This window comes from Streptomyces sp. NPDC013187 (genome assembly GCF_042899705.1).
GTDB classification, from domain to species: domain Bacteria; phylum Actinomycetota; class Actinomycetes; order Streptomycetales; family Streptomycetaceae; genus Streptomyces; species Streptomyces hawaiiensis_A.
On sequence record NZ_JBIBAF010000005.1, the window covers coordinates 222796 to 279649 of the forward strand.

Here is a 56854-nt window from a genome sequence, read left to right on the forward strand (position 1 = left end):
ACGGCACCCGGGTGTGGCCGCTGCCCGGCTCCCCCTTCCCGCCCTCGGCCATCCACGCGCCGGGCCCGGAGGGCGGCCTGAACGTCGCCTTCGGTTCCTGCCGCTGGGCCTCCCCGCCGGCGGGCGGCGACGACCCCGTCGGCCCGGACGCCCTGGACGCCCTCGCCACCCGCCTCGCCGCCGACCCCGAGGGCGAGCGGCCGCACGTTCTGCTGCTGCTCGGCGACCAGGTGTACGCCGACGAGACCTCCGACTCGACGCAGCGCTGGCTGGCGGCCCGCCGCGACCTGAAGGAGGGGCCGGGCAGCGGGGTCGCGGACTACGAGGAGTACACCCACCTCTACTACGAGTCGTGGCTCGACCCGCGTATCCGCTGGCTGCTGTCCACCGTGCCCAGTTTCATGATCTTCGACGACCACGACGTGATCGACGACTGGAACACCTCCGCCGCCTGGCTCGCCGACATGCGCTCCACCGGCTGGTGGCGGGAGCGGCTGCTGAGCGGCCTGATGTCCTACTGGGTCCACCAGCACCTGGGCAACCTCTCCCTGGAGGAGCTGGCGGCCGACCCGGTGTACGAGGCGGTGTGCAAGGTCCCCGACGGCACCGACGTACTGCGCGCCTTCGCCGCCCGGGCCGACGCCGACGCGGCCACGGTCCGCTGGAGCTACCGGCGGGACTTCGGGCGGGTACGTCTGGTGATGGTGGACAGCAGGGCCGCCCGGGTCCTCGCCGAGGACGAGCGCGCGATGCTCGACCCGGGCGAGGAGGCCTGGCTGCGCGAGCAGGTGCGGGAGGGGACCTACGACCACCTCCTGATCGGCACCTCGCTGCCCTGGCTGCTGCCGCACCTGGTGCACGACGCCGAGGGGTGGAACGCGGCGCTGTGCGGCGGCGAGCGGGGCGAGCGCTGGGCGAGGTTCGGGGAGAAGGTGCGGCGGGCCGCGGACCTGGAGCACTGGTCGGCGTTCCCCGAGTCCTTCGCGGGGCTGGCGGAGCTGATCGCCGAGGCGGGCTCGGGGCCGGACGCGCCGGCGACGGTGTGCGTGCTGTCCGGGGACGTGCATCACGCCTACATCGCCGAGCCCTCGTGGCCCGGCCGGAGCCCGGACGCCCGGGTCGTGCAGCTCGTCTGCTCCCCCGTCCACAACTCGGTGCCGCTGTCGATGCGGCTGGCGTTCCGCATCGGCTGGAGCGCGATGGCGCGCGGTCTCGGCCGCGGCCTCGCCCGGCACGGCCGCCTCCCGAGCCCGCCGGTCGGCTGGCGCAAGACGGGCGGCCCCTGGTTCGGGAACCAGCTCATGACCCTCACCCTGCGCGACCGCTCCGCCCGGCTGCGACTGGAGCACGCCAAGGCCCGCGAGGGGGCGGGGCCCCGCCTGACGACGTTGCTGGATTCGGAGCTTGCCCCGTAACCCAACCGTTCCACCCGTTTGTCGCGCTGTGCTCGGGATGTCCCGTGATGCTCGTGAGGCATCCCACAGCGATCGTCAATCCTTCCCCACGAACCCCGGTACCCCTCCCCCGCGACGGCATGATGAGGCGGACCGTCCGCTTCCTGCCCGGCGGACCGCCGAACGCGCCCCCCACGCCCGGGAGTCCCACCCTTGTCCGCGTCGCACGAGGAAATACAGGAAACGCAGCAGACCCAAGAGACCGGGGAATCCGTACCGGCCGAGGGCCCCGGACCGGCCACGAGACCCGCGGGTGTCTCGGTCGCCCTGGTCGGCGCCGGGCCACGGGGCACCAGTGTCCTGGAACGCCTGTGCGCCTCCGCCCCGGAACTCCTGGCTCCCGGCGCCCGGCTGACGGTCCATGTGATCGACTCCGACCCGCCCGGCCCCGGCCGCGTCTGGCGCACCGCCCAGTCGCCCGAGCTGCTGATGAACACCGTGGCCTGCCAGGTGACCCTGTTCACCGACGACAGCGTGGACTGCTCGGGCCCGATCCGCCCGGGTCCGAGCCTGCACGAGTGGGCGGGCGGCAGGCTGGGCCCGGACGAGTACCCGACCCGGGCCGACTACGGCCGCTACCTGGAGTGGGTGTTCGCCGAGGTGGTACGGCAAGCGCCGCCCTCCGTACGGGTCGAGACGCACCGGGCCCGCGCGCTGCGGCTCGACGACTGCCCCGGCGACCGCCAGGCCCTCACCCTCGACGACGGCCGCACCCTGACCGGCCTGTCCGCGGTGGTCCTGGCCCAGGGGCATCTGCCGAGGACCGCCGGCCCGGATCTGCTGCGGCACGCGGCCCACGCCGCGCGGCACGGCCTGCGTCATGTCCCGCCCGCCAACCCGGCCGACGTCGACCTGTCCTCCGTCTCCCCGGACGAGCCCGTCCTGCTGCGCGGCCTCGGCCTCAACTTCTTCGACCACACGGCCCTGCTGACGACCGGCCGGGGCGGCCGCTTCGTACGGGACGCCGAGGGCCTGCGGTATCTGCCCTCCGGCCGTGAGCCGCGGCTCTTCGCCGGTTCCAGGCGCGGCGTCCCGTACCAGGCGCGCGGCGACAACGCGAAGGGGCCGTACGGCCGGCACGTCCCGCTCGTCCTCACCCCGGAGGTGATCGCCGGGTTCCGCAAGCGCGCGGACTCCGGGGAGGCGCCCGACTTCCTGACGGAGATATGGCCGTTGGTGGCGAAGGAGGTCGAGACGGTCTACTACGGCGCCCTGATCCGGCAGGCCGCGTCCCGCTCGGGGCGGGAGCGGGAGTTCGCCGACCGCTTCCTGGCCCTCCCGCACGGCGATCCCGTGGAGGCGCCGCTGCTGGAGGAGTTCGGGGTGCCGGACGCCGAGCGCTGGTGCTGGGAGCGGATCTCCCGCCCGTACACCGGGCGGGACTTCGGGCGTCCCGGCGAGTGGGACGACTGGCTGCTGTCGTATCTGCGCGAGGACGCCGCGCAGGCCGCTCTGGGCAATGTGCACGGCCCGTTGAAGGCGGCACTGGACGTGCTGCGCGACCTGCGCAACGAACTGCGGCTGATCGTCGACCACGGAGGTCTGGCCGGTGCCTCCCGCCGGGACCACCTGGACCGCTGGTACACCCCGCTCAACGCGTTCCTGTCCATCGGCCCGCCGCGCCGCCGCATCGAGGAACTCGCGGCGCTGGTGGAGGCGGGGGTGGTGCGGGTTCTCGGGCCGCGGTTGCGGGTGACGGACGAGGACGGGGGCTGGGTGGCACACTCCCCCGACGTGCCGGGGTCGGCCGTGCGTGTGACAACCCTCATAGAGGCCCGCCTGCCGGAACCGGACCTGCGGCACACCGCCGACGCCCTTCTGGCCGGTCTGCTGCGCAGCGGGCAGTGCCGCCCGCACACCGTCGACGGTTATGAGACAGGGGGATTGGACGTCACTCCGCGCCCCTATCGCCTGATGGATCGTCAAGGTCTTGCACACAAAAGGCGGTTCGCGCTCGGCGTGCCGACAGAAGGCGTGCACTGGGTGACCGCCGCGGGGGCCCGGCCAGGGGTGGATTCGGTCACTCTTTCGGACGCGGACGCGGTGGCGAGAGCCGTTCTACGTGCGACTGGGCCAGAGATTCGGCCCAAACAGGAGGCAAAGCAGTGGCCAAATGTTGAACTTGCAAGCATCAATTAGGCGCACCTAACGTGGGCTACTCCGCGGTATCCGTCCCCGACCGGTCTCCCCAGGCCGGCCAACCGAAGGAGTGACCCCCCACATGACCGCTCGCCTCAACGGCGCCCAGCCGTACGCGCTCGGACTGTTCCGGATCGTCATAGGCTTGCTGTTCGCCTGCCACGGCGCCGTCGCACTCTTCGGCGTCCTCGGCGGTGCGGACGGCAAGGGCGGCACCGCCGCGACCGGCGCCTGGCCCAACTGGTACGCGGCCGTGATCGAACTCGTCGGCGGCATCCTGGTGCTGCTGGGCCTCGGCACCCGCATCGCGGCGTTCATCTCGTCCGGCGCGATGGCGTACGCGTACTTCAAGGTCCACCAGCCGGAGGGCCTGTGGCCCATCGAGAACAACGGCGAGGGCGCGGCCATGTACTGCTGGGCCATGTTCCTGCTGATCTTCACCGGATCCGGCGCGTTCGGCGTGGACCGGCTGCTGGCCAAGCGCACCTCGACGCAGGAGCAGCGCTCCGCCGGACAGACCCCGGTGGCCGCCTGAGCCGCCCGGCCCTTCGGACACGACAGCGGCGCCTTCCCCTCGGGGAGGGCGCCGTTCTGTCTGCGACGACCCGCTGCCGGGCGAGACTGCCAGGCAAGAAGGACGTCATGCACAGATATGCCGACAACTCTGGACAAGCCGAGGCGAGGTGAACAGTCCGCACCGAACGTATGAGCCCCCCGTGAACCGCCCGTCACACCCCGGGCGTACGCTCTATGGCTGTCATGGCCACTCCTGCCGCTCCCCCCGCGCCATCGCGGCACGGTCTGGCCCACGGGGGAGTCACGGGGAGTCGCGGTGCTGGAGCAAGTGGGGTTGCCGATAGGCAGCCCATGGATCTACGCGGTGGTGGCCTTGTCCGTCCTGCTCGACGTGTTCCTGCCGGTGCTGCCCAGCGGCGTGCTGGTGATCACGGCGGCCACGGCGGCGGCAGCGGGCACCGCGACCGACGTGCCCGACATCCTCGCCCTGACCCTCTGCGCGGCCACCGCCTCCGTCCTCGGCGACCTGGCCGCCTACCGCCTCGCCTGGCGCGGGGGCGCCCGCCTGGACCGGGCGATCTCCCGCTCCCGGCGGCTGACCACCGCCCAGGAACGTCTCGGCGCGGCGCTCGCCCGGGGCGGCGGCGCCCTCGTCGTCGTCGCCCGCTTCGCCCCCGCGGGCCGCTCCGTGGTCTCCCTCGGCGCGGGCGCCGCCCACCGCCGCGCCCGTGACTTCCTGCCCTGGTCGGCCCTGGCCGGCTTCACCTGGGCCGTGTACAGCGTCGCCCTCGGCTGGTTCGGCGCCCACTGGCTGGGCGCGACCTGGCTGGCGACGGCGGTGTCGGTGGGCGCGCTGTTCGCCGCCGGGGCAGGAGCGGCGTATCTGATGCGGCGAGAGCCGCGGACGTCGTAGTCCGGGCTCCGGCTCACCCCACCCCCGACCATCACGACCTGGAAGCGGCTGAGACATTGACGACGACGGCGTCGCGGGAAGCCTCCCGAACGGAACGGATCACCTCCGCCGCCAGACGGCACCCACGGGCGATGCTGTGGGCCGCGGCAGGCGTGATCACTCTCGGGTTCCTCGTCGCCCTCCAGATCACCGCGTACCACCTCGGCATACCGGGGCCGATCACCACCCAGGCACGCGAGGTGATCTACGCACCCAAGTCCGGATTCCTGCTGTACGCCAGCCTCGCGCTGACGATGGTGGTGCTCACCTGGCGGCAACGGCTCGTCGCCCTCGGCACCGCGATCGGCATCGACCTGGTGTTCCTGCTGGTCCGCTGGACGATCGGCGCCTATCCCGACGAAGGCCACCCGTTCGGCAACGGCGCGCTGTGGGTGATCCTGGGCATCGGGGTCATCGCCCTCACCCGTCGCACCGGCCCGGAACGCGTCCTGATGCTGAAGGGCGTGGGGCTCGGCCTGCTGCTGGTGACCGGTCGCAAGACCGGGGACACCTGGCTGCTGATCACGTCGAAGACCCGACCGCTCGTACTCGACCCGTACATCGCCATGGCCGATCACGCGCTGGGCAACCCGTCGTGGCTGGCGGGCCGGCTCCTCAGGGCGAGCGGCCCGGTCGGCGAGCACGCCCTCGACTACGTCTACGCCCAGCTCGCGGTGGCCGCCGTGTGTGTGGCGCTGTACCAGCTGCGCAACGTGGCGGCCGAGCGGCGCTTCCCACGCCACCACCTGGTACGCACCTTCCTGCTGATCGGCGTGCTCGGGCCGGCCGTCTACATGATCTACCCCGTGGTCGGGCCGATGTTCGCCTACGGCCCCGAGGGCGGGCACTGGGCTGCGGCCGACCTGTGGCCGGACACGCTGCCGCCGATCACCACCCCGTACGCGATGCCGTTCGACGGGATCACCCCGCGCAACTGCATGCCCAGCCTGCACACGGCGTGGGCCACCACGATCTTCATCCACTCCCGCACGGGACCGCGCGCCTTGCGTCTCGCCGGCACGTTCTGGCTGATCGCCACCCTCGCCGCGACGCTGGGATTCGGCTGGCACTACGGCGTGGACCTCATCGCCGGCGTGGTGTTCGCGTACACGGTCGAGGCGGCGCTGCGCACATACGACCGCGGCTGGGACCGGGCCGGTCTCCGGCTGGTCGGCTACGGCACGGTCGTCTTCGCGGTGCTGCTCGCGTCCTACCGCTTCCTGCCGCTGGAGATGGCCGCGTACCCGTGGCTCTTCGCGCCTCTGCTCCTGCTGGCGATGGCCTCGGTGGTCTACGGCTACCGGCGGACCATCAGGCTGTGGGAGGCGACGTCCATCCCCGCGCCGCGCTCCGAGCCCCAGCCGGAACCGGCGGTCTGAGGCGCCGGGGCCGACGGCCTCGCCTTCCGCGCCCTGGGCCTGCCGGCTCGCCTTCCACACCACGGCCCCGCCGGCTCGCCCTCCGCGCCCGGGCCCGGCTAGCTCGCCTTCCGGGCCGCGGCCCCGCGGACTTCCAGACCGTCCAGCAACTCGGCCGTGGCCTGCGCGACGGCCTCCACGGCGCGGTCGAACACCTCCTGGTTGTGAGCGGCGGGGGCGCGGAATCCCGAAACCTTCCGCACGTACTGCAGGGCGGCAGCGCGCACATCCGCCTCGGTGGCCTCTTCGGGCATCGCGGGCGGGCGCAGCGTCTTGATACTCCGGCACATGCCCCCAGTCTCACCCTTTCGGCCCTCGTACGACAGCGATGCCTGCCATGATCGCTCCGAGGCGGCCACCATTCCGGGGCCGACCGACGAGAGGAACTCCTCGTGACGAACGAACTCACCGTGGCCGTTCTGGGCCCCGGCGGCGTGGGCGGTCTGCTCGCCGCCCTGCTCTCCCGCACCGGCCACCGTGTGATCTGCCTGTCCGGCGAGAAGACCGCCGAGACCCTGCGCACCGACGGCATCCGAGTGCGCAGCGCCCGCTTCGGCGACTTCACGGCCCATGTCGAGGCGGACACCGAGCTGCGTGAGCCGGTCGACGCGTGCCTGGTCACCGTCAAGCACACGGCCCTCGACGCCGCCCTGGCCCGGGTCCCCGCGCCGGTGCTGTCCGACGGCCTCCTCGTGCCGTTCCTGAACGGCGTCGAACACCCGGCGGCCCTGCGCGCCCGCTACCGGCCCGACCGGGTGGCTCCCGCCGTGATCCGCGTCGAGTCGACCCGTGTCGCTCCGGGCGACATCGAACACGGCAGCCCCTTCGCGGAGATCGACCTCACCGGCACGGCCGTGCCCCGGGCCCGCCTCGACGCCCTGGCCGAGGCTTTCACCGCGGCCGGTCCGGACACCCGCGTCCTGGAGGACGAGACGGCTGCCCTGTGGGCGAAGATGTCGTTCCTGGCGCCGTTCGCCCTGCTCACCACGCGCTACGGCCTCCCCATGGGCGAGGTCCGCACCCGCCACCGCGACGAGCTGACCGCCCTGGTCGAGGAGACGGCCGCGATCAGCCGCGCGTGCGGCGGCCCGGCGGACCCGGCCCGGGCGCTCGCCCGGTACGACACCTTCCCGGCGTCCATGAAGTCCTCGATGCAGCGCGACGCCGAGGCCGGCCGGCCCCTGGAACTGGACGCCATCGGCGGCGCGTTGCTGCGCGCGGCCGAGCGGCACGGGATTCCGGCTCCGGTGGCGGCCCGGGTGGTGGGTGAGCTGCGCCCGTTCGCATGAACCCCAGGAAGGAACTCGCCTGCCAAATTCGAACAGGCGTATCATTGGGTCGTGGCTGCGACCTATGACTTTCCGAGTGACCTCCTGGCCGGCCAGGAGGAACTCCATCAGGTCCGGGCCGAGCTGTCGGCCCTGCTGAAGCGGCTCCCGTGGTCGGTGGAGCCACTGGACGGCTTCAGCGACGACAACGGCTGGCGCAAGGTGGAACGGCCCGCCTCCCCCGGCTGGAGCGCGGACGAACAGGCCGAGGTGGAGAAGCTCCGGCAGCGGGAACACGAACTCGCCGTGTTCGTCAGCACCCACCGCTACTGGTCCGAACTCGCGGGTTCCGAGCGGGTGGCGGCCCGCTCGGAGCTGAAGCACGCGCATGAGGCTCCGCCGGAGGAGACCGGCGGAGCCTCATGACGGGGCCGGGCTGTCAGCTCAGCCCTTGCCCCCGCTCCAGGACTCGCCCCCGCTCCACAACTTGCTCCAGCTCCAGCTCTAGCTCTTGCTCTCGCTCTCGCTCTTGCCCAGGAGCTTGTTCATTTCGCCGATCTCGGCTCGCTGAGCGGTGACGATGTCGTCGGCCATGCGCTTGGCGTGGCCGTAGCGGCCCTTGCTCTGCTCGGTCCGGGCCATCTCCACGGCCCCCTCGTGGTGCTCGACCATCAGCGTCAGGAACTGCACGTCGAAGGCCTTGCCGGTCAGCCTCTCCAGCGCGGCCATGTCCTCTGCGCCCATCATGCCGGGCATACCGGAGTGGCCCGCCCCGGAGTGGTCCATGCCGCCGCCGGAGGCCGCGGGGACGTCCTCGCCCCAGGTCTTCAGCCAGCCGGTCATGGTCCGGATCTCCGGATCCTGCGCCTTCTCGATCCGGCCCGCGAGGTCCTTGACCGTGTCCGAGGAGGCCCGGTCGCCGGCCAGCCGCGCCATCTCCAGCGCCTGCCGGTGATGCGGGATCATGCCCTGCGCGAAGGCGACGTCCTGGGCGTTGTGGGCACCGGCGGACGACGGGGCCCCCGTGGGGCTGTGGCTCCCGGCGTCACCGTGACCGGCGGCCGCACGGTCGGCACCGTCACCGCCACAGGCTGCGAGGACGACGGCCGCGGCGCCCGCCGCCACCACGAGGGCGGTACGGCGCGTCAGGGTACGAATGCTGTTGCTCATGCGTGAACTCCTGCTTCTGCGAGGAACTGAGGATCGCGGACACGACGGAGGCATCACGCCGCCACCGGTCGGTACCGGCCGGCGTGACGCGTGGTGTCTAGATCCGCAGAAGCTGAAGCTCGGAGAGGGAAGGCGGGGCCCTGGCACCCTCCTTGTCCACGACGGCATACGCCCGAACGGCGCTCTCCCCCACGCCCGCGGGGACCGGGTCCGGGACGAGCGGAGGCAGCACCGGCCCACCGCCCACCGCACCCGAGGCACAGGTCGCGTCGGCGTGCTGGACGTGCCCGTCGCCGCAGTGCCCGCAGGGCATGACCTGGGACCGGGCCTCATGGGTCACGAACACATGACTCCGGGGCACGGCCGCCTGCGAGGCGTGCGCCCGCTCCCCGTGCCCCTGCCGGGGCAGACCACCACCGGGCGCCAGCCCGTGCATCCCCAGCAACCCCACCAACAGCCCCAGCACACACAGCACATGCCACCGCCGCTCGACGGTTCGCCGCACACGCTGCCCGGGGATGTTCACGCGCTCATCGTAGAGAGGGCCCGGAGCCGCCACCGAGCCGGGGCGGACGCGCGTACGGCTCGACTGCGGCTGTACGACCGCCCGTACCCCCATCAGGTGAACTCGTTCAGCCTTCTACAACCACGTACCTCCCCCGGCATGTCGTACGTACGACACGAATGATCCCGAGGGGGACCCATGAGCCAGCAGTACCCGCAGCAGCCGACCCAGCCCCACCCGCCGCAGCCCGGTCACGCCCCGGCGCCCCAGCCGCCGAAGAAGCGCGGCGTGGGCAAGATCGCGGGCCTCGGTTGCGCGGGCATCCTCGCCCTCTTCGTCATCGCCGCCGTCGCCACGGGCGGCGGAGGCGACGACAGCGGCGACACCTCGAACAAGGACAAGGCCGTCACCGCCGACGGCAAGCCCGGGGGCGACAGCGCCAAGAAGGCCGGGGCGGCTGAGGAGAAGCCCCAGGCCGAGCAGTTCAGGGATTGTGTCGCCGAGAACGGCACGGACACGGAGAAGGCCGCGGTCGAACACGTCACGAAGGTGACCGGCGCGGACAAGCGCAACGACATCCTCGACGCCGCGGAGGTCTTCACGGACTTCAGCGGCGGCCTGATGGGCCCCCACCAGGGCGAGGGCAAACTCATCGCCTCAGCGTTCACCTCCTGCTACGAGTCGGAGAACGGCCTCGTCACGGTGTACGACAAGGACGGCGAACTCCTCGCCAACGCGAACTACTGATCCCCGCCGCCGGGGCGTGGCACGGGAAAGGCCCCCCGGGGACATCCCTGGAGGGCCTTTGCCGGGAAACTCGGCGTGGTGGGCGCGGACGGTTTCGAACCGCCGACATCCTGCTTGTAAGGCAGGCGCTCTACCCCTGAGCTACGCACCCGTGTCCCGGGGCACGCCCAGGACGAGTCGACAGCCTACATTGCCCGGGGCACGGTCCCGCAAACCCGTATCGCGGCGCCGCGGCGGGTCCCGCGCCTGGGGCTGGCCCCACCCCGGGTCCGGGTGTGGGCCGGATCCCCCTGCCGGCCCCCGATCCATACGGTCGTAGAGCGCCCCGAGGCGCCCGTCGTCCGTCCAGGGGGAGATCGTCATGACCGCACACACCGCCGTCGCCCGTGCCACCGTCCTCGCCGGTGCCGTCGTCGTGCTCGTCGCCGGGCTCAGCGCCTGCGGGGCGTCCGCCGGGGACGACACGGACCCCGACCACCGGTCCTTCGGCCTCCAGGGCCGCACCCTCACCGTCGACTCCGACGACTCGGCCCTGGAGATCGTCGCCGCCGAGGGCAACCCGGCGGGCGAGATCGAGGTCACCCGCTGGTTCCAGGGCAAGGTCGCCGTCGGCACGGCCCCCGAGGCCACCTGGTCCCTGCGGGACGACCGGCTGGTCCTGCGGCTGAAGTGTTCCGGCATGGTCGTCGACTGCTCCGCCGAACACCGCATCGAGGTACCCCGCGGCGTCACCGTCAAGGTCCGGGTCGGCGACGGCAGCGTGCGGGCCCGCGGCTTCCACGACCCCCTGGACATCCGCACCGGCGACGGCTCCGTCCACGTCTCGGACACCACCGGCCCCGTCGAGCTGCGCACCGGCGACGGGTCGATCCGGGTCAGCGACACCACCGGTCCCCTGGGGATGCGCACCGGCGACGGATCCATCCGGGCGGATGTCTCCTCCCGTGACGTGCGCACCCACACCGGCGACGGTTCGGCCCGCCTCGAACTCGGCGTCGTACCGGACCGCGTGGAGTCCCGGAGCGGCGACGGCTCCGTGACCATCACGGTGCCCCGGGCCGCCTACCGGGTGACCACCGAGACCGGCGACGGCGGCGTCGATGTGTCCGTGCCCCGGGACGAGAGCAGCGCCCATGTGGTGTCCGCCCGGACCGGCGACGGCAAAGTGACGGTCCGAACAGCGAACTGACCGGCCCGTGTGTTCGTCCCTAACCGGTGGGAGAATGACACCGGGCAGGGCGGACCACGGCACGGGAGAGGGATGTGACGGCGACACCAGGACAGCCGGACTCGCCGTCGGTGCCGCGCGCACACCGCCCGCGTCGCCCCGCCCCCCGTACGCCGGGACGCCCGCGTCGCCCCGCTTCCCGTACGCCGGTGCGCCCGCTCCGGGACGCGCTCACCCTGATGGCGTTGCCGCTGGTGGCCGCGCTGGCGCTGCCCGCCGCCTTCGCGGGCGGGGGCACCCGGCGCTGGTTCGGCGGGCGGGCCGAGAACCAGCGGGCCGAGGCCCAGGCGGCGAAGGACGCCGCCGCCGCCGCGTTCTACGAGCTCGACACCGCCCAGCGCGACCTGCGCATCTCGATCGAGACGATCACCGCCGTCGACGACTCGCCCGCCGCCCGCCGCGCCGTGGCCGACTTCGACGCCCTCGGCCACCGCATCGACGAGGTCAGCCACCGCTACATCGACGCCGTCGACGCCCACGACCTCGACCGCGACGATCTGGAGGCGTCCGCCGCCTCCCGCGCCCGGGCCGAGCTGACCGCCGCCAAGGAGGAACTCGGCCGGGTCAAACAGGAGCTGGACCGCTTCACCGACGGCCTCGGGCCCCTCCTCGGCAAGGCCGAGACCCAGCTGGCGCGTCTCGCCCCCGCGGTCGAACGCGCCCGCCAGGCCCTGCTCGCCGCTTCCGAGGCCCTCGACTCGGTGCGCGCCTCCGGGCTCAGGGCGGACGACCTCGCCGCCCGGCTCGCCGCCCTCTCGCCCGAGCTGACCAAGCTCAACCAGGGCGCCGGACAGCACGGCGTCCCGCAGACCCTGGAGCGGGCCGCGCGGGTCACGCGTGAGGCCGAGGCGGTCCGCGTGGAGGCCGAGCGGCTGCCGGACCGGGCCGCCGAGATCGACCACCGCCTCGTTTCCCTGCGCACCCGCGCCCAGGCCCTCACCACCCGCTCCGAGCAGGTCGAACCGACCCTGAGCGAACTGCGCCGCCGCTTCACCGCGGCCTGCTGGCAGGACCTGCAGCACGTCCCCGACGCCGCCGCCGAGAACGTCCGCCGGGCCGAGACCAGACTGGCCGAGGCACGCACCGCCCGGGGCGAACAGCGCTGGGCCGACGCGACGGCCCTGCTGTCGACCGCACGCGCCCTGCTGAACAGCACCGACGAGGCCGTCTCCGCCGCGGGCGACCGGCTGCACCGCCTGAACGCCGTGCAGAAGGACCCCCAGCAGGAGATCGACCGCACCCGTTTCGCCATCCGCGACGCCCAGCGCCTCGCCATGGCCGGCCGCAACACCCCCGACCCGCGCCACGCCCGCCCCCTGGACGACGCCGTGGCCCGCCTGGACCGTGCCGTCGCCGGTCTCGAGGGCCGCCATCCCGACTACTGGCACTTCCTCACGGAGACGGAAGCGGTCCGCCGGGCCGTGGCCCACGTGGTCTCCGAGATCCGCGAGGAGCGAGGGGCCGGACACTGAGCCCGGCCCCGGCCCGTGCTCAGGTGCGGTAGGCGTAGTAGTACGCGCTCGGGTACGACGCGACGAGGCTCGCCACCGACCTGCGGAGGGTGTTGTTGGAGTGGTAGGTCACGTACGGCACACCGCCGCTCTTGTACGTGACGATCATCGTGTGGTCCTTGGACCCGTCCCGGTCGAAGTCCATCTGGAGGACGTCACCGACCTCGAGCTGGAAGACGTTGGCGAGCGGCTGGGTCCGCTTGGAGTTCTGGGCGAACCAGGACCACTCGTTGACGCCGACGAAGGAGTCCGACTGGATGTCGGCGTTGCCGAACCACTTGGTGTAGTCGTACACGTAGCCGGGGGCGTGCTTCCAGCCGCCCGCCTTCAGGGACTGGCTGACGAAGTTGGTGCAGTCGCCGCCCGCGCCGTGACCGCCGAAGTCCGGGTAGTCCTTGTTGTAGACGTTCCAGTACTTCTCGGCGTAGGCCGCCATGGCCTTGTAGTCGTACGTCGTGCCCGTCTTCGGGGCGGCGGCCGGGTTGCGGGTGGTCGCCGCGCGCGGGGCGTTCGGCGTGGTGTTGTCGGCGGCGGTGGTCGCCTTGACCGGGGCCGGCTTGGAGAGCGTGTTCACCGCGAGACCGCCCTCGTCGGTGTCGCGGATGCCGGTCAGCCGCCAGTCGCCGTGCCGGTCGGCCTTGAAGGTCAGCTCGTGCCGGGCCTGGAATCCGGTGGTCTTCGGCGCGTCGCCACGGGCCCCGGCGTAGGTCAGGGTCGTGGTCTCGGTGACGTCCGCCTTGGCCGTACGGCCCGTCACCCGCGTGGCGTTCAGGGTGACGGTGGTGCTGGCCTTGCCGTACGTCTCGCCGGCCTTCGCCAGCCTCTCCTTGCGCTGCCCCAGCTCGGACAGCGTGGCGTCCTCGGTGCGTGCCGTGCCCGAGGACAGCGCGACATCGCCGGAGAAGCCGTCGGTCAGCGGCTTGTCGGCGCCTGCCCGCCCGCCGTCGACCAGGGCGTTGGTGCGGTCGGTGAAGACCGCGTCGGCCAGCCGCTGGAAGGTGGCCTTGGTCCGCGCGTCCACCGTCGGATCGTCGCTGACCGCCGCGCCCGCGCTCCAGTTGGGCAGCAGAGCGACTCCCGCGACGACCGAGGTCGCCGCGGCCCCGAGTATCGTGACGCGACGGCGCGTCCCGCTCAGTTTCCTTGATTTCACTGGTGTTTCCCCTCTTGCCCCGGCCGAAGGGTGACCGGGGTAGGAGATCTTTGCACGAAGCGTGCGGCCCCTGTGAAGGGTGTTGCGCCTGTTACTTTCGGGCCTGATCACTTCACGACCGTCGACCAGTCGGGCGACTGCGCCGGGTCCAGGCCGCGCAGGCGTTGCAGGGTCCCGGGCTTCTGCACGTCGAGCCAGTCGGCCAGTTCCCTGAAGGACACGCATTTGACGTCCTTCTTGGTGCACATTTCCTTGATCACCCGGTCGACGGCCCGCATGTAGATGCCGCCGTTCCAGTCCTCGAAGTGGTTTCCGATGAACAGCGGGGCACGGCTGCCGTAGTACACGCGGTTGAAGCCGGACATGTAGGAGGCGACGGTCTCCTCCTCCCACTCGGGGTACTTCGCCGGGTCTCCCTCGGTCTCGCCCTCGGACTGGTTGTAGAGGAAGTTGAAGTCCATCGACAGGCCCTGGTACTTGCCGCCCTCGTACGGGAGCATCTGCAGCGGGAAGTCCCAGATGCCGTTCTTCTTGGCGGGCCATATCTGGAAGTCGCCCGCGGAACTGGCGTCGTAACGCCACTTGTAGTCCTTGGCGGCCGTCAGCAGGTTCTTCTGGCCCTCCAGGCAGGGCGCGCGGCCTCCCGTGACCTCCTTCCTGATGTCGAACGGCAGGGGATCGACGTCCTGGAAGCCGGTGTTGGTCTTCCACTTCTCGGTGAAGTCGTAGAACTGGTCGATCTCGCTCTTCCACTCCGCGACGCTCCAGTCACCGCCGCCCTTCTTGCCGCAGAAGTGGCCGTTGAAGTGGGTGCCGATCTCGTTCCCGTCCTGCCATGCCTTGCCGAGTTGCTCCAGTGTGGTGCGGATGTGTTCGTCGGTGGCGAAGCTGATCGCCGCCGACCCCTTGGCGTGCTGGGGCGGGGCGTAGAGGTTCTTCTTGCTCTTGGGCAGGAGGTAGATGCCCGTGAGGAAGAAGGTCATGTGGGCGTCGTACTCCTCGGCCAGCTCCCGGTAGTGCGAGAAGAGCCCGTCGTCGCCCTGCAGCGCGCCGTCCCAGGAGAAGACGACGAACTGGGGCGGCTTCTGCCCCGGCTTGAGCGGCACCGGCTTCAACTGGCCTTTCGGGGGGCCGGTGTAGGAGGTGGAACCGTCCCCGAGGACCTTCGTCCTGCCGTCCCACCCGGGCTCCTGGTCCGGCTTCGGGGAGACCCCCTTGCGAGCTCCGGAGGAGGCGGTCGGGGTGGTGGTGTCCGAGCGGGTCAGCACCACGTAGCCCGCCACCAGGGACGCGACGACGAGGAGGGCCGCCAGGGCCAGCACCCCCGGGGGCACGGCGCGACGGGGTGCGCGAGGTCGGCGGCGGCGGCCGGACGGCGATTTCATGCGCGGCTCATTCTGCGAGGGGGGTGGGGGGACGGAACGGGGGCGGGCTCGGGGATCAGCCGATACCGCGGGCACCGGACCAGATGCGGTACGGGACGCTGTCGCCGGGAGAGCCCGCGATCCCGTCCAGCGGCAGGGGTTCGAGGCTCTTGGTGAGGTCGATGCGGTAGGCCACCACGGCCGTCGACACGGAATTGGCCGTGCCGACGTACCAGGCGGCCGTGTCGTTCTGCGTGGTGCCGGCCTTCCCGGCCACCCCGGCGGTCGTGGCCGCTCCCGGGTGGGCGGTGCGGAAGCCGTCCGCGAGGGCGGACTGGACGGCCTCGGCCACGCTCGCCTTCACGGCACGGCGGGCCGCCGGCTTCGTCAGCGCGACCTTGGAGCCGTTGCGGGTGATCCGGGCCACCGAGTACGGCTCGACGTGTTTGCCGGCGGCGGCGAACGTGGCGTATCCGCTGGCCATGCGGATCGCGCTGGGCGTGGCACTGCCCAGGGACAGGGCGGGCACCTGCGGGCCGAAGCTGGAGGAGAGCAGGCCCGCCCGCTGGGCGGTGTCCCGCACCTTGTCCAGGCCGGTGTCCATGCCGAGCTGCATGAACGGCGTGTTCACCGACAGGGCGAGCGCCCGGCCCAGGCCGATCCGCCCGTAGGACTTCCCGCCGTCGTTGCGGGAGGTGACCTGCTTGCCGCCACGGTCCCAGTAGGGGCCCTCGGGTGTCCGCACGGCGATGCCGTCGTCCCCGTCGTACAGCGTCTGCGGGGTGACCTCGGTCGCGGCACCGTCACGGGTCCGGTGCACGCCGTGTTCCAGGGCCGCGGCGTAGACGAACGGCAGGAAGGCCGAACCGGCGGGCACGGTGGTCGCGTTCGACTCGTTGTAGCCCTGCTCACGGTGGTCGGGGCCGCCGTGGACGGCGAGGATGCGCCCGTCGGCGGCCACCGAGGAGGCGCCGAAGTGCAGGGCCTTGGCCTTGGCCGGGTCGTCCTTGCGCGCCCGCTTGCGGGCCTTGTCCACGGCGTCGGTGAGGGCGGTCTCCTGCTTGCGGTCGAAGGTCGTGTAGATCTGGTAGCCGCCCAGGTCGAACTCCCTGGCCGTCAGGTGCGCCGCCTTCTTCGCGTACTGGGCGGCCAGTTCCACGAGGTAGTCGCTCTGCTTGCCGGTGTCGTAACCGGGCGCCCGCTTCAGCGGCTCGGGGAACGCCTTGTACCGGGCGCGCTCGGACTTCGACAGGGCGCCGGTGTCGACCATGCGGTCGAGGATCCAGGACCAGCGCTCCACCGCCCGGGCGTGGTTGGCCTGGCTCAGGGCCGGGTCGTAGAGCCCGGCGCCCTTGAGGAGGGAGGCGAGGAAGGCGGCCTCGCCGGCGTCGAGTTCGCCGACGTCCTTGCCGTAGTAGGCCTGGGCGGCGCGCTGGATGCCGTAGGTGCCGCGGCCGAACCAGCTCGTGTTGAGGTAGCCCTCGAGGATGTCGTCCTTGCTCATCTCGTTGTCGAGCTTGAGGGCGAGCATCGCCTCGGTGAACTTGCGGCCAACGGACCGGTCCTGGTTGAGGTAGACGTTCTTCACGTACTGCTGGGTGATGGTGGAGCCGCCCTGGGTCTCCCCCTGGCCGACGGTGCGCCACAGGGCGCGGCCGAGGCCACTGAGGGATATGCCGGGGTCGCTGTAGAAGCTCGCGTTCTCCGCCGCCAGCACCGCGCCGCGGACGTCCTCGGGTATGTCCTGCAAGGGCATCGCCTGCCGCCGCACCCAGCCGGTGCGGGCCATCGGTGTCCCGTCGGACCAGAAGTAGACGTTGTCCTGCTGGGTGGCGTAGGAGTTGAGGTTCTCCGGGATGTCGGTGGCGGCGTAGGCGGAGCCCAGCAGGACGACGCTCAGGCCGGTGAACGTCAGCACGGCACCGAGCCACTGCCGCCAGGAGGGCGCCCAGCGCCGCCAGCCGGTGCGGTCGGCGTGCGGGTAACGGGGCCGCAGGCGGCGGGCTTCGGACGCGACGCGGGCGGCGAGTCGCGCGGGCCCCGGGGCCGCGGCGGACATCCGGGACAGGGGGGAGGACCGGGGGGCCCTGCGCCGACGGGGCGACCGGCCGGGACCGCTCCCGTCCGCGGCCCTGCCGGAGGACGCGTTCGCCTTGTCGGTCGCGGCCACCTCGACGACGCGCAACAGCACGGTCTCGTCCGCGTTCCCGGCATCGGAGACCTTCAACTGCATGGTCTCGTCCGCGTTCATGGCATCGGGGACCTTCAACTGCATGGTCTCGTCCGATTCCCGCCCAGCCTTGGACACGGCTGTCTCCCTCCCGCTCACCATGGTGCTCGCGCGGAAGGGCGTGACCGCCGTGGTGAGCGGCAGCGAGCCCTTGCGTTCCCCCGCTTTTTACGGCTCCTCGCGACGTTCGAAAGTTATCAGCGGCCTTTACAGGTCCTCCACACCGGTACGGCAACAGTGATCAAAGCGATCCCGGAAGCACGTCACTTCCGTCGGCGCGGATTAACCTGTCCCCATGCCTCGCTACGAGTACCGCTGCCGGACCTGCGGCGACACGTTCGAACTCAGCCGTCCCATGGCCGAGTCCTCCGACCCAGCGGCCTGCCCGTCCGGTCACGACGACACGGTGAAGCTCCTCTCCACGGTCGCGGTCGGCGGCTCTGCCGCCGCCCCGGCACCGGCGCCCCGCGCGGGCGGCGGCGGTGGGGGCGGCTGCTGCGGAGGCGGTTGCTGCGGCTGACGCGTCTCCTCAGGAGTCCTTCAGCTTCGGTTTCCTAGCGTGGTGGCATGACAGCCATCGCAGCGGACGCCGGGCCGCAGTGGGTGAACGACCTGATGGACGCGCTGGGCGCGCCGGGTGCCGGTCTCGCCATCGCCCTGGAGAACCTGTTCCCGCCGCTGCCCAGCGAGGTGATCCTGCCGCTGGCCGGGTTCGCCGCGAGCAGCGGCCGGATGAGCCTGCTCGCCGTCCTGCTGTGGACGACGGCCGGCTCGGTGATCGGCGCGCTCGCGCTGTACGGGGTCGGCGCGCTGCTCGGCCGTGACCGGACGGTGGCGATCGCGGCCCGGCTGCCGCTGGTGAAGGTCGCGGACATCGAGAAGACCGAGGCGTGGTTCCTCAAGCACGGCACCAAGGCCGTGTTCTTCGGCCGGATGATCCCGATCTTCCGCAGCCTGATCTCCGTACCGGCGGGCGTCGAGCGCATGCGCCTGCCGGTGTTCCTGGGTCTGACCACCCTGGGGAGCGCCATCTGGAACACGGCGTTCGTGCTCGCGGGCTACTTCCTCGGCGCGAACTGGCACCAGGTCTCGGACATCGTCTCCGCCTACTCGAAGGTGGTCCTGGCCGTAGCGGTGGTGGCAGTGGCGGTGTTCATCGGAGTACGTCTGCTACGACGTCGTGAAGGGGCGCGGGGAACTGCGCGAACGGCCACGACGGCGCCGCACCCGCACGACGACCACCCCACCCGAACGCTCAGGCGCCCCTCACTGCCCCGAGAAACTCCCTCAGGATCCGCTCCCCGGCCAGAACGCCCCGCTCGGGAAGCGCCCTGATACCGGGTGCCGTGAAGCCCGTGTCGGCCAACTCCCCGTGCCCCGGCCGCCACCCCCGGTCCGCCGCGAGGAGCAGGTCCGCGTCGAGCAGGGAATCACCCGCGGCGAGCGTGAGATCGGCCCCGGTCCGCCGGGCCACCTCGCGCATCGCCGCGCTCTTCGTGAGCGGCTTGGGAACGGCGTAGATCTTGCGGCCCTGGAGGGACACGGTCCAGCCGCGGTTCTCCGCCCACACGGCGAGTTCCTTCACCCAGTCCTCGTCGAGCAACTCGCGCTCCACGACCAGGTAGGCGAAGAGGTCGTCGGCGACGCGGTGCTTGCGCACCCATACGGGGTCGGCGGCCCTCAGCAGGTGCTCCTGCACCTCGGCCAGCGGCGCGCACTGGTCGGCCAGCCGCGCGGTGACCTGCGCGTGCCAGTCGGGGTCGGACACGCCGTCCACCAGCAGATGGCCGCCGTTCGCGCAGATCGCGTACGTGGGCGCGGGACCCGGCAGGTTGATGCGCTGGTACTGCTTGCGCGTCCGGGTGGTCGTCGGCACGAACACGGCCGCGTCGCCCAGGTCGGTGAGGAGCCGGGCGGCCGTCTCCGTCATGTACGACAGCGGCTTGCTCTCGTGCACCTCCACACACAGCAGCCGGGGAGCCCGCGCGTCCGGCATGGTCAGGGCCAGGGCCGCGGCGGAGTAGATCAGGGTGCGGTCGAGGTCGCTGGCGACGATTGCGGGCATCAGAGGGCCACCGCCTTGCCGTCGGCGCCGGTCGCGCCCCGGGTGTACTGGGGGTGGATCAGGCCGACGCAGGTGTAGGGCAGTCCGTCGACCTCCTCGACGGGCACGCCCCGTTGCTCGGCCAGCAGACGCACGTGGTCGAGGTCGCTGCCCGCCCCGGCGCGCGCCAGGACCTTCCAGGGCACGCGGCGCAGCATGACCCGGGTGGTCTCGCCGACGCCCGGCTTGACGAGGTTCACGTCGTGGATGCCGTACTCCTCGCTGATGCGCTCGACGGCTGCCCAGCCCTCCCAGGTGGGCGAGCGGTCGGCCGCGAGCAGTTCCTTGGCCTGGGCGCCGGCCGCGTCGGCCACTTCGGGGAAGCGCGCGGACACGGCGTCCAGGAAGGCCACCGAGACGTCGGTGGCGGCGAGTTCGCGGTAGAACTTCGCGCCGTGGAAGTCGTGCGGGCCGACGAGGTCCGCGCGCAGCACGGTCCGCGAGATCAGGCCGGAGACGGTGGAGTTGAGGCAGGCGGAGGGGATGAGGAAGTCCTCGCGGGTGCCGTAGGTGCGCACGCAGGAGCCCGGGTCGGCCAGGACCGCGATCTCGGGGCTGAAGCCGGTGATGCCGTCGGACTTCTCGAACTCCTCCAGGGCCTGGGCGAGTTCGCGGGTGATGGCGCCCTTGCCGGTCCAGCCGTCGACGAAGACGACGTCCCGGGGGTCGTGGTGCCGGGCGAGCCAGCGCAGGGCGTTGGCGTCGATGCCCCGGCCGCGGACGATCGACACGGCGTAGTGCGGCAGGTCCAAGCCGTGCCGGTGCTGGGCCCAGCGGCGCATGAGGATGCCGACGGGTGTCCCGGCACGGGCCAGGGAGACCAGTACGGGACGCGGGGACCGCTCCGCGAGGACCGTCTCGGTGACGACGCCGACCGCCTGGGCGATACGGGCCGCCGACTCCTCCAGCGCGGCGTGGAACAGCTCCTGGTACTGCTCGCTGGGCTGGTACTCCACGGGCAGCGACTCCGCATAGTGCGCGCCGCCGCTTTGGATCGCCTCCTCGCGCTCCTCGGTCGGCGCCTCCAGCGTCACGTCCGAGAGGTCCTGGAGCAGCCAGCCGACCTCCTCGGGCGCGTACGAGGAGAAGTCGGGGCCGCGGAGGGGCTCGGGCAGCATGCGGGGCCTTTCAGGGGCGTACGACGGTACGACGGCGAGGAGGACCTCGGGGGTGTGCGCGGCGAGCCGGGCCAGCAGGCCGTCGGGCGCGTGCAGGGCGGGGGTGTCCGCGGCCGAGTCGACCACCACGACGACGGCGTCGAATCCGGCGCCGGCCACGTTGTAGGCGTACCGCTCGCCGGGTCCGTCGGCGGGGTCGTCGTGGGCGGGGAAGGCGAGGCGGGTGCGTATCGCGTAGCCGGGGTCGTCGACGGCGAGGACGGGTGAGCGGGTGGTGGTCGAGTAACGGACCTCGAGGTCGGTGTCGCGCTCCAGCTCGCGGGCCAGCCTCAGCGGCGCGTACATCAGCTCCTCGAAGCCGAGGACGTGCACGCGGCGGGCGTCGTGAGGCAGAGCGTGCGCCAGGCGGCGGGCCATCGCCGGCAGGGCGTCCTCCAGGCGCTCTCGATGGGCGGGGGTGAAGCCGTGGCGTCCGCCGTCCGGCAGGTCGTGGGGCCAGTGCAGGTCGATGCGGGTGACGTGGGGGTCGGTGCGGTCGTCGTCCGGGTGCGGGCCGGTGGGGGTCGTTCGCGCAGTTCCCCGCGCCCCTGAGGGGTCGGCCTCCTGGTCGGCTCCGACGGCAACGCCGCTGTCGGGGGGCGCGGGGAACTGCGCGACCAGCCCCGACGGCGCCGCACCCGCCGACGAACCCCCCGCCGCACTCCCGGTCGCACTCTCCGACTCGTACCGCGCCACCAGCTCCTGCCCCTTCTCCAGCACCCCCTCGGGCAGCCGAACGGTCCCAGAAGCCGCTGCCACCAGATCGACCCGCGCTCCGATCTCGCGGGCGAACTCCTCCAGCCGACCGGTGTCCGCCGCCGACCGCATGTCCACCAGCGCCACCACGACGTACCGCCGCCGCGGATACCGCCCCTGCAGATCACGGACTGTGTTCAGCACCGTGTTGCCCGTGGAGAACTCGTCGTCGACCAGGACCAGCGGTCCGTCACCGGCCAGCAGGGCCGGGTCCTCGGGCAGCAGCAGGTGCGAGGTCGCGTGGGAGTGGGACTCCTCGAAACCGCCGGCCGGGTCGAGACCGGCGATCGGGCGGCGCGTGGAGTGCAGGTAGGGGGCGAGGCCCAGCCCGTCGGCGACACAGTGGCCGAGGCCGGTCGCGGTCTCCGCGTAGCCGAGGACGACGGCCCTGCGGGCCTCGTCGTCACCCAGCAGCTCACGAACCCGGCGGCCCAGCTCCCAGCCGTAGCCGTACACGACGGACGGCGACTGCGGCACGTGCTTGCCCAGCACGTGCGACACGAGCAGGTGGGCCCGCTTGGGGTTGCGGCGCAGCGCCAGCCCCAGCAGGCCGGTGAGCCCGTCGTCGCCGACGAGCTCGACGCCGAGCCGCTCGGCGACCCAGTCGCCGGACCAGACGCCGTCGGCCCGGTCGGCCGGCCCGTCCGCCGCATCGGCGCGCACCTCGTGGTGCTCCCCCTCGTTCACTGCCTTCTCCGCCTTCTTCGACTTCTCGGCCTCTCGGCCCTGTCGGCCCTGTCGGCCCTGTCGGCCTTCTCAAGAATCCCTCGGCTCGGCCCTGCGCCCCCCGCAGGTCCGCGGGTGGCGTCGTGGCGTCAGCCCGGCAATCCCGCCGCCAGCAGTTCCACGAAGCCGATGTCCTGGTTCGCCACGCCGAACACCTCGGCCCGCAGCAGGGTCCGCTCGGCCCAGGCCCGGTGCGGCTTCACCTCGTTCATCTTGTTCGTGTACGCCGATCTCAGCACACCCCCGCCACCGCGCTCGGGGCGCAGGATGTCCTGGGCGTCCGAGAACTCCTCGTGGCTGACGACCGACAGGGCGTGCACCGGCAGGACGTGCGAGGGGTGGATGCAGGTCTTGCCCAGCAGTCCGTTGGCGTGGTCCAGGGAGATCTCCCTCAGCAGGCCGTCCATGGCGTGCTCGATCAGCTTCTCGCGCAGCTCCGCGGCCTGCACCTCCAGGAAGGGGCTCTGCCGCAGCAGCGGCTTGAACATGCGCTCCTGGACCCGGAAGTACTCCCACACCGGCCCCGTGACGGTGAAGCCGGTGCCGTCGGCGCGGCCCAGCATGTTCACCACGTCGGCGATCACGGAGGCGACGATCTGCACGTCGTAGGCCGTCATGTCGGGGCCTCTGCGCAGCCCGTAGGAGGAGCAGAAGTCCGTCACCCCGAGGCGCAGGGCGAGGACGCGGTCGCGGTACTTGTCGACCGCGCGGGAGACGCCCTCCAGGGTCTCCACGCGCGACTCCCGGTAGAGCAGCTCCGGGGACTCCAGCACGGGCATGGCGAAAAGCCGACGGCCGCTCTCACTCTCGGCGGTGGCCAGGGCCTCGAGGAAGGGGATGCCGCGTTCCTCGGTGAACTTCGGCAGCACGAATCCGGACAGCCGGCGGACGGCGGGGCCGAGACGTCGTACCAGGTCGGGTATCTGCTCGGGGGTGCGGACCCGGATGAACAGCAGCGGCAGGTCGGCGTCCGGGAGGTCGTCGAGGGCGGTGAGCTGGCGGACCAGGTTCTCCTCGCCGGGGCCGACATCGGCGTCGTCGATCGAGTCCTCCAGGCACAGCACCATCGAGACCACACCACGCCCGGCCTGCTTGAGGACGTCGTCGGCGAGGCGCGGTCTCGTGGCCGGGCTGTACAGCGTGGCGCCCAGGGCGGCCGCGAGCAGCCGGGCCGGGGAGTCCGGGGTGAAGGCGCACGGCTCGCGGAAGAACAGACGCTTCCGTACCTCAGGGGCGACGTGCCCGAAATGACGCATAAAACTCCCCCGTGGTGATGGTGCGGCCTGCGAATCGATGAAACGTGGCCGGTAATAGTACGTAGATGTCCATGTCACAGGTTCCCATGAGGCATGAATTTCAGGTAACGCGGGCAATCACAGCCAGTACCCGGCCATGACGACGGTAGTCCGCGACGGCCGTCCGCGCCGCTCGTGACCGCGGCCCCCGCGTTGTCGTGAGCAGGACCGAGAGGGCAGGATGACCGCATGACGCACGCCATGCTGAAGGGGTCGAACGTCCCGCTGGAAGCCACCACGGTGCGCGCCGTGCTGCGCTGGACACCGGGGCAGGGGGTTCCGGACGTCGACGCCTCCGCGCTGCTCCTCGGCCCCGACGGCCGTGTGCGCTCCGACGAGGACTTCGTCTTCTACAACCAGCCCCGGCACCCGGCCGGAAAGGTGTGGCGGCTCGGCAAGAAGCGCGTCGCCGAGGGCCTGACCGACACGATCCAGACAGACCTCACCGGTGTCGAGTCGGAGGTCAGCCGGATTCTGCTGGTCGCTTCGGCGGACGGCGTGACGTTCGACCGCGTACAGGCGCTGCGCATTCTGCTGTACGACGCGGCGGCTACCGGTGCCGAGGCGCTGGCGTACTTCGACGTCAAGCCGGAGACGGGCGAGGAGACCGCGCTGATCTGCGGCGAGCTGTACCGCCGCGGGGAGGGCTGGAAGTTCCGGGCGCTGGGCGAGGGCTACTCGAACGGGCTGAAGGGGCTCGCGACCGACTTCGGCATCTCGGTGGACGAGTCGGAGGCCCTGGAGGAGCCGACCACGACGGTCCCCGCGCCGCCCACCACGAACACGCCCGCGCAGCCGACGACCGGCGGTGCCGCGCAGCAGACCCCCGAGGTCTCCCTGCCGCTGCCCCCGGAGCAGCCGAACGCGGTGCCCACGCAGCCCGGCTACGGGTATCCGCAGCAGCCGCCGACCACGCAGCCGGCCTACGGCTACCCGCAGCCCACGAGCCGTCCCGCGTACGGCTACCCCCAGGCACCGGCCGCGGCGGGCGCAGCGGGGGGGCAGACCGGCTACGGCTACCCGCCGGCGGCCACCACGGCCCCCGACCCGGACTTCCACCTGCCGCCGCAGGGTCCGCAGTTCATCGGCCGCTAGCCGGCCGGACCCTGCCCCGGCGTTCGCCGGGTCTTCCGGTCAGCGGTCGACCTTCGTCTTGTAGCCCCGCCCCCACTGGAGTCCCCACCCGTACAGCCGGTCCAGCTCGGCCTGGAAGCCGTAGACGAACTTCGCCTCGCGGCGAACCACGATCTCGTCCTTCACCTTCTCGATCATGACGACGGCGCAGGAGCGGGCCTGCGGCTGGCGTTCGTCGAGGTGGATCTCGATCCGCGGGCCGCTGCTCGGATAGAGCGTCACGCTGGCGTGCGTGCGGTCGAAGGCGGGGGTCTGGTCGTAGATGTAGACGAAGACCAGCAGCCGCTTGATGCTGTCGCGGTGGTCGAGGTTGATGTACATCGTCTCGCCGGACCCGGAGCCGAACCGGTCGTCGCCGCTGAGCTTGACGTACGGCGGGGCGTTGACGTCGCCGTAGTAGCCGCCGAGGGGCTGGACGACGCCCTTGCTGCCGTCCTGGAGTTCGTAGAGGCAGCCGAGGTCGAGGTCGACGTTGACCATGCTCTGGCTGTGCCCGACGACCTCGGGGGGCTTGAGGGCCCGGAAGGGATGGCGCAGCAGGCTCTCGCGCTGGTTTCCGCCGATGTCGGACGTGCGCATCCGCCAGCTGAGGTTGACGCGCAGATGGCCGGTGGCGGCGTCCTGCTTGGTGAGCGATATCTGCGCGCGCCGCTTGGTCAACTCGATCGCGTTCGTCGCCGCGTGGCCCGAGTCGAACTGCACATCGCCACGCCGGAGTCCGTCGAACAGGCCCATTTCCGCCCCCACGTTTCACTCGGAGACCGCAGGTCACCGCCGTACCCACGGTCCATGAAGACCGGCGGGGCGGCCGCCGAGGAGTCCTCGGTGGCCGCCCCGCACAGAGCGTTCCTCGCTCGGAGGGCTGTCACACCCCGGACGAGACCTCAGTCTTCGAGTCCGAGCCGGCGTCTCCCTCGGCCGCCGCGATGGCGCGGTTGCGGCGTACGGAGGACCAGAAGGAGGCACCGATCAGGACGACGCCGATGAGGCCGGTGATGATCTCGTTGATCTCGAACCGGATGGTGACGAGCAGGATCGCGGCGAGCGCACCGATGGCGTAGTGCGCGCCGTGCTCCAGGTAGACGTAGTCGTCGAGGGTGCCCTGGCGGACCAGGTAGACCGTCAGCGATCGGACGTACATGGCGCCGATGCCGAGGCCGAGGGCCATCAGGACGATGTCGTTGGTGATGGCGAAGGCGCCGATCACGCCGTCGAAGGAGAAGGACGCGTCCAGGACCTCGAGGTAGAGGAACATGAAGAACGCGGCCTTGCCGGCCACGACCACCGCGGATTTGGGCTTGCCCTCGCGCGCGGCCTTCTCCTCGGCCTCGTGCTCGCGCTCCTCCTCCTCTTCGAGCTTGTCCTCGAAGTAACCGGAGAGACCGCCCACGATCATGTAGGTGATCAGGCCCGCGATGCCGGAGAGCAGGACGGTCTCCGCCTTGTCGACGTGGGTGCCGCCGTGCTGGTGGGCGTGGGTCGCGAAGGTCATGGCCGAGATCAGCAGGACGATCAGCGCGATGCAGACCGACAGCATGTCGACCTTGCCGAGCTTGGCCAGCGGGCGCTCCAGCCAGCCGAGCCACTTGATGTCCCGGTCCTCGAAGATGAAGTCGAGGAAGATCATCAGCAGGAACATGCCACCGAACGCGGCGATCGCCGGGTGCGCGTCGGTGACCAGCTGCTGGTACTGGTCCTTGTCGGTGAGCGCGAGATCGACGGCCTCGATCGGCCCGAGCTGGGCACTGATCGCGACGATCACGACAGGGAAGACGAGCCGCATGCCGAAGACGGCGATCAGGATGCCGATCGTGAGGAAGATCTTCTGCCAGAAGGCACTCATCTTCTTCAGGATCCCGGCGTTGACCACCGCATTGTCGAAGGACAGCGAGATCTCCAGGACGGACAGGATCGCTACGACGCCGAACGCGGTCCACCCTCCGTAGAGAACCGCTGCGACCAGGCCGAGCGCGGTGACCGCGAACGACCACCCGAAGGTTTTCAGAACCACTGGCTACCCAATCGTGTGTGTACGGGGCTCCCCCGCGCCGTACCCGGCTTTACGAAACTTTGAAGCCGAAGTCTAGTCGTCCCCCCTCAGCACCCCAGTGGGCCCCGGTTTTTGCTCATAACGCGTTATGAGACGTTGACCCCGAAGTCCAGTGCGATGCCCCGCAGCCCCGACGCGTACCCCTGCCCCACGGCCCTGAACTTCCATTCGCCCTGATAGCGATAGAGCTCGCCGAAGATCATCGCGGTCTCCGTGGAGGCGTCCTCGCTCAGGTCGTAGCGGGCGAGCTCCTGGCCGTCGGCCTGGTTGGCCACCCGGATGAAGGCGTTGCTGACCTGGCCGAAGGTCTGGCCGCGCTCGTCGGCCATGTGGATGGAGACGGGGAACACGATCTTGTCGCACTGCGGCGGCACCTTGGAGAGGTCGATCAGGAGCGACTCGTCGTCGCCGTCGCCCTCGCCGGTGAGGTTGTCGCCGGTGTGCTCGACCGAGCCGTCCGGGCTCTTGAGCTGGTTGTAGAAGACGAACCACTCGTCCCCGAGCACGCGCCCGCTGCTGCACATCAGAGCGCTGGCGTCGAGGTCGAAGGGCGCTCCGGTGGTGGAGCGTGCGTCCCAGCCGAGCCCGACCAGCACCTGAGTGAGGTTGGGTACGGCCTTGGACAGGGAGACATTGCCCCCCTTGGCGAGCGTGACGCCCATGATGCTGTCCCTCCCCTTGGGGCCACCGGCCCGATGGTCTTACTGAGGTGGTCCTGCGCGTCCGGCGCCGCACGTAAACCGTGCGGCGCCGGACGAGAAGACCTTCGGGCCCCAGCGTCAGGACCCTTCAGGCGGTCGGTTCAGACGTTCACGCCGAAGTCCTGCGCGATGCCGCGCAGGCCCGAGGCGTAGCCCTGGCCGATGGCGCGGAACTTCCACTCCGCGCCGTGCCGGTAGAGCTCACCGAAGACCATGGCGGTCTCGGTGGAGGCGTCCTCGCTCAGGTCGTACCGGGCGATCTCGGCGCCGCCGGCCTGGTTCACGACGCGGATGAACGCGTTGCGCACCTGGCCGAAGGACTGCTGGCGGGTCTCGGCGTCGTAGATCGAGACCGGGAAGACGATCTTTTCCACGTCGGCCGGGACGGTGGCGAGGTTGACCTTGATCTGCTCGTCGTCGCCCTCGCCCTCACCGGTGAGGTTGTCACCGGTGTGCTCCACGGAGCCGTCCGGGGTCTTGAGGTTGTTGAAGAAGATGAAGTGCTGGTCGTTGCCGACCTTGCCGGAGTTGTTCAGCAGCAGCGCGCTGGCGTCCAGGTCGAAGTCCGTGCCGGTCGTGGTGCGGACGTCCCACCCCAGACCGATGATGACCGCGGTCAGGCCCGGCGCCTCCTTGGTCAGCGATACGTTGCCGCCCTTGCTGAGGCTGACTCCCACGAGTCCTCCATTGGTGTCCAGGGGCGGGATGCCCCGTTGTGCTCGGATGTCGGATCAACGAGTCGATCCTAGTGACGGGTTCCCGCCCCACCCAGGCCCTGAAGCCTGGAATTCAGCGGGTGTCGGGCGCATGCCGCCCGACCGGGTCACAGGGAGTCGAGCGCCTTCACGTAGTCGTTCAGGTCGCGCGCGTCCGGCAGGCCGTTGACGACGGTCCACCGCACGACGCCCTCCTTGTCGATGACGAAGGTGCCGCGCACGGCGCAGCCCTTGTCCTCGTCGAAGACGCCGTAGGCGCGCGAGACGTTGCCGTGCGGCCAGAAGTCGGACAGCAGCGGGTACTCCAGGTTCTCCTGCTCGGCGAAGACGCGCAGGGTGTGGATGGAGTCGTTGGAGACGGCGAGCAGCTCGGTGTCGCGGTCGGAGAACTGCGGCAGGTTGTCGCGCAGCTCGCACAGCTCGCCGGTGCACACCCCGGTGAAGGCGAAGGGGTAGAAGAGCAGCACCACGTTCTTGCGGCCCCGGAAGTCGGACAGCTTCACGGCCGCGCCGTGGTTGTCCTTGAGCTCGAAGTCCGGGGCCTTCTCGCCGGCCTGGATCGCCATCGCTGTGGGTGTCCCTTCGTGGGGCTTCTCGGGTGGGACCACCCTACGCAGGCACCGGGGCAGGCCGATGGGCGGGCCGACAGACGCCGACCCGCCCCGCCGTACGACTAACGCTTGGACTTGGCGGCCTTGGGCGTCGCCAGCCGGCTGCCGCTCCAGTCCTTGCCGACGCTGACGCTCTTGGACGCCGTCAGACCCGCCGTGGTGGCGGCTTCCGAGATGTCGCTCGGCTCCACGTACCCCGAACGCCCGGTCTTCGGCGTCAGGAGCAGGATCGCGCCGCCCTCTTCGATGTACGTGGTGGCATCCACCAGCGCATCCGTCAGGTCGCCGTCGTCGTCACGGAACCACAGCACAACGGCATCGGCCACGTCGTCGTAGTCCTCGTCCACCAGGTCGGCCTCGATGATGCCCTCGATGGCCTTGCGGAGTTCCTGGTCCACGTCGTCGTCGTAGCCGATCTCCTGGACCACCTGCCCGGGCTGGAACCCCAGCCTGGCGGCAGGGTTCGTCCGCTCCTCCGCGTGGTCCGCGGTCGCGCTCACGGGTTGCCTCCTGATCATGTCTTGGGAATAACTCAGCCACGCGCGTGCGCGAAGCATTGGCCGTAGTCCACACGGGCGGGACCGATCGCGCAAGTACCCGGCCGTTCAGACCGCCGAAACGGTGACGATCCTGGCGGTGTCACCGCAACTTCAGGCACACCATCATGGTCCGAGGTGACGCACACCACACCTTTCTGCCCTGTTTGGGCGTTTGGGAATCGTCTGTGGGTACGAGACTCGAAGGTATTCGCCCCATACGTCACGGAGTCGATCTCACGTCTGGGTTACCGATCGGTAGAGATGACGTTTCCCGGCCCTGAGGTGGACCATGGACAGCGGCGCGCCCCCCAGCGACGACGCCCCGGCGACGACAGCGAAACAGCGGCCCTCGCAGGCCCTCTGACAGGTAAGGAACAGCGTGGCTTCCGCATCCGATCGCAACCCGATCATCATTGGCGGCCTTCCGAGTCAGGTTCCTGACTTCGATCCCGAAGAGACCCAGGAGTGGCTCGACTCGCTCGACGCCGCCGTCGACGAGCGCGGCCGCGAGCGGGCCCGCTACCTGATGCTGCGGCTGATCGAGCGGGCCCGCGAGAAGCGCGTGGCCGTGCCGGAGATGCGCAGCACGGACTACGTCAACACCATCCCCACCAAGAGCGAGCCGTTCTTCCCGGGCAACGAGGACATCGAGCGCAAGGTCCTCAACGCCACCCGCTGGAACGCCGCGGTGATGGTCTCCCGGGCCCAGCGCCCGGGCATCGGCGTCGGCGGCCACATCGCCACGTTCGCGTCCTCCGCGTCCCTCTACGACGTCGGCTTCAACCACTTCTTCCGCGGCAAGGACGACGGCCTCGGTGGCGACCAGGTCTTCTTCCAGGGCCACGCCTCGCCGGGCATCTACGCCCGCGCGTTCCTGCTGGACCGGCTCAGCGAGGAGAACCTCGACGGCTTCCGCCAGGAGAAGTCGAAGGCGCCGCACGGTCTGTCGTCGTACCCGCACCCGCGGCTGATGCCGGACTTCTGGGAGTTCCCGACGGTGTCGATGGGCCTCGGCCCGATCGGCGCGATCTACCAGGCGCGGATGAACCGCTACATGCACGCGCGCGGGATCGCGGACACCTCGAAGTCGCAGGTCTGGGCGTTCCTCGGGGACGGCGAGATGGACGAGCCGGAGTCGCTCGGCCAGCTCACGCTCGCCGCCCGCGAAGGCCTGGACAACCTGACCTTCGTCGTCAACTGCAACCTCCAGCGCCTCGACGGCCCGGTGCGCGGCAACGGCAAGGTCATCCAGGAACTGGAGTCGGTCTTCCGCGGCGCCGGCTGGAACGTGATCAAGCTGGTCTGGGACCGCAGCTGGGACCCGCTGCTCGCCCAGGACCGCGACGGCGTGCTGGTCAACAAGATGAACACCACGCCGGACGGGCAGTTCCAGACGTACGCCACGGAGACCGGCGCGTACATCCGCGACCACTTCTTCGGTGACGACCACCGGCTGCGGGCGATGGTCGAGGGCATGACCGACGACCAGATCCTGCACCTGGGGCGCGGCGGCCACGACCACAAGAAGATCTTCGCGGCCTACAAGGCGGCCGTGGAGCACAAGGGCCAGCCGACGGTGATCCTCGCCAAGACGATCAAGGGCTGGACGCTCGGGCCGAACTTCGAGGGCCGCAACGCCACGCATCAGATGAAGAAGCTGACGGTCGACGACCTCAAGCGCTTCCGCGACCGTCTGCACCTGCCGATCCCGGACAAGGAGCTGGAGTCCGGCGTGCCGCCGTACTACCACCCGGGCCGGGACTCGGAGGAGATCCAGTACATGCACGACCGCCGCAAGGGTCTCGGCGGTTACGTGCCCACGCGCGTGGTCCGCTCCAAGCCGCTGGCGCTGCCCGAGGACAAGACGTACGCGACCGTGAAGAAGGGCTCGGGCCAGCAGTCCATCGCGACGACCATGGCCTTCGTCCGGCTCCTCAAGGACCTCATGCGGGACAAGGAGATCGGCAAGCGGTTCGTGCTGATCGCGCCGGACGAGTACCGCACCTTCGGCATGGACTCGTTCTTCCCGAGTGCGAAGATCTACAACCCGCTCGGGCAGCAGTACGAGTCGGTCGACCGTGACCTGCTGCTCGCCTACAAGGAGGCGCCGAACGGCCAGATGCTGCACGACGGCATCTCGGAGGCGGGCTGCACGGCGTCGCTGATCGCCGCCGGCTCGGCCTACGCGACGCACGGCGAGCCGCTCATCCCGGTCTACGTCTTCTATTCGATGTTCGGTTTCCAGCGCACCGGCGACCAGTTCTGGCAGATGGCCGACCAGCTGGCGCGCGGCTTCGTCCTGGGCGCGACCGCCGGCCGTACGACCCTGACCGGTGAGGGCCTCCAGCACGCGGACGGCCACTCCCAGCTGCTGGCGTCCACGAACCCGGGCTGTGTGGCGTACGACCCGGCGTTCGGCTTCGAGATCGCCCACATCGTCAAGGACGGCCTGCGCCGGATGTACGGCGGCTCGGAGGAGCACCCGCACGGCGAGGACGTCTTCTACTACCTGACCGTCTACAACGAGCCGATCCAGCACCCGGCCGAGCCCGAGAACGTGGACGTCGACGGCATCCTCAAGGGCCTCTACCGGTTCAGCGAGGGCACGGCGGGCTCGATCCCGGCGCAGGTCCTGGCGTCCGGTGTCGCGCTCCCCTGGGCCATCGAGGCGCAGCGGATCCTGGCCGAGGACTGGAACGTCAAGGCGGACGTCTGGTCGGCGACCTCCTGGAACGAGCTGCGGCGCGAGGCCGTGGCCTGCGAGGAACACAACCTGCTGCACCCCGAGGAGGAGCAGCGGGTGCCGTACGTGACGCGCAAGCTCGCGGACGCGCAGGGGCCGGTCGTGGCCGTGTCCGACTGGATGCGGGCGGTTCCGGACCAGATCGCGCGCTGGGTGCCGCAGACGTACCAGTCGCTCGGCGCGGACGGCTTCGGCTTCGCCGACACGCGGGGCGCCGCCCGGCGGTTCTTCCACATCGACGCGCAGTCGATCGTGGTGGGCGTGCTGACCGAGCTGGCCCGTGAGGGCAAGGTCGACCGGTCCGTGCTCAAGCAGGCCATCGACCGCTACCAGCTGCTCGACGTGTCGGCCGCCGACCCGGGGGCCGCGGGCGGCGACGCGTAGGACGTCGAGGGCGTTCCCGTGGGGCGGCACCCGAGAGGTGCCGCCCCACGCGTTTCCTACCATGCTTCCATGACGCTCCCGATGACCGCCTCGACCACTCTGGCCCGTTGGGAGCGGCGTACCCAGGGCCCGCTGCTGGCGCTGGCCGTGCTGTTCGCGATCGCCTACGCCATACCGATCGTGGCCCCGAGGGCTCCGCAGGACCTGCTCACCGCCTGCCATGTCGCCAACTGGGCGGTGTGGGCCGCTTTCGCCGCCGACTATCTGGTCCGCCTGTGGCTGGCCGAGGACCGGCTGCGGTTCGTGCGCGGCAATCCGCTGGCGCTGCTGGCCGTGGTGCTGCCGCTGGCCCAGCCGCTGCGGCTGCTGAAGCTGGTGTCGATGCTGTTCCTCGCCGGGCAGCGGGCGCGGATGGCGTCGCAGGTACGGGTCACCACGTACGTGGCGGGGTCGTGTCTCGGACTGCTCGTCTTCGGTGCGCTGGCCGTGCTGGAGGTGGAACGGGACCAGCCCGGTGCCTCCATCCACACCCTCGGGGACGCGGTCTGGTGGGCGTTCACCACGATGACCACCGTGGGGTACGGGGACATGGCACCGACCACCGGCCTGGGGCGGATGCTCGCGGTCGGGCTGATGCTGTCCGGGATCGCGCTGCTGGGTGTGGTGACGGCGAACATCGCCGCCTGGTTCATCGCCCGCTTCGACAAGGACGACGTCGAGGAGCGGCGGCAGACCGAGGCGATCCGGGAGCTGACGGAGGAGGTGCGGGCGCTGCGGGGGGAGTTGGCGGAGCTCAAGGGGACCCGGGTGGAGCAATGAGAGGGCCCCCGGCCGGGAGGCCGGGGGCTCTTCCCACACTCTTCACCCGGGTCAGAACATGCCGATGCCCGGTGTGGCCGCTCCGGACAGCCAGATGATGGCCAGGAGCGTGTCGATGGCGCCCAGGACCAGGGCGACGACGGCCGCGGTGGGGCGGGAGCCCGACCACGCGCGGCCCATGGCGAGCCAGCCGCAGACCATCGCGGCGGGACCGAGAACGATCCCCAGCACGAAGAAGCCTGCAACGGCGCAGATGACTCCGATGAGTCCGAGCGTCGCGCGATCCGTCCCGGCCCGTGACCACGTCCGGCCACGTGAGCGGGGGTGCCTGCGCGTACCGTGTCCGAAGCTCGCCATCATCAACTCCCGTAAACCCTCGATCGGTTGGGGTTCTCTTCGGGTATGACATGGCGGGTACCCCGTCGGTGCGGGTTAATCCCGCTGCCTGCGCGCCACCCCCCTCCGGCAGCGCGCCGCAGCGTCCGTCCTCCAGCCCTGCGGAGGACTTGACCCACTGTGACCTGCGGCGCGTGCCGGAGGGGAGGGTTCGGCGGTTGTGTTCACCCTGATGAGGGAACGAACCGCACCGTCAGATGTGCGCCGCGCCCGCGCCGGCTTCCGCGTTCTCACCGCGCTTGGTGAGGAACGCGACGAACACGGCGACGGCCGCCACGCCCGCGGCGGTCAGGGAGGCCAGGCTCATACCGTCGATGAACGTGGTGTGCGCGACTTCGGTGATCTTCGCGGCGATCTGCTCGGGCGTTCCCGCGGGCACCGGGGCGATGCCCTGCTGGACGACCAGCTTCGCCTGCTCGGACTGGGCCGGGTCGAGCGGAGGCAGCCCCGCACCCGCCCAGTTGCCGGCGAATTCGCTGTCGACCTTGGATGCCATGACCGCGCCCAGCACGGCCGTGCCGAGGCTGCCGCCGATCTGCATGGCGGCCTGCTGGAGACCGCCCGCGACACCCGAGAGCTCCATCGGGGCGTTGCCGACGATGACTTCGGTCGCGCCGACCATGACCGGCGCGAGGCCGAGGCCGAGAAGGGCGAACCAGACGGACATGACGCCGCTGCCCGTGTGGGGGTCCAGGGTGGACATGCCGTACATGGCGATCGCGGTGAACGCCATGCCGCCCGCCAGCGGGATACGCGGGCCGAACTTGGTGATCATCACGCCGGCGAGCGGCGAGCCGACGATCATCATTCCGGTGAGCGGCAGCAGGTGCAGACCCGCGTCGATCGGGCTCATGCCGTGCACGTTCTGGAGGTAGAACGTCACGAAGAACAGGCCGCCCATGAAGGCGATGGCCATCAGGACCATGAGGACGACTCCCGCCGACAGCGGGACGGAGCGGAACAGCGCCAGCGGGATCAGCGGCTCCTTCACCTTCGTCTCCCACACGGCGAAGAGCCCGAAGCCGACGAGCGAAGCGACGATGAACGCCCAGGTCTTCAGGTCGCCCCAGCCCCACTCGGGGGCCTTGATCAATGCCCAGACGAGGCAGAACATCGCGGCGGACAGCAGGGCGATGCCCAGCAGGTCGAAGGAGCGCGGGGCGTTCTCGGCGCGGTGGTCGAGCAGGATCAGCACACCGAGGACGACGGCGAGGACACCGACCGGCACGTTGATGAAGAACACCGACTGCCAGTTGACGTGCTCGACGAGCACACCGCCGAGGATCGGGCCGCCCGCGGTGGACGCGCCGATGACCATGCCCCAGATGCCGATGGCCATGTTCAGTTTCTCGGCCGGGAAGGTGGCCCTCAGCAGGCCGAGCGCGGCCGGCATCAGCAGCGCGCCGAACAGGCCCTGGAAGACGCGGAAGACGATGACCGCCGTGATGCCCTTGGACAACCCGATGGCGGCCGAGGAGGCGGCGAAGCCCGCCACGCCGATGAGGAAGGTCTGCCGATGACCGAAACGGTCACCGAGCTTTCCGGCGGTGATCAGAGAGACAGCGAGGGCGAGGAAGTAGGCGTTGGTGATCCACTGGAGATCCGACCATGAGGCCCCCAGGTCCTTGCCGATCGCCGGGTTGGCTATGGCCACGATGGTGCCGTCGAGGGCCACCATCATGACCCCCACAGCGACGGTGATGAGGGTGAGCCAGGGGTGCCCTCGCAGGCCCTTGCCCGGCGTCGCGTCCGGCGGATCCGCCGGTGCCCCGCCCCCCGACCCCGTCTTGTCGATGGTGGTCTGACTAGTCATACCGGGAGGTTAGTGTCAGCCACTGACAGTTGACAAACCGATTCACTAGTCGGTAACTGACACGACATCTCCGTATAGCCTGAGCTGGGCAAACACTGCAGACGAGAGGCCTGACTTGAACCTGCGCGAACGCAAGAAACGGCGCACCCGGGACGCACTGCTGCGGGCCGCGCTGGAGCTCTTCGCCACGCGCGGGTACGAGGAGACGACCGTCGACGACATCGCCGCCGCCGTGGACGTCTCGCAGCGCACCTTCTTCCGCTACTTCGCCGGCAAGGAGGAGACGGCGTTCTTCGTGCCGCGCCTCGCGGAGACGCTCGTCGTCGAGGCCCTGCGCACCCGCCCGCCGGACGAGGCGCCGCTGGAGGCGCTGCGCCGGTCCGTGCTGGAGAGCTGGGACGCGATCAACGAGGCCGTCGTGGAACTCGTGCCGCTCGAGCTCCACATGCGCGTCTACCGGGTGATCGAGTCGACGCCCGCGCTGCTCGCCGCCCATCTGCGGCGGTCGGCGGAGCTGGAGGAGCAGCTCGCGCGCATCATCGCCGAGCGCGAGGGGCTCGACGTGGACCTGGACCCCCGGCCGAGGATCGTCGTCGCGCTCTTCGGCGGGGTGATTCGTGTCACCGAACGCTTGTGGTCCACGGGGGACGACGTCACCCTCGACGGAATGCGCCAACTCACCACGACATACCTGGATCAGGTGGGTCCCGCACTGGCCGGAAACTGGCGTGCGGAGCAGTCCCCTTAGCCTCTCCATCGAAACGTGATCCCGGTCACTTGGTTAACGCGAGACCCTCTCGTTCTCCTAGTGTGTCCTTTCAGTGACTTCCTTCGACACCTCCCCGCAACTGAACGTCTGGCGCGCACTGCTCGCTCTGGCCGTCGTGTTCGTGATGCTGGCGACCACCGGCTGGACGGCCCTGCGCACTCAGCGGGGCGCCACGCCGCTCCAGGCCTCGCTCTCCGCCTGGGAGCACGGCCGGATCGGCGGGCACCGGCTGCCGGACCCGCAGTCCGAGCCGGCGAAGCTGGCCCGCTTCTTCTCCTCGCTCACCGAGCAGGACCGTTCGACGCTGGTCCGCAAGTACTCGCTCGCGGTGGGCAACATGAACGGCGCGCCGGTCGAGCTGCGCTACCGCGCCAATCACCTCGCGCTCGCCCAGGCACACAAGGTCGAGCGGGAACGCATGCACGACAAGCGCCTCACCCCGGCCGGGCAGCACGAGGCGGGCCGCAGGATGCACCGCTTCGAGGACCTCATGGAGCAGGGCCGGCACATCCTGGCCTTCGACCCGGACGGTTCGGGCCGGGTGGCGGAGGTCTTCGGCAACCTGCGCAGGGCGGAGCGGGTCTCGGTCGTCGTCCCCGGCGTCGACACCGACCTGCTGACCTTCCAGCGCACCCACCGCAAGTACTCCGCGCCCGTCGGCATGGCCAAGTCCCTGTACGCGGCCGAGCGGCAGGTGAGCCCGTCGACCCGGACGGCCGTGATCGCCTGGGCCGACTACACGGCGCCCAGCGGACTCGGCATCGACTCGGCCACGGCGATGCGCGCCGAGGAGGGTGCCGTACGGCTGAACGCGCTCGTGCGGGCCCTGCCGGGCAAGTCGCCGGTCTCGCTGTTCTGCCACAGCTACGGCTCCGTGGTGTGCGGCGTCGCCGCGCACTCGCTGCCGGGCCGGGTGTCCGACATCGCGGTGGCCGGCAGCCCCGGCATGCGCGTCGAGAAGGCCGCCCAGCTGCACACCACCGCCCGGGTGTGGGCGATGCGGGACTCCGACGACTGGATCCAGGACGTGCCCTATCTGGAGGTCGGCGGACTGGGCCACGGAGCCGATCCGGTGTCCGCCGGGTTCGGCGCGCGGGTGCTGTCGGCGGCGGGCGCGAAGGGTCACGCGGGCTATTTCGAGCCCGGAACGGCAAGTCTGTTCAATTTCGCAGAGATCGGCGTCGGCGCATACCGCTCGGTGCACTGCGCGCACGAAGACGGCGTCTGCCGTACCGGTATGTCCGGCACGGCGGCGGCCTGACGCGCGTAGAGGCGCAGAAATTGCGGTCTGCTCGGGAGGGGGACGGAGGAGCGCGTGCCGCATACGATGAGCCGCATGGGTGACGTACTGGCCGGATTGCATGCCGCCTGGGAGTTCGAGTCCGACTCCGTGCTCATCCGCTACGAACGGGGGATTCGAACACCCAAGCTCTTCCAGGCCCTCGGGGAACGTCGCGTGCCCCTGGAGGCGATCGCCGGGGTGACCCTGACCCACGGGAAGCGCGGCACGGTCGTGCTGCGCGTCGAGCCGCGCCCCGGGGCGGATCCGTTGCTGGAGGCGGCCGCCGGGCAGCTCAAGGAGAACGTCGACCCCTACCGGCTGGTGCTGCCCGCCGAGCGGGAGGTCCTCGCGGAGTACTACGCGGACGAACTGCGGGGTCTGCTGACGGAGTCCGGCCCGGCCGACCGGTTCCTGGTGAAGGCGCCCGAGGGGCCGCTGTCGTTCAAGGCGTACGACGGGAAGGCGACCTTCGACGGACGCACCGTGAACTTCCGGTGGTTCTGGACGGGGGCGTCGTCGGCGAAGTGGAAGGCCGGCGACCAGAGCTTCTCCGTCGGCGAGCTGAACGGCGTCGAGTGGCGGTCGCCGGAGGTCTTCGAGGGGCATTTGCGGCTTTTGCTCCGGGATGCGGGGGCATCGGGGACGCAGGCCGATCAGGATCCCGCGGCAGTGGTGTTCGGGCTGGGGTACGGCCCTGTACACGAGTCGCTGCCGTTCGCGGCGGCCGTGCTGGCCGCGGTGCGGACGTCCAGTCCGGTGCCGGCCGTGCCGGCCGGCGGGCCGCGTCGGGATCCCGCGGACATCGCCGAGCGGATTCGTCACCTGGGTGAGCTGCATCAGGCCGGGCTCGTGACGGATGAGGAGTTTTCGGTCAAAAAGGCCGAGTTGCTGGCGGAGCTTTAGCGTGTACGGGGTGCCACGTGGCCCTGCCTCGTCAGACACGACCTGAAGGCCGACCCGCGCCGGCCACCGGGCACGCCGCCGAACGGCCGGCTTCCGACGCGTTCCCCGTCCGCCGGGACATGGCGGCCAGTCGTATGCCAGGCAACCAATCCAGACACATGTTCCACTTTTCCGACCATCCGGACAGGTGCTGTTCGTAACACCTACGATGGCGCCACCAGGCCGGGGATATCGGGGGAAAGGTGTCGGGAGTGCAGGATCCGCACGAGCGTGCAGAGTTGACGAGGTTGCTGGACAAGGATGTCGACGAACTGCTCGTTCTCTTGGCGCTGTCCGACCCGGACCACGCCGAAACGATGTTCTCGGCCGAGGAGGCGAGGAACGAAGGGCGACGCCGCTTTCAGCAGTTGACGCCCCTCCTGCACCAACGCATCTGCACCGAATGGCGCTACTGCGAGAAGAAGGCGAACGGAGCCTTCAACGACAACATCGAGGTCGCCGTCGCGGTGGCCGACCTCATCACCACCGTGGTGGGCGGCCTGCCGGTATCGGTCGTCACCGCCCTCATCGTGAAGCGCGGCCTGAACCGACTCTGCGGATGCGCCGGTGCCGGTTGATGGGCCCGCAGCACCTGAGCGGGAGTTACCAGCCACCCACGGACCACTTACGCTTCAATCTCCGCATACCTGACGAGTTCCCTTTCATCGACTACGAGGTGCGTGGAGTCGATGACATTCCGGACCGCGCCGTGCTCATCGAGGAGTTTCTTCACCGTTGTCAGTGGGCAGCGACGCCATTCGGGCTGGTCTATCGAACCGCCGCCCTGGTACAGACGCGGATCGGTCTGCGCATTCTCAGCACGCTCGCGGCCGATCCCTCTCTCCGGTTGCCCACGCCGTGGTACGGGTCCGACTCAAGGAGCCTCGCCGCGCCCCTCGCGGGTGATCTGCGCACCATCAACGCGTTGGAGACACTCAAGAGATTTCTGCTCGGCGTACCGCTTGGTCGCCCTCTCGATGAGTTCAAGCCTGCTGTCGAAGCGGCGCGGCAGGCGCTGATTCGCCTTTCCCCACTGTCGTTCGGGAACTTCGAATCATGGAGCCCGGAGAACGTCACGTATCGGCCCGATGGGAGGCCGATCATGGAACGTACGACGCGCGGCATCATGGAGAGTCACGCGTCCGCGTATGCGATCGAACTTCTGCGGTCGTGTTCCGCGACAGCTGCCGCGCCATGGCTCGACGACTACAGCCGGCGCAACAGAGTGAACCTGTACAAGGCCCTCGATGAGTTGACTCAGGCCGCCCGGCTTTCGCTGCGACAACTGCCGGAGCTCGACACCCGATGCCTGCTGCAGCTGGCGGACCTGGCGATCGGTGAGCAGTTCGCCGACATCCCGGGCCTTCCACCGCCGTCCGATTACATCGAGAGCATGTTGCCGTACTCGCGGTACGAAACGGCGCTCAAGGACGTGGCGTTGTCTGCGGATGCCCTCGCGATGATGGAGGAACAAGGCCCTGAGACGTACGCCGACATGGACGACGCGCTGAGGCTGCGAGTGATCATGCGCAATGCGCTGACCATCAGGGGCCAGGCCTCCGCCCTGCTCGGTACACCCGTCATGTCAAGGCGTCCTGTGATGTTGGGCAATGCCGCCGCTGCCCGGAAGTGGGGTGAACGGGAAGCGAGTGATCTGTTGACGGACGGTGATCTGCGATTCCTTGAACAATCGCTCGTCGGAGGCTTGACTCACACCGCTGTCCGCTTCTTCCTGATTCAGGCAGAGACAAAGACAGACACCGTCCTTTTCGAACCCACCGTCGAACGCTTCACTCTATTGACCCGCATGTGCGACTGGCCCGTCGTGGAGTACGCCGATGGGCTGGAGGTTTTCCTGTGTGACGCGATGGCCGACCCCCGGCCTGTGGTGGTCGGCCAGATCACGGTGTTCGAGGTTGTCAGGGCGGTCCGTATGCTCCTGAGGCAGGCGTGCACTCGCCTCGATGACGACGCTTGGAGGCTCAGCGTCTTCCAACGACCTCTCACGGAGGTCGCCGGCGCCCGCATTGATCAGCTGGTTTCCTTGACGTAGAACCCCGAGGTCTACTCCCTGCCTGCCGAAGTGAAAGCCATGTCCGCGTAGCGGGTGCCTGCCACCTGGGCCGCTATGCCGTCCAGGAGGTCCAGTTCCTCGTCCGTCAGGACGATCCTGGTCGCCGCCGTGTTCTCCTCCACCCGGGTGGGCTTGCGGGTGCCGGGGATCGGGATGACCGGGAGGTCGTGGACCGTCGCCTGCTGCTGGGCCCAGGCCAGGGCGATCTGACCGAGGGTCGCGTCATGGGCCTTCGCCACCGAGCGGATCAGCTCCAGCAGCGTCGCGTTCGCCGTGGCGTTGTCGCCCGTGAAGCGGGGCTGTTGGCGGCGGAAGTCACCGGCGGTCAGATCCTGGTCGGCATCGGTGAAGGAGCCGGTGAGGAAGCCCCGGCCGAGAGGTGAGTACGCGACGAGGGCCACGCCCAGCTCACGGGCCGCGGGGACGACGTGCGTCTCGATGTCACGGCTGAACAGCGACCACTCCGACTGCACGGCCGCGATGGGGTGGACGGCGTGGGCGGCCCGCAGTTCACCGGCCGTGACCTCGCTCAGACCGAGGTGCTTGACCTTGCCCTCGCGGACCAGGTCGGCCATGGTGCCGACGCTCTCCTCGATCGGCACGTTCACATCACGCCGGTGCATGTAGTAGAGGTCGATGGCCTCGACGTCCAGGCGCTTCAGACTCGCCTCGACGGCCTGGCGGATGTAGGGCGGGTCGTTGCGCACGACGCGGCGCGTCGGGTCGTCCGGTGGGATCGACAGGGCGAACTTGGTGGCTATGACGACCTCGTCGCGGTGGGCCTTGAAGAACGGCGCAAGGAACCGCTCGTTCTCACCGGCGCCGTACGCGTCGGCCGTGTCGTACAGGGTGACGCCGAGTTCGAGCGCCCGCTCCAGGGTGGCCCGGGACGCGTCGGCGTCCGAGGGGCCGTAGCCGAAGCTCATTCCCATGCAGCCCAGGCCTTGGACGCTCACCTCGGGACCGTGGTCGCCGAGCTTCGCCGTCGTGATCCTGCCGTCCGTCATCGGGACCTCTCCGACGCCAGGGCACGCCCGGCGTCCGCGTAGAAACTGATCTTCCGGTCGAGCACGGCGAGCGTGCCGCGGAGTTCGTCGATCCGGGCCAGGACGTCCTCGCGGGTCGTCTTCAGCAGCTCGAAGCGCTCGACGTAGGTGTGGTCGCCCTCGCGCACCAGTTCCGCGTACCGGACCATGTCCGCGACCGGCATGCCCGTCAGACGGAGCTTGCCGACCAGGTCGAGCCAGTCGAGGTCGCGGTTGGTGTAGCGGCGCTGACCGGTGTGGGACCGGTCGATGTGCGGCATCAGGCCGATGCGCTCGTACCAGCGCAGGGTGTGTGCCGTCAGCCCGGTGAAGGCGACGACCTCGCTGATCGTGTAGTGGTCGTCGCCGTCCGGGCGCCGATTCTGCTGCGGCAGGCCGGCACAGGTGTCGGTCCTGCTCCCCGTGGTCTCCATCACCGTCATGGCCCCCACGCTAGAACCTTGGAGTGCACTCCAAGCAAGCGCCGACGGTAAGAAATCGGCAGGACGTTTCCTGATCCGTCTGGTTAGCGTACGGACTCATGAGTGTTGTACGCCGCGCCCTGCCCGAGGACGCCGAGGAAGTCCTCCGGCTGCGCCAAATCATGATCGACTCGGTGTTCGCCTCCGACCCCTCCATCGCCTGGCACGGGGAGTCGCTCCCCACCCTGAGGGCCAAACTGGGCGATTCGCAAGGGGACTTCACGGCGTTCGTCGTCGACCACCCGGAGCGGCCGGGGACGCTGGCCTGTTTGGTGGCCGGGACGATCGACTACCGCATCGGCAAGGCCGGCGACCCGCAGGGCATGGTGGGCTTCGTGTTCAGCGTCGCCACCGACCCGGACGCCCGGCGGCGTGGTTACGCGCGGGCCTGCATGAACACGCTGCTGGAGTGGTTCCGCGAGCGCGGCGCCCGGCGCGTGCAGCTCACCGCCTCGCCGGAGGCCGAGCCGCTGTACATCTCCCTCGGTTTCCGTCCCAAGCCCGACCCTTTGCTGGAGCTCGCGCTCTGAGCGCATAGGCTCGAACGCATGTCGCTGAAGAGCCTCGCCTTGATCGAGAACTGGCCGGTTCCCACCGCTGCGGCGGGTGCCGTACGAGCGGATGGCACCGTCCTCGGCACCCACGGACCGGCCGGGCAGCGGTTCCCGCTCGCGTCGGTGACCAAGCCGCTGGCCGCCTACGCGGTGCTGGTCGCGTACGAGGAGGGCGCCATCGAGTTCGACGAGCCGGCGGGTCCCGCCGGGTCGACGGTCCGGCACCTGCTCGCGCACACCTCGGGCCTCGCCTTCGACGAGCACAAGGTCACGGCCCCTCCCGGGGAGCGGCGGCTGTATTCCAACGCCGGCTTCGAGCAGTTGGGCGACCACATCGCGAAGGCCACCGACATCCCGTTCGCGGAGTACCTCCGGCAGGCCGTGCTGGAGCCGCTGGGCATGACCTCGACGGCACTGGAGGGCTCTCCGGCGAAGGACGGGGTGTCGACCGTGGAGGACCTGCTGCGCTTCGCCGCCGAGGTGCAGGCGCCGCGGCTGCTGGATCCGCGTACGGTCGCCGAGGCGATGACCGTGCACTACCCGGGCACCAAGGGCGTCCTGCCGGGGTACGGCCACCAGAACCCCAACGACTGGGGGCTCGGGTTCGAGATCCGCGACTCCAAGTCGCCGCACTGGACGGGCTCCTCGTCCTCACCGCGCACCTTCGGGCATTTCGGGCAGTCGGGTACGTTCCTGTGGGTCGACCCGGACGCGGGAGCGGCCTGTGTGGCGCTGACGGACCGGGCGTTCGGGCCGTGGGCGATCGAGGCGTGGCCGGCGTTCACGGATGCGGTGCTGGCGGAGCTCTAGAACCGGCCGGGCCCCTCGGTCATCTCCCAGATCAGCAGCTCCGTGTCGGTCACGCCCTCGGCCTCCAGGCCCTTGACGTCCGTGATCCGGGCCGCGTCACCCGCCGCCAGTTCGGTGCCGTCCAGGCGTAGGGCACCGCGTACGACATGGACGTACGCGTACGCCCCGTCGGGTACCGCCGTCCGTTCCCCGGGCCCCAAGCGCCGCACGTGCAGCATCGCTCCGGCCTCGGGGACGGCGTAGGGCGTCGAGTCGGCGATGCCGTGGACGACCTCGTAGGACGGGACGCCGCCGGGGCTGAGCGGGGCCAGCCACATCTGGATGAAGGTCAGGGGCTCCGGGCCGTCGTTGCGCTCCACGTGCCGCACGCCGCCGGCCGAGCTGAGCCGCTGCACGTCCCCGTGGCGTACGACCGACTCGTGCCCGGTGGAGTCCCGGTGGGTCAGCTCACCCTCCACCACCCACGTCACGATCTCGGTGTGGCTGTGCGGATGCTCGTCGAAGCCCGCCCCGGGCGCCAGTCGCTCCTCGTTGCACGCGAGCATCCCACCGAAACGGAGGTTGTCCGGGTCGTAGTGGGGCCCGAAGGAGAAGGCGTGCCACGTCTCGATCCCTGCGGTCGCGTCCCCTCCGGGGTAGCGCTCACCCGCGCGCCGTACGTCCATCACGTGGTCCACCGTAGACCCCGGCGGCCCACCTTCCCGTCCGGATAAGGCAGTCTTGTCCCCGTGCCCGAACCCGAAACCAGCAAGAACGAAGCCGCAGCCCACGACGCCCATCCGCATGCCGCGACGCTGAAGCGGCTGGAGAAGTCGTCCGGATCGCTCGCCGCGCAGGCCATCGCGCGGATGGACGAGACGCTGCCCTGGTACCGGGCCATGCCCCCGGAGAACCGTTCCTGGATCGGTCTGGTCGCGCAGGCGGGTATCGCCGCGTTCACCGAGTGGTTCCGGCATCCGGACGCCCCGCAGGCCATCTCCACCGACGTGTTCGGCACCGCGCCGCGCGAGCTGACCCGGGCGATCACCCTGCGCCAGACCGTGGAGATGGTGCGCACCACCATCGAGGTCATGGAGAGCGCGATCGACGAGGTCGCGGCCCCCGGCGACGAGCGGGTGCTGCGCGAGGCGCTGCTCGTCTACGCCCGGGAGATCGCCTTCGCCACGGCCCAGGTGTACGCCCAGGCCGCCGAGGCGCGCGGTGCCTGGGACGCCCGGCTGGAGTCCCTGGTCGTGAACGCCGTGCTCAGCGGCGAGGCGGACGAGGGTGCCGTGTCCCGGGCCGCCGCCCTCGGGTGGAACTCGCCGGAGCACGTGTGCGTGGTGCTCGGGACGGCGCCCGACGGGGACAGTGAACTGACCGTCGAGGCCATACGGCGCGCGGCCCGGCACGCCAAGCTCCAGGTGCTCACCGGCGTGCTCGGCGACCGGCTGGTCGTCATCGCGGGCGGCAGCGACAACCCGCTGGCCGTCGCCAAGTCGCTCATCGGCCCGTTCGCGGCCGGGCCGGTCGTGGCGGGCCCGGTGGTGCCCGACCTGCAGGCCGCGACCCGGTCCGCACAGGCCGCCGCGGCGGGGCTGAAGGCGTGTTCCGCCTGGCAGGACGCCCCGCGCCCGGTCCTGGCCGACGACCTGCTCCCGGAGCGGGCCATGGCCGGGGACCCCTCGGCCCGGGAGCAACTGGTGGAGGAGATCTACAGACCGCTGGAGGAGGCCGGGGCCGCGCTCCTGGAAACCCTCAGCGTCTATCTCGAACAGGCGAGCAGTCTCGAGGGCGCCGCCCGGATGCTGTTCGTCCATCCCAACACCGTCCGCTACCGGCTTCGACGTGTGACTGACGTCACCGGTTGGTCACCCTCCGATGTACGCTCTGCGTTCACCCTGCGGATCGCACTGATCCTGGGGCGTCTGGTCGATGGAGATCCTCAGCCCTAAGGTTTTGTGGAGGCTCGACAAAACCCCTCCGTGTTCTTCGTCCCTGTCCCCACGGGCGGTTGTGCCCGTCACCAAGAGAGAGTGTGAGAGTGCTCGTACTCGTCGCTCCCGGCCAGGGCGCTCAGACGCCCGGCTTCCTGACTGAATGGCTCGACCTCCCCGGTGTTCGCGGTGCCCTCGAGGCCTGGTCGGACGCCGCGGGACTCGACCTGATCCGTTACGGCACCGAGGCCGACGCGGAGGAGATCCGCGACACCGCGGTGGCGCAGCCGCTGCTGGTCGCGGCCGGACTCGCGTCCGCGAACCTGCTGTTCGACGACCCGGCCGAGCTCGCGCAGAAGGTCGGCGCGATCGCCGGTCACAGCGTCGGCGAGATCACCGCGGCGTCGCTCGCCGGAGTCCTCCCCCACGAGGAGGCGCTCCGCCTGGTCCGCACCCGCGGGCTCGGCATGGCCGAGGCCGCCGCGGTCACGGAGACCGGCATGGCGGCACTGCTGGGCGGCGACCCCGCCGTGACGGTTCCGCACCTGGAGAAGCTGGGCCTGACCCCGGCGAACATCAACGGCGCGGGCCAGATCGTCGCGGCCGGCACCAAGGAGCAGCTCGCCGCTCTGGAGGCCGACAAGCCCGAGGGCGTGCGCAAGGTCGTCGCGCTGAAGGTCGCCGGCGCTTTCCACACGCACCACATGGCCCCCGCGGTCGACACGCTGGCCAAGGCCGCCGAGGCCCTGGCGCCCGGCGACCCGAAGGTCACCTACGTCTCCAACAAGGACGGCCGGACCGTCGCCGCCGGCAGCGAGGTGCTGGACCGCCTGGTCGGCCAGGTCGCCAACCCGGTCCGCTGGGACCTGTGCATGGAGACCTTCAAGGAGCTCGGCGTCACGGCCCTGGTCGAGCTGTGCCCCGGTGGCACCCTCACCGGCCTCGCCAAGCGGGCCCTGCCCGGGGTGAAGACGCTGGCCCTGAAGTCCCCCGCCGACCTCGACGCGGCTCGCGAGCTCATCGCCGAGCACGCCTGACCGCCGCCCCCAAGGAGCCGACCGCATGGCGAAGATCAAGCCCAGCAAGGGCGCCCCGTACGCGCGCATCCTCGGCGTCGGCGGCTACCGCCCGACCCGGGTCGTGCCGAACGAGGTGATCCTCGAGACGATCGACTCGTCCGACGAGTGGATCCGCTCGCGCTCCGGCATCGAGACCCGGCACTGGGCGAACGACGAGGAGACGGTCGCCGCGATGTCGATCGAGGCGTCCGGCAAGGCGATCGCCGACGCCGGGATCTCCGCCGAGCAGATCGGCGGCGTGATCGTCTCGACCGTCTCGCACTTCAAGCAGACCCCTGCCGTCGCCACCGAGATCGCCGACAAGCTGGGCACCGCCAAGGCCGCCGCCTTCGACATCTCGGCCGGCTGCGCGGGCTTCGGCTACGGCCTCACCCTCGCCAAGGGCATGATCGTCGAGGGTTCGGCCGAGTACGTCCTGGTGATCGGCGTGGAGCGGCTGAGCGACCTGACCGACCTGGAGGACCGGGCGACGGCCTTCCTGTTCGGCGACGGCGCGGGCGCGGTCGTCGTGGGCCCGGCCAAGGAGCCCGCCATCGGCCCCACCGTCTGGGGCTCCGAGGGCGACAAGTCCGAGACGATCAAGCAGACCGTGCCGTGGACGGACTACCGTTCCGGCGAGGTCGCCAAGTTCCCCGCCATCACGCAGGAGGGCCAGGCGGTGTTCCGCTGGGCCGTGTTCGAGATGGCGAAGGTCGCCAAGGAGGCGCTGGACGCCGCCGGCATCTCCGCGGAGGAACTGGATGTCTTCATTCCGCACCAGGCCAACGAGCGGATCATCGACTCGATGGTGAAGACTCTCAAGCTGCCGGAGTCGGTCACGGTCGCACGTGACGTACGCACCACCGGCAACACCTCGGCCGCCTCGATTCCGCTCGCGATGGAGCGGCTCCTGGCGACCGGCGAGGCGAAGAGCGGCGACACCGCGCTCGTCATCGGCTTCGGGGCGGGTCTCGTCTACGCCGCGACTGTCGTTACCCTCCCCTAGGCACTCCGTGCCGGATCATGCGATCCGGCACGGGAGGAAACACCTGCCACACCCTCTGGATATCTACGAAGGAGCGCCAACATGGCCGCCACTCAGGAAGAGATCGTCGCCGGTCTCGCCGAGATCGTGAACGAGATCGCCGGCATCCCGGTTGAGGACGTCCAGCTGGACAAGTCCTTCACCGACGACCTGGACGTCGACTCGCTGTCCATGGTCGAGGTCGTCGTCGCCGCCGAAGAGCGCTTCGACGTCAAGATCCCCGACGAGGACGTCAAGAACCTCAAGACCGTCGGTGACGCGACCGACTACATCCTCAAGCACCAGGGCTGATCAGCCGATCTGGCCCTTCGGGCTGACTGCCCCGCCACCCGGCGGTGGCGCCGCTTAATCCTCGGATCCGTTGGAGAAAGAATTCCCGTGAGCTCGACCAATCGCACCGTGGTCGTCACCGGTATCGGCGCAACCACACCGCTGGGTGGCGACGCAGCCTCTACCTGGGAGGGCCTGATCGCCGGCAAGTCCGGCGTGAAGCCCCTGGAGCAGGACTGGGCGGCCGACCAGGCCGTCAAGATCGCGGCCCCGGTGGCCGTGGAGCCGACCGAGGTCATCCCCCGGCCGCAGGCCCGCCGACTGGACCGCTCGGCGCAGTTCGCGCTGGTCGCGGCCAAGGAGGCCTGGGCCGACGCCGGTTTCGAGGCGAAGGCCGGCGAGGACCCGAACATCGACCCCGACCGGCTCGGCGCGGTCATCGCCTCCGGTATCGGCGGCGTGACGACGCTGCTCGACCAGTACGACGTGCTGAAGGAGAAGGGCGTCCGCCGCGTCTCCCCGCACACCGTGCCCATGCTGATGCCCAACAGCCCGTCGGCCAACGTGGGTCTGGCCGTGGGTGCCCGGGCGGGCGTGCACACGCCGGTCTCCGCCTGCGCCTCGGGCGCCGAGGCCATCGGCTACGCCATCGAGATGATCCGCACCGGCCGCGCCGACGTCGTCGTCGCGGGTGGCACGGAGGCGGCGATCCACCCGCTGCCCATCGCCGCGTTCGGCAACATGATGGCGATGTCCAAGAACAACGACGACCCGCAGGGCGCGTCGCGTCCCTACGACACCGCCCGGGACGGCTTCGTGCTCGGTGAGGGCGCCGGTGTCGTGGTCCTGGAGTCCGCCGAGCACGCCGCCAAGCGCGGTGCCCGGGTGTACGCCGAGGCGGTCGGGCAGGGCATCTCCGCCGACGCGCACGACATCGTGCAGCCGGAGCCGGAGGGGCGGGGCATCTCGCACGCCCTGCAGAACCTGCTGGACCGCAACGACCTGGACCCGGCGGAGATCGTGCACGTCAACGCGCACGCGACGTCCACGCCGGCCGGGGACATCGCCGAGCTGAAGGCGCTGCGGAAGGTGTTCGGCGACGACGCCGACCACTTCGCGGTGTCCGCGACGAAGTCGATGACCGGTCATCTGCTGGGTGGTGCGGGTGGTGTCGAGACGGTTGCGACCGTGCTCGCGCTGTATCACCGGGTGGCGCCGCCGACGATCAACGTGGAGAACCTCGACCCCGAGGCCGAGGCGAACGCCGATGTCGTTCGGGGTGAGGCTCGGAAGCTGCCCGTGGAAGGCCGTATCGCCGCGCTGAACGACTCGTTCGGGTTCGGTGGGCACAACGTGGTGTTGGCGTTCCGGACCATCTGATCCTGAGCGGTGATCGGCCCGAACTCCCGGTGGGGGTTCGGGCCGATCGCCGTTTTGTGTCGCGTCGCCTGCCGGGTGCGGGCGGGTGGGGGCTTGTCGCGCAGTTCCCCGCGCCCCTTCAAGGCGTGTTCCTCGGGGCGTTCACACCACCTGGTGCGCGCCCCTTCAGGGTGTGTCCCCGGGGGCGTTCACACCACCTGGTGCGCGCCCCTTCAGGGTGTGTCCCTGGGGGCGTTCACACCACCTGGTGGAGCCAGCGGACCGGGGCGCCTTCCCCGGCGTATCTGAACGGTTCCAGTTCGTCGTCCCAGGGCTTGCCCAGGAGTTTGCCGATCTCGGCCTCCAGGTCGGTCTCGCCGCGCCGGCTGCGGTGCAGCGCCGCGCGCAGGCGGTCCTCGGGGATGAGGATGTCGCCGTGGATGCCCGTGACGGCGTGGTAGATGCCCAGGTCGGGGGTGCAGCTGTAGCGCTCGCCCTCGGCGGTGGGGCAGGGCTCCGCGGTCACCTCGAAGCGCAGGAGGTGCCAGCCGCGCAGCGCCGAGGCCAGCTTGGACGCCGTGCCCGCCTGGCCCTGCCAGGAGAACTCCGAGCGCCAGGTGCCGGGGGCGGCCGGCTGTCGGATCCAGTCCAGGCTGACGCGTGTGCCGAGCACCCCGGCGACGGCCCACTCGACGTGCGGGCACAGCGCGCGCGGCGCGGAGTGCACGTACAGAACTCCACGTGTCGTCACCGGAACCTCCGGGCAGAGCGGGACATGGTGCAAACGGGCGGAACGGCTGTGACCGGGCGGGTCACGTTGATGGCGAGGCTACCGTGCGAGGGCGCAAGGAGTGTGACGTACGGTCGGTCCAGGTGCCGGGAAACGCCTGCCATTCACCCATGGGGACGCTTGTACGGGTGTGAGCCGTTGCATCTGATCGGCCGGGAACCCTCGTGCGTTGTCATGGGTTGGGGAGACAGGCACGGCGTGGCGAGGGGATGGACCAGGGATGCGGAAGCGAAGCCGTCGCACACGGGGCGTTCTGGCCGCGGTCGCGGCGGCCGTGCTGGGTGTCGCCGGGTGTGATGCCGTGGGGGGTGATTCCGCCGCCCCGTCCGAATCCGCGAAGCCGTCGCCGAAGCCCACGCCCCTGTGGGACCGCAGCCCGGGTTCCGTCGCCGCCGTCGGGGACTCCATCACGCGCGGGTTCGACGCCTGTGACGTGCTGTCGGACTGTCCGGAGGCGTCCTGGGCGACCGGCGCCAGCCCCGAGGTCGACTCGCTCGCGGTGCGGCTGCTGGGCAGGTCCGGGGCCGCCCGGCGGAGCTGGAACTACGCCGTGACCGGGGCGCGGATGGCCGATCTGCCCGGGCAGATGGCGCAGGCGGTGCGGCGCAAGCCGCAGCTGGTGACGGTGATGGTGGGGGCCAACGACGCCTGCCGGTCCACTCCCTCGGCGATGACTCCGGTCTCCGCCTTCCGTGCCGACTTCGAGGACTCGCTGCGCTCCCTGCGTGAGGCCCTGCCCAAGGCGCAGGTGTTCGTGGCGAGCGTGCCGAACCTGAAGCGGCTGTGGTCCGAGGGCCGTACCAGCCCGATGGGCAAGCAGGTGTGGAAGCTGGGCATCTGCCCGTCGATGCTGGGCGACGCGGACGCCCTGGACCCGGCGGCGACCCTGCGGCGGGACACCGTGCAGAAGCGGGTGGAGGACTACAACAAGGTCCTGAAGGAGGTCTGCGCCGAGGACGAGCGGTGCCGGTACGACGGGGGCGCGGTGTACGACTACCGCTTCGGCACGGCCCAGTTGAGCCGCTGGGACTACTTCCACCCCAGTGTGAACGGACAGGCCCGGTTGGCGGAGATCGCGTACCGCACCGTGACCGCGAAGAAGCCCTGACCCGGCCCCTGACTTAGAGTTCCGCACATGAACGAACTCTTCGGAACACTTTCCGACGGGACCCCGGTGCACCGCTGGACCCTGGAGCGGGCGGGCGTACGGGTGCGGGTCCTGTCGTACGGCGGGATCGTGCAGTCCGTGGAGGTGCCGGACCGGGAGGGCCGGGCCGGGGACGTGGTGCTGGGGTTCCCGGATCTCGACGGGTACCTCGCCCATCCGGAGCCGTACCTCGGCGCCCTGGTCGGGAGATACGCCAACCGGATCGCCGGCGGCCGGTTCACCCTGGACGGTCGGACGTACGCGCTGGAACCGAACAACGGGCCGAACTCGTTGCACGGTGGCACACGCGGCTTCGACAAGCGGGTGTGGGAGGCGGAGCCGGTCGAGCACGGGGTGCGGCTGACCCGGATCAGCCCGCACGGCGAGGAGGGGTTCCCGGGGCGGCTGGAGGTCTCGGCGACGTACACGCTCGACGGGAGCGGCTCGCTGCGGATCGCGTACGAGGCGGTGACGGACGCGCCGACCGTGGTGAACCTGACGAACCACAGCTATTTCAACCTGGCCGGTTCCGGTGACGCGGGCGGTCACGAGCTGCGGCTGGCCGCCTCCCGGTACACACCGGCCGACGCGGACCTGATCCCCGCCGGCGGCCCCGAGGAGGTGACCGGTACACGGTTCGACTTCCGAGAGGCGCGCAAGACCGGCTCCGGCTACGACCACAACTTCGTGCTCGACAAGGGCGTGACGGACACGGCGGTGGAGGTCGCCGAGCTGCACGACCCGGCGTCCGGGCGGGTGCTGACGGTGGCGACCACCGAGCCCGGCCTCCAGTTGTACACGGCCGACCACCTGGGCGAGCCCTTCGCGCCCGGTGACGGCATCGCGCTGGAGACCCAGCACTTCCCCGACTCGCCGAACCGGCCGGACTTCCCGACGACCGTGCTGCGGCCGGGCGAGGTGTTCCGCTCGGAGACGGTGTACGGGTTCGGCACCCGCTGAGGGGGCCCGTGACAGACCAAGAGCCCCGGTCCGGAGGTCAGGTCCCGGGCCGGGGCTGCTCAGTGGGGAACGTGTCCCGGATCAGACGTTAATCGTCACGGTGATCCCGCGGTCCGTGATCGAGGGCCCGGCCCGGATCTCGTACGAACCCTTCACAAACGACCACGAGTCGGTCGCCTCGTCCCAGATCTCGAAGGGACGGGGCGGCAGTCCCACGGTGGCGTCGGTGTTCCGCGACTTCCCGACCCTGCTGGGCGAGACCACCGCCTAGCGGGCCGCTACGGCGGCCACCACCTCCACCTCGACAAGGGCCTCGGGGCGGAAGAGCCGGGACGCCTCGAAGGTTTCTGGACGCGGTGCGGGAGGCGACGGCGAGATTCCCCGCCTGAGCCCCACCCATGGCGTGGACCCCACGCGTCACGCGATACTGCGGCCGTCCGGCACCGACCCCCCACCGCGACGGAAGGCCTGAACACCCTTGACATCCCTACGCGTTCGCTTCGGCGTGCTCGGTCTCGCCCTGTTGACCGGCTTCGCCACCCCGACGGCCGCGAGCGCCGCCCCGGCGGCCCCGTCTCCCACCGCCGAGGAGCAGCGGCTCGACCGGGCCGTCCCCCAGGAGATCCTGCGCCGCTCCGGATTCGGCACCCTGGCCCCGCGGTTGGCCCGGTCCCTCGACTCGGCCCGCTCCTACGGGGAGGCCCGCCGGGCGGTCAGGCGCGAGGGTGCGCGGTTGTGGCAGCGTGCGGTCGACCGGGCGCAGGGGCGCGGACCGGCCGAATACGAAGGGCGCGAAGCGCTTCCTTGGAAGGGTGGTGGTGGGCGACGGGCGGGCATGAGCCGGGACGACGACCGGCCGCTGTACTGGGCGCGGCTCGGCATGACGCGTGAAGTGCGCACCTGGGAGCCCGCGTTCGGTCTGACGGACGGGCAGCGGGCCGCGCTGCTGGACGAGCTGGAGCGCACCTCGCGCGGCCAGGACGCCATCCGGTATCCGCACGGCAAGGGCCTGAAGCGGATCCTGCTCACCGGCTTCGACCCGTTCACCCTGGACCGGGACATCCGGATCTCCAACCCGTCCGGCGCCACCGCGCTGGCCCTCGACGGCACGGTGATCGAGACGCCGGACGGCCCGGCCCGCATCGAGACGGCCGTGTTCCCGGTGCGCTGGCAGGACTTCACCGAGGGCACGGTGGAGCGGACCCTGCGGCCGTACCTGCCGAAGGTCGACCTGTTCACCACGGTGAGCCAGGGCCGGGTCGGGCGGTTCGACATCGAGCGGACCAACGGGGCCTGGCGGGGCGGCTTCGCGGACAACGAGAACATCGGCCGCACCGAGACCGTGCCGGTCTCCGACCCGGCCTCGCAGCCGCAGTGGACGACGACCACGCTGCCCCACGCGGCGATCGTCGCGGCGCAGACCGGCCGTTTCCCGGTGTACGACAACACGAGCGTCAGCGAGATCCCGGCCGGCGGCTCCCAGCCCGTCGTACGCCCCGACGGGCCGACGCCCGGTTCCACCGCTCGCGCGGGCGGGGGCGGGGACTACCTCTCCAACGAGATCGCCTACCGCGCGACCCTGCTGCGCGACCGGCTCGGGCTGCACGACACGCTGCCGGGCGGGCATGTGCACACGCCGGTACTGCAGTTCGGCACCGGGAACACCACGGAGATCACCGACCCGGAGTTCGTGCGCAACCGGCTGGACATCATCGCCCAGGTGAGGGCCATCCTGAAGGTGGCTGCGGAAGCGTCGTAGCGGCCCCGTCGCCCTCCTCGCCGCCCTTGCCGCCCTCACTGATGTCCTCGCCCAGCAGGTCGCGTGCCATGAGGGTGGCGCCGGCCACCGCGCCCGGCATCAGGAACACCGCGACGAACGGCACCAGGAACGCCACGGCGAGCGGCGTGCCGAAGCCCCAGACCAGGGTCTTGCGGGAGCGCAGCAGGGTGAGGCGGGTGCGCAGTTCGACGCTGCGGCGCTGGAGGGCGACGGCGGTCAGTTCCTCGGTGAGGAAGAACCCGGTCACGACGAACCCGATCACGGGGACGACCGTCTGCCCGACCACGGGGATGAAGCCGCACGCGAACAGCAGCACCCCCCACAGGGCGGCCCGCAGCACGATCCGGAGGCTGTCCCGGGCGGAGATCCACAGCTCACGCCAGAACGGCAGCCCCGACTCGGGGGCGTGCCCGTCCGGGGACACGTCCCGGTCGACCTTCTCGGAGAGGTTCTCGTAGAAGGGCTGCCCGATCAGCAGGGTCACCGCGGTGAAGGTCACGACGGAGAGGAGCAGGCCGAGGGCGAACAGCACGGCGGTCAGGAAGCCGCGGAAGAGTCCGAGCCACGGGCTGGACCAGTCGTCCGCGAAAGGCGTCGCCCAGCCCACGAGGTCCTCGCCCCACAGGGCCAGTGCGACGAGCGCCGCCGCGTAGAGAACGAGGGTGATCAGCCCCGGGAGCAGCCCGAAGCCGTACTGCCTGCCGTGCCGGGCCACCCATCGCTGGCCCTTCAGGAGGTACCGGAAACCCGTCCCTAGATCGCGCATGGGGGAACCCTATCCGGGCCCGTGTCGCGCTCTTGACGCGCTCCGGTCACACCGCTGTCACGGGTCGCCCAGGTCAGGCCGGACGCGCCGGTGAGAGCCATCCGGGTCACGGGTGACACCAACGCGCTCTTGTTGCCGTTGAGTCGAACCGGTACACCTCGCCGTACCGATCTCAGGAAGCCCCAGGAGGAGGTACGCGTGCGCACCGAGAGAAGCGTTCCTGCGAGACCTGTACTGATCGCCGCCCTGGCCCTCGCCGCGGCGGGTTCGCTCCTGCTCTCCCCCGGCCCGGCGGGCGCCGACCCGTTACCCGTCACCCGTGAGGGCTCCGCCGTGGACGACCTGGCGGCACAGGCTCCCGCGAGCGCCGCGCGACGCGCGTTGACCGCGGACGCCCCCACCGCCGCCCCCACCCGCTCCTACCCCCGCCGCCTGGTCCTCTCCCCCGACCCGGAGAACCCCGGCGACAAGTCCCTGAAGCTGGGCCTCACGCCGTACCACGCGATCGCGCCGAAGCTGAACGCCCTGCAGCGCCTCGGCGACCGGGTGAGCGTGGAGGTGACGGGCCGCTCGGCCGGCGGCCACCGCCTCTACCTCGTCACCGTCACCGCCCCGGAGACCACCCGGCAGACCCGCGCCCAGGAGCGCATGCGCGAGCTGATCGAGAACGCGCCCGCCACAGCGGCCAAGTCCCGTGAGATCACACGGGATTACAAGGCACCGGTCTTCGTCAACGGCAACATCCACGGCAACGAGTGGGAGGGCACGGACGCCTCCCTGAAGGTCATCGAGCAGCTCGCCACCGCGAAGGACGCCAGGACCAGGGACCTCCTCACGCACAGCCGCCTGTACTTCAACATCACGGCGAATCCGGACGGCCGTATCGCCGGTACCCGCGCCAACGCGAACGGCTTCGACCTCAACCGCGACTTCGTCACCGCCTCCCAGCCCGAGACCCGGGCGATGCGGCAGATCGAGCTCGGCACACAGCCGGCCGTCCTGCTCGACCTGCACGGCTACGTCAACGGCACCCTCATCGAGCCCACCACTCCCCCGCACGGCGAGAACTACGAGTACGACCTCTTCCTGAAGAACAGCTACGCCAACGCCCTCGGCATGGAGTCCGCGGTCAACGCCCTCGGCTACACGCCCGCGAAGGACGGCGTGGAGGCGGCCCAGATCCCGTTCCGCGACCAGGAGGAGGGCTGGGACGACTGGCCGCCGATCTTCACCCCGCAGTACGCGGCCTTCCACGGCACGGTGGCCGCCCACACGGTGGAGATCCCGCTGGCGGTGAACAACGAGGAGTACGACGAGCTGCCCGTCCCCGAGCTGCGCCGCCGCTCGGCGATCAACACGGCCGTGGCGGGCGCGGCGATCCGCGCGACCCTGGACCACGTGCGCGAGCACCGCGGCACCCTGATCACCGACCAGATCGAGGTGTTCCGGCGCGGCGCGGCGGGCGCCGCGCAGGTTCCGGTGTCGGCGGAGACGGTTCCCGGCGTCCCCGGCATCGGCCCGGAGGACGTCTACACGACGAGGTTCCCGCGCGCCTACGTCATCCCGCCCGGCGACGCCCGCACCCAGCGCTCGGGGCCCGCCGCCGCCCGTCTGGTCGACCACCTCATCGCCAACGACGTCCGCGTCACCCGCGCCACCCGCGCCTTCCGGATCGCCGGCCGGACGTACCCACGGGGCTCGTACGTCGTCGACCTGCACCAGCCCAAGCGCGGCATGGCGAACGCGCTGCTGGCCGACGGCCGGGACATCAGCGGCAAGGTCTCGGTGATGTACGACATCTCCGGCTGGAGCCTGGGCAGCCTGTGGGGCGCCACGGTCGAGCGGGTGCCGGCGGGCAGTCTGCGGGGCGCGCCCCTGCGCCCGGTCGTCGGGGCCGCACCGGTCGCGCACGTGCCCGCGCACGGCGACCTGCGACTGCGCCTGACCGATCCGCGCGAGATCGCCGCCCTCAACTCCCTGCTCCGGCAGGGCGTTGCGGTCCGGCGGGCGGCGGACGGCAGCGCGATCGTCCCGGCGTCGGCCCGCCGCGAGGCCCGCACGGCCGCCCGTGTCCACGACGTCTCCTTCATAGCCACACGGCAGTCGTGGGACGGCACGGCACCGCTCCACCGCCTCCGCGTCGCCGCCGCCGTCACGCCGGGTGAGCTGTTCGCCCTGCGGGAGATGGGCTTCGACGTCACGCCGGTCTCGACGGCCGTGCTGAAC

The 56854-nt window shown here is 70.6% G+C and carries 54 protein-coding genes and 1 tRNA gene (2 of these 55 running past the window's edge); 32 read left to right on the top strand and 23 right to left on the bottom strand.

The features are described from left to right. The 5 genes from ACFY5B_RS12255 to ACFY5B_RS12275 all read left to right on the top strand — a co-directional run. Positions 1–1415, top strand: partial view of an alkaline phosphatase D family protein gene (locus tag ACFY5B_RS12255; protein ID WP_389968090.1) — the 3' portion only. Its footprint begins 217 nt before the window's first position; only the last 1415 of its 1632 coding nucleotides appear in the window; its start codon lies beyond the left edge, outside the window; the stop codon is at positions 1413–1415. Positions 1416–1721: 306 nt separating this feature from the next. Next, the gene (locus ACFY5B_RS12260; protein WP_389968497.1) at positions 1722–3593 is read left to right on the top strand and encodes an FAD/NAD(P)-binding protein; all 1872 of its coding nucleotides are present in this window, start codon (positions 1722–1724) and stop codon (positions 3591–3593) included. Between the two features lie 82 nt (positions 3594–3675). After that, positions 3676–4128 (top strand): DoxX family protein, encoded by a 453-nt coding sequence (locus ACFY5B_RS12265; RefSeq protein ID WP_389968092.1) that lies wholly within the window; start codon positions 3676–3678, stop codon positions 4126–4128. Between the two features lie 297 nt (positions 4129–4425). Then, positions 4426–5022 carry a DedA family protein gene (locus tag ACFY5B_RS12270; protein ID WP_389968094.1) on the top strand — a complete coding sequence of 199 codons (597 nt, stop codon included), beginning with the start codon at positions 4426–4428 and terminating at the stop codon, positions 5020–5022. A gap of 131 nt (positions 5023–5153) precedes the next feature. Beyond that, on the top strand, positions 5154–6440 hold the full coding sequence (locus tag ACFY5B_RS12275; RefSeq protein ID WP_389968096.1) for a phosphatase PAP2 family protein: 1287 nt from the start codon (positions 5154–5156) through the stop codon (positions 6438–6440). A 98-nt stretch (positions 6441–6538) separates the two neighbouring features. On the opposite strand, the gene ACFY5B_RS12280 is transcribed toward ACFY5B_RS12275, so the two are convergent. Further along, positions 6539–6769, bottom strand: a complete 231-nt coding sequence (locus ACFY5B_RS12280) for a DUF2277 domain-containing protein (protein WP_221754709.1) — start codon at positions 6767–6769, stop codon at positions 6539–6541. A gap of 102 nt (positions 6770–6871) precedes the next feature. Here ACFY5B_RS12280 and ACFY5B_RS12285 point away from each other — a divergent pair, with 102 nt between their 5' ends. Next, positions 6872–7768: a ketopantoate reductase family protein gene (locus ACFY5B_RS12285; protein WP_389968098.1), complete on the top strand. Its 897-nt coding sequence runs from the start codon at positions 6872–6874 to the stop codon at positions 7766–7768. Positions 7769–7819: 51 nt separating this feature from the next. Then, complete coding sequence (locus ACFY5B_RS12290) at positions 7820–8173, top strand: hypothetical protein (RefSeq protein WP_344457682.1); 354 nt, start codon at positions 7820–7822, stop codon at positions 8171–8173. Positions 8174–8251: 78 nt separating this feature from the next. Here the strand turns inward: ACFY5B_RS12290 and ACFY5B_RS12295 are convergent, their stop codons facing one another. Further along, positions 8252–8917 (bottom strand): DUF305 domain-containing protein, encoded by a 666-nt coding sequence (locus tag ACFY5B_RS12295; protein ID WP_389968101.1) that lies wholly within the window; start codon positions 8915–8917, stop codon positions 8252–8254. Between the two features lie 97 nt (positions 8918–9014). Continuing rightward, a complete protein-coding gene (locus ACFY5B_RS12300; protein ID WP_389968103.1) occupies positions 9015–9443 on the bottom strand; it encodes a DUF6153 family protein in 429 nt (142 codons plus the stop codon). Between the two features lie 177 nt (positions 9444–9620). On the opposite strand from ACFY5B_RS12300, the gene ACFY5B_RS12305 reads away from it, so the two are divergent. After that, positions 9621–10169: a hypothetical protein gene (locus ACFY5B_RS12305; RefSeq protein ID WP_389968105.1), complete on the top strand. Its 549-nt coding sequence runs from the start codon at positions 9621–9623 to the stop codon at positions 10167–10169. Positions 10170–10245: 76 nt separating this feature from the next. On the opposite strand, the gene ACFY5B_RS12310 is transcribed toward ACFY5B_RS12305, so the two are convergent. Continuing rightward, positions 10246–10320, bottom strand: a tRNA-Val gene (locus ACFY5B_RS12310). Positions 10321–10530: 210 nt separating this feature from the next. Between ACFY5B_RS12310 and ACFY5B_RS12315 the strand changes: the two genes are divergently transcribed. Both ACFY5B_RS12315 and ACFY5B_RS12320 read left to right on the top strand, forming a co-directional pair. Beyond that, positions 10531–11358 (top strand): DUF4097 domain-containing protein, encoded by an 828-nt coding sequence (locus tag ACFY5B_RS12315; protein ID WP_389968107.1) that lies wholly within the window; start codon positions 10531–10533, stop codon positions 11356–11358. Between the two features lie 74 nt (positions 11359–11432). Continuing rightward, positions 11433–12869 carry a hypothetical protein gene (locus tag ACFY5B_RS12320; RefSeq protein ID WP_389968109.1) on the top strand — a complete coding sequence of 479 codons (1437 nt, stop codon included), beginning with the start codon at positions 11433–11435 and terminating at the stop codon, positions 12867–12869. A 19-nt stretch (positions 12870–12888) separates the two neighbouring features. On the opposite strand, the gene ACFY5B_RS12325 is transcribed toward ACFY5B_RS12320, so the two are convergent. The 3 genes from ACFY5B_RS12325 to ACFY5B_RS12335 all read right to left on the bottom strand — a co-directional run bounded on the left by ACFY5B_RS12325 (position 12889) and on the right by ACFY5B_RS12335 (position 17700). After that, on the bottom strand, positions 12889–14061 hold the full coding sequence (locus ACFY5B_RS12325; protein ID WP_389968111.1) for an amidase domain-containing protein: 1173 nt from the start codon (positions 14059–14061) through the stop codon (positions 12889–12891). A gap of 107 nt (positions 14062–14168) precedes the next feature. Next, positions 14169–15446 carry a hypothetical protein gene (locus tag ACFY5B_RS12330; protein ID WP_389968113.1) on the bottom strand — a complete coding sequence of 426 codons (1278 nt, stop codon included), beginning with the start codon at positions 15444–15446 and terminating at the stop codon, positions 14169–14171. A 55-nt stretch (positions 15447–15501) separates the two neighbouring features. Further along, complete coding sequence (locus ACFY5B_RS12335) at positions 15502–17700, bottom strand: transglycosylase domain-containing protein (RefSeq protein ID WP_389968499.1); 2199 nt, start codon at positions 17698–17700, stop codon at positions 15502–15504. Between the two features lie 250 nt (positions 17701–17950). Here ACFY5B_RS12335 and ACFY5B_RS12340 point away from each other — a divergent pair, with 250 nt between their 5' ends. Together ACFY5B_RS12340 and ACFY5B_RS12345 are read left to right on the top strand one after the other, a co-directional pair. Further along, the gene (locus ACFY5B_RS12340; protein WP_389968115.1) at positions 17951–18175 is read left to right on the top strand and encodes a zinc ribbon domain-containing protein; all 225 of its coding nucleotides are present in this window, start codon (positions 17951–17953) and stop codon (positions 18173–18175) included. Positions 18176–18222: 47 nt separating this feature from the next. After that, positions 18223–18990: a DedA family protein gene (locus tag ACFY5B_RS12345; RefSeq protein ID WP_389968117.1), complete on the top strand. Its 768-nt coding sequence runs from the start codon at positions 18223–18225 to the stop codon at positions 18988–18990. Here ACFY5B_RS12345 and ACFY5B_RS12350 read toward each other — a convergent pair. The 3 genes from ACFY5B_RS12350 to ACFY5B_RS12360 all read right to left on the bottom strand — a co-directional run bounded on the left by ACFY5B_RS12350 (position 18911) and on the right by ACFY5B_RS12360 (position 23654). Beyond that, entirely contained in the window at positions 18911–19720 is an 810-nt protein-coding gene (locus ACFY5B_RS12350; RefSeq protein WP_389968119.1) for an HAD family hydrolase, read from the bottom strand. The genes ACFY5B_RS12345 and ACFY5B_RS12350 overlap by 80 nt on opposite strands. After that, the gene (locus tag ACFY5B_RS12355; RefSeq protein WP_389968501.1) at positions 19720–22335 is read right to left on the bottom strand and encodes a phosphoribosyltransferase; all 2616 of its coding nucleotides are present in this window, start codon (positions 22333–22335) and stop codon (positions 19720–19722) included. The genes ACFY5B_RS12350 and ACFY5B_RS12355 overlap by 1 nt, the downstream gene beginning before the upstream one ends. A gap of 152 nt (positions 22336–22487) precedes the next feature. Next, positions 22488–23654 carry an HpcH/HpaI aldolase/citrate lyase family protein gene (locus tag ACFY5B_RS12360; RefSeq protein ID WP_389968121.1) on the bottom strand — a complete coding sequence of 389 codons (1167 nt, stop codon included), beginning with the start codon at positions 23652–23654 and terminating at the stop codon, positions 22488–22490. Positions 23655–23882: 228 nt separating this feature from the next. Between ACFY5B_RS12360 and ACFY5B_RS12365 the strand changes: the two genes are divergently transcribed. After that, the gene (locus ACFY5B_RS12365) at positions 23883–24788 is read left to right on the top strand and encodes a TerD family protein (RefSeq protein WP_389968123.1); all 906 of its coding nucleotides are present in this window, start codon (positions 23883–23885) and stop codon (positions 24786–24788) included. A gap of 39 nt (positions 24789–24827) precedes the next feature. Here the strand turns inward: ACFY5B_RS12365 and ACFY5B_RS12370 are convergent, their stop codons facing one another. The 6 genes from ACFY5B_RS12370 to ACFY5B_RS12395 form a co-directional block, all read right to left on the bottom strand. Continuing rightward, positions 24828–25562, bottom strand: coding sequence for a Tellurium resistance (locus tag ACFY5B_RS12370; protein ID WP_389968125.1), 735 nt, complete (start codon positions 25560–25562; stop codon positions 24828–24830). A gap of 130 nt (positions 25563–25692) precedes the next feature. Continuing rightward, positions 25693–26838, bottom strand: coding sequence for a DUF475 domain-containing protein (locus ACFY5B_RS12375; RefSeq protein ID WP_389968127.1), 1146 nt, complete (start codon positions 26836–26838; stop codon positions 25693–25695). Positions 26839–26963: 125 nt separating this feature from the next. Further along, positions 26964–27539 (bottom strand): TerD family protein, encoded by a 576-nt coding sequence (locus tag ACFY5B_RS12380; protein ID WP_389968129.1) that lies wholly within the window; start codon positions 27537–27539, stop codon positions 26964–26966. Positions 27540–27679: 140 nt separating this feature from the next. After that, positions 27680–28255 carry a TerD family protein gene (locus ACFY5B_RS12385; protein ID WP_031131329.1) on the bottom strand — a complete coding sequence of 192 codons (576 nt, stop codon included), beginning with the start codon at positions 28253–28255 and terminating at the stop codon, positions 27680–27682. A 146-nt stretch (positions 28256–28401) separates the two neighbouring features. Continuing rightward, a complete protein-coding gene (locus tag ACFY5B_RS12390; RefSeq protein WP_389968131.1) occupies positions 28402–28860 on the bottom strand; it encodes a peroxiredoxin in 459 nt (152 codons plus the stop codon). A 107-nt stretch (positions 28861–28967) separates the two neighbouring features. After that, a complete protein-coding gene (locus ACFY5B_RS12395) occupies positions 28968–29405 on the bottom strand; it encodes a DUF3052 domain-containing protein (RefSeq protein WP_062926619.1) in 438 nt (145 codons plus the stop codon). Positions 29406–29823: 418 nt separating this feature from the next. On the opposite strand from ACFY5B_RS12395, the gene aceE reads away from it, so the two are divergent. Beyond that, a complete protein-coding gene (gene aceE, locus ACFY5B_RS12400; RefSeq protein WP_389968133.1) occupies positions 29824–32571 on the top strand; it encodes a pyruvate dehydrogenase (acetyl-transferring), homodimeric type in 2748 nt (915 codons plus the stop codon). 69 nt (positions 32572–32640) lie between these two features. Next, positions 32641–33390, top strand: a complete 750-nt coding sequence (locus ACFY5B_RS12405) for a potassium channel family protein (protein ID WP_389968135.1) — start codon at positions 32641–32643, stop codon at positions 33388–33390. A gap of 51 nt (positions 33391–33441) precedes the next feature. On the opposite strand, the gene ACFY5B_RS12410 is transcribed toward ACFY5B_RS12405, so the two are convergent. Next, entirely contained in the window at positions 33442–33750 is a 309-nt protein-coding gene (locus ACFY5B_RS12410; RefSeq protein ID WP_053672151.1) for a small hydrophobic protein, read from the bottom strand. 229 nt (positions 33751–33979) lie between these two features. After that, the gene (locus ACFY5B_RS12415; protein WP_389968137.1) at positions 33980–35599 is read right to left on the bottom strand and encodes an MFS transporter; all 1620 of its coding nucleotides are present in this window, start codon (positions 35597–35599) and stop codon (positions 33980–33982) included. 115 nt (positions 35600–35714) lie between these two features. On the opposite strand from ACFY5B_RS12415, the gene ACFY5B_RS12420 reads away from it, so the two are divergent. From ACFY5B_RS12420 to ACFY5B_RS12440, 5 genes are all read left to right on the top strand, one after another. Then, positions 35715–36347, top strand: a complete 633-nt coding sequence (locus tag ACFY5B_RS12420; RefSeq protein WP_389968139.1) for a TetR family transcriptional regulator — start codon at positions 35715–35717, stop codon at positions 36345–36347. Between the two features lie 73 nt (positions 36348–36420). Next, positions 36421–37629 carry an alpha/beta hydrolase gene (locus tag ACFY5B_RS12425; RefSeq protein ID WP_389968141.1) on the top strand — a complete coding sequence of 403 codons (1209 nt, stop codon included), beginning with the start codon at positions 36421–36423 and terminating at the stop codon, positions 37627–37629. A gap of 66 nt (positions 37630–37695) precedes the next feature. After that, on the top strand, positions 37696–38553 hold the full coding sequence (locus ACFY5B_RS12430; RefSeq protein WP_389968503.1) for a DUF4429 domain-containing protein: 858 nt from the start codon (positions 37696–37698) through the stop codon (positions 38551–38553). Positions 38554–38804: 251 nt separating this feature from the next. Next, positions 38805–39170 carry a hypothetical protein gene (locus tag ACFY5B_RS12435; protein WP_389968143.1) on the top strand — a complete coding sequence of 122 codons (366 nt, stop codon included), beginning with the start codon at positions 38805–38807 and terminating at the stop codon, positions 39168–39170. Beyond that, positions 39170–40645 (top strand): hypothetical protein, encoded by a 1476-nt coding sequence (locus tag ACFY5B_RS12440; RefSeq protein WP_389968145.1) that lies wholly within the window; start codon positions 39170–39172, stop codon positions 40643–40645. The genes ACFY5B_RS12435 and ACFY5B_RS12440 overlap by 1 nt, the downstream gene beginning before the upstream one ends. Before the next feature lie 11 nt (positions 40646–40656). On the opposite strand, the gene ACFY5B_RS12445 is transcribed toward ACFY5B_RS12440, so the two are convergent. Then, on the bottom strand, positions 40657–41673 hold the full coding sequence (locus ACFY5B_RS12445; protein WP_389968147.1) for an aldo/keto reductase: 1017 nt from the start codon (positions 41671–41673) through the stop codon (positions 40657–40659). Continuing rightward, on the bottom strand, positions 41670–42134 hold the full coding sequence (locus tag ACFY5B_RS12450) for a MerR family transcriptional regulator (protein WP_389968149.1): 465 nt from the start codon (positions 42132–42134) through the stop codon (positions 41670–41672). Before ACFY5B_RS12450 ends, ACFY5B_RS12445 begins: the two co-directional genes overlap by 4 nt. A 98-nt stretch (positions 42135–42232) precedes the next feature. Between ACFY5B_RS12450 and ACFY5B_RS12455 the strand changes: the two genes are divergently transcribed. Next, a complete protein-coding gene (locus tag ACFY5B_RS12455; protein WP_389968151.1) occupies positions 42233–42703 on the top strand; it encodes a GNAT family N-acetyltransferase in 471 nt (156 codons plus the stop codon). A gap of 18 nt (positions 42704–42721) precedes the next feature. After that, complete coding sequence (locus ACFY5B_RS12460) at positions 42722–43537, top strand: serine hydrolase domain-containing protein (RefSeq protein ID WP_389968153.1); 816 nt, start codon at positions 42722–42724, stop codon at positions 43535–43537. On the opposite strand, the gene ACFY5B_RS12465 is transcribed toward ACFY5B_RS12460, so the two are convergent. Beyond that, a complete protein-coding gene (locus ACFY5B_RS12465) occupies positions 43534–44202 on the bottom strand; it encodes a pirin family protein (RefSeq protein ID WP_389968505.1) in 669 nt (222 codons plus the stop codon). The genes ACFY5B_RS12460 and ACFY5B_RS12465 overlap by 4 nt on opposite strands. 63 nt (positions 44203–44265) lie before the next feature. Here ACFY5B_RS12465 and fasR point away from each other — a divergent pair, with 63 nt between their 5' ends. The 5 genes from fasR to fabF all read left to right on the top strand — a co-directional run bounded on the left by fasR (position 44266) and on the right by fabF (position 49206). Continuing rightward, positions 44266–45471 carry a fatty acid biosynthesis transcriptional regulator FasR gene (fasR, locus tag ACFY5B_RS12470; protein WP_389968155.1) on the top strand — a complete coding sequence of 402 codons (1206 nt, stop codon included), beginning with the start codon at positions 44266–44268 and terminating at the stop codon, positions 45469–45471. A gap of 89 nt (positions 45472–45560) precedes the next feature. Further along, on the top strand, positions 45561–46490 hold the full coding sequence (locus ACFY5B_RS12475) for an ACP S-malonyltransferase (RefSeq protein ID WP_389968157.1): 930 nt from the start codon (positions 45561–45563) through the stop codon (positions 46488–46490). Positions 46491–46515: 25 nt separating this feature from the next. Next, positions 46516–47517 carry a ketoacyl-ACP synthase III gene (locus ACFY5B_RS12480; RefSeq protein ID WP_389968159.1) on the top strand — a complete coding sequence of 334 codons (1002 nt, stop codon included), beginning with the start codon at positions 46516–46518 and terminating at the stop codon, positions 47515–47517. An 81-nt stretch (positions 47518–47598) separates the two neighbouring features. Next, the gene (locus ACFY5B_RS12485) at positions 47599–47847 is read left to right on the top strand and encodes an acyl carrier protein (protein ID WP_003989952.1); all 249 of its coding nucleotides are present in this window, start codon (positions 47599–47601) and stop codon (positions 47845–47847) included. 87 nt (positions 47848–47934) lie between these two features. Beyond that, a complete protein-coding gene (gene fabF, locus ACFY5B_RS12490; RefSeq protein ID WP_104780791.1) occupies positions 47935–49206 on the top strand; it encodes a beta-ketoacyl-ACP synthase II in 1272 nt (423 codons plus the stop codon). Between the two features lie 235 nt (positions 49207–49441). On the opposite strand, the gene ACFY5B_RS12495 is transcribed toward fabF, so the two are convergent. Next, positions 49442–49936 (bottom strand): DUF3145 domain-containing protein, encoded by a 495-nt coding sequence (locus tag ACFY5B_RS12495; RefSeq protein WP_344457749.1) that lies wholly within the window; start codon positions 49934–49936, stop codon positions 49442–49444. 259 nt (positions 49937–50195) lie between these two features. On the opposite strand from ACFY5B_RS12495, the gene ACFY5B_RS12500 reads away from it, so the two are divergent. From ACFY5B_RS12500 to ACFY5B_RS12515, 4 genes are all read left to right on the top strand, one after another. Further along, complete coding sequence (locus tag ACFY5B_RS12500; RefSeq protein WP_389968161.1) at positions 50196–51083, top strand: SGNH/GDSL hydrolase family protein; 888 nt, start codon at positions 50196–50198, stop codon at positions 51081–51083. Positions 51084–51110: 27 nt separating this feature from the next. Continuing rightward, positions 51111–52082 (top strand): aldose epimerase family protein, encoded by a 972-nt coding sequence (locus ACFY5B_RS12505; protein ID WP_389968162.1) that lies wholly within the window; start codon positions 51111–51113, stop codon positions 52080–52082. A gap of 100 nt (positions 52083–52182) precedes the next feature. Further along, entirely contained in the window at positions 52183–52353 is a 171-nt protein-coding gene (locus tag ACFY5B_RS12510) for a hypothetical protein (RefSeq protein ID WP_389968164.1), read from the top strand. Positions 52354–52560: 207 nt separating this feature from the next. Next, on the top strand, positions 52561–53841 hold the full coding sequence (locus tag ACFY5B_RS12515) for a pyroglutamyl peptidase (protein WP_389968166.1): 1281 nt from the start codon (positions 52561–52563) through the stop codon (positions 53839–53841). On the opposite strand, the gene ACFY5B_RS12520 is transcribed toward ACFY5B_RS12515, so the two are convergent. Continuing rightward, positions 53792–54628, bottom strand: a complete 837-nt coding sequence (locus tag ACFY5B_RS12520) for an EI24 domain-containing protein (RefSeq protein WP_389968168.1) — start codon at positions 54626–54628, stop codon at positions 53792–53794. The two genes, ACFY5B_RS12515 and ACFY5B_RS12520, sit on opposite strands and share 50 nt — an antisense overlap. 198 nt (positions 54629–54826) lie before the next feature. On the opposite strand from ACFY5B_RS12520, the gene ACFY5B_RS12525 reads away from it, so the two are divergent. After that, on the top strand, positions 54827–56854 hold the 5' portion of the coding sequence (locus tag ACFY5B_RS12525) for a M14 family zinc carboxypeptidase (protein ID WP_389968170.1). The gene runs 546 nt beyond the window's last position; 2028 of the gene's 2574 nt are visible here — the first part of the coding sequence; it begins with the start codon at positions 54827–54829; its stop codon lies beyond the right edge, outside the window.

Excerpts from the sequence above, each read along its gene's own strand:
- ACFY5B_RS12445 (WP_389968147.1), bottom strand. The coding sequence starts at position 41,673 with ATGACGGACGGCAGGATCACGACGGCGAAGCTCGGCGACCACGGTCCC.
- ACFY5B_RS12500 (WP_389968161.1), top strand. The coding sequence starts at position 50,196 with ATGCGGAAGCGAAGCCGTCGCACACGGGGCGTTCTGGCCGCGGTCGCG.
- ACFY5B_RS12450 (WP_389968149.1), bottom strand. The coding sequence starts at position 42,134 with ATGACGGTGATGGAGACCACGGGGAGCAGGACCGACACCTGTGCCGGC.
- ACFY5B_RS12315 (WP_389968107.1), top strand. The coding sequence starts at position 10,531 with ATGACCGCACACACCGCCGTCGCCCGTGCCACCGTCCTCGCCGGTGCC.
- ACFY5B_RS12410 (WP_053672151.1), bottom strand. The coding sequence starts at position 33,750 with ATGATGGCGAGCTTCGGACACGGTACGCGCAGGCACCCCCGCTCACGT.
- ACFY5B_RS12520 (WP_389968168.1), bottom strand. The coding sequence starts at position 54,628 with ATGCGCGATCTAGGGACGGGTTTCCGGTACCTCCTGAAGGGCCAGCGA.
- ACFY5B_RS12350 (WP_389968119.1), bottom strand. The coding sequence starts at position 19,720 with ATGCCCGCAATCGTCGCCAGCGACCTCGACCGCACCCTGATCTACTCC.
- ACFY5B_RS12360 (WP_389968121.1), bottom strand. The coding sequence starts at position 23,654 with ATGCGTCATTTCGGGCACGTCGCCCCTGAGGTACGGAAGCGTCTGTTC.
- ACFY5B_RS12460 (WP_389968153.1), top strand. The coding sequence starts at position 42,722 with ATGTCGCTGAAGAGCCTCGCCTTGATCGAGAACTGGCCGGTTCCCACC.
- ACFY5B_RS12485 (WP_003989952.1), top strand. The coding sequence starts at position 47,599 with ATGGCCGCCACTCAGGAAGAGATCGTCGCCGGTCTCGCCGAGATCGTG.
- ACFY5B_RS12390 (WP_389968131.1), bottom strand. The coding sequence starts at position 28,860 with ATGGCGATCCAGGCCGGCGAGAAGGCCCCGGACTTCGAGCTCAAGGAC.
- ACFY5B_RS12405 (WP_389968135.1), top strand. The coding sequence starts at position 32,641 with ATGACGCTCCCGATGACCGCCTCGACCACTCTGGCCCGTTGGGAGCGG.
- ACFY5B_RS12380 (WP_389968129.1), bottom strand. The coding sequence starts at position 27,539 with ATGGGCGTCACGCTCGCCAAGGGGGGCAATGTCTCCCTGTCCAAGGCC.
- ACFY5B_RS12330 (WP_389968113.1), bottom strand. The coding sequence starts at position 15,446 with ATGAAATCGCCGTCCGGCCGCCGCCGCCGACCTCGCGCACCCCGTCGC.
- ACFY5B_RS12340 (WP_389968115.1), top strand. The coding sequence starts at position 17,951 with ATGCCTCGCTACGAGTACCGCTGCCGGACCTGCGGCGACACGTTCGAA.
- ACFY5B_RS12455 (WP_389968151.1), top strand. The coding sequence starts at position 42,233 with ATGAGTGTTGTACGCCGCGCCCTGCCCGAGGACGCCGAGGAAGTCCTC.
- ACFY5B_RS12295 (WP_389968101.1), bottom strand. The coding sequence starts at position 8,917 with ATGAGCAACAGCATTCGTACCCTGACGCGCCGTACCGCCCTCGTGGTG.
- ACFY5B_RS12370 (WP_389968125.1), bottom strand. The coding sequence starts at position 25,562 with ATGGGCCTGTTCGACGGACTCCGGCGTGGCGATGTGCAGTTCGACTCG.
- ACFY5B_RS12265 (WP_389968092.1), top strand. The coding sequence starts at position 3,676 with ATGACCGCTCGCCTCAACGGCGCCCAGCCGTACGCGCTCGGACTGTTC.
- ACFY5B_RS12345 (WP_389968117.1), top strand. The coding sequence starts at position 18,223 with ATGACAGCCATCGCAGCGGACGCCGGGCCGCAGTGGGTGAACGACCTG.
- ACFY5B_RS12465 (WP_389968505.1), bottom strand. The coding sequence starts at position 44,202 with ATGGACGTACGGCGCGCGGGTGAGCGCTACCCCGGAGGGGACGCGACC.
- ACFY5B_RS12430 (WP_389968503.1), top strand. The coding sequence starts at position 37,696 with ATGAGCCGCATGGGTGACGTACTGGCCGGATTGCATGCCGCCTGGGAG.
- ACFY5B_RS12305 (WP_389968105.1), top strand. The coding sequence starts at position 9,621 with ATGAGCCAGCAGTACCCGCAGCAGCCGACCCAGCCCCACCCGCCGCAG.
- ACFY5B_RS12480 (WP_389968159.1), top strand. The coding sequence starts at position 46,516 with ATGGCGAAGATCAAGCCCAGCAAGGGCGCCCCGTACGCGCGCATCCTC.
- ACFY5B_RS12440 (WP_389968145.1), top strand. The coding sequence starts at position 39,170 with ATGGGCCCGCAGCACCTGAGCGGGAGTTACCAGCCACCCACGGACCAC.
- ACFY5B_RS12280 (WP_221754709.1), bottom strand. The coding sequence starts at position 6,769 with ATGTGCCGGAGTATCAAGACGCTGCGCCCGCCCGCGATGCCCGAAGAG.
- ACFY5B_RS12335 (WP_389968499.1), bottom strand. The coding sequence starts at position 17,700 with ATGCAGTTGAAGGTCCCCGATGCCATGAACGCGGACGAGACCATGCAG.
- ACFY5B_RS12505 (WP_389968162.1), top strand. The coding sequence starts at position 51,111 with ATGAACGAACTCTTCGGAACACTTTCCGACGGGACCCCGGTGCACCGC.
- ACFY5B_RS12415 (WP_389968137.1), bottom strand. The coding sequence starts at position 35,599 with ATGACTAGTCAGACCACCATCGACAAGACGGGGTCGGGGGGCGGGGCA.
- ACFY5B_RS12275 (WP_389968096.1), top strand. The coding sequence starts at position 5,154 with ATGCTGTGGGCCGCGGCAGGCGTGATCACTCTCGGGTTCCTCGTCGCC.
- ACFY5B_RS12365 (WP_389968123.1), top strand. The coding sequence starts at position 23,883 with ATGACGCACGCCATGCTGAAGGGGTCGAACGTCCCGCTGGAAGCCACC.